Annotated in this window: 36 protein-coding genes, 1 pseudogene and 1 CRISPR repeat array (2 of these 38 cut by a window edge); of the genes and pseudogenes, 20 read left to right on the forward strand and 17 right to left on the reverse strand. The window is 66.3% G+C overall.

What is annotated here, in order from left to right; genetic code table 11:
- From ACSTA4_RS06835 to ACSTA4_RS06875, 9 genes and pseudogenes are all read left to right on the forward strand, one after another.
- Positions 1-826: the 3' portion of a hypothetical protein gene (locus tag ACSTA4_RS06835; protein WP_444962825.1), read on the forward strand. It extends 20 nt beyond the left edge of the window; only the last 826 of its 846 coding nucleotides appear in the window; its start codon lies off the left edge, out of view; its stop codon occupies positions 824-826.
- Between the two features lie 80 nt (positions 827-906).
- Positions 907-1176: a hypothetical protein gene (locus ACSTA4_RS06840; RefSeq protein ID WP_444962826.1), complete on the forward strand. Its 270-nt coding sequence runs from the start codon at positions 907-909 to the stop codon at positions 1174-1176.
- A 167-nt stretch (positions 1177-1343) separates the two neighbouring features.
- Entirely contained in the window at positions 1344-1640 is a 297-nt protein-coding gene (locus ACSTA4_RS06845; protein WP_444962827.1) for a hypothetical protein, read from the forward strand.
- A 6-nt stretch (positions 1641-1646) separates the two neighbouring features.
- The gene (locus ACSTA4_RS06850; RefSeq protein ID WP_444962828.1) at positions 1647-2075 is read left to right on the forward strand and encodes a lysostaphin resistance A-like protein; all 429 of its coding nucleotides are present in this window, start codon (positions 1647-1649) and stop codon (positions 2073-2075) included.
- Between the two features lie 434 nt (positions 2076-2509).
- The gene (locus ACSTA4_RS06855; protein WP_444962829.1) at positions 2510-3691 is read left to right on the forward strand and encodes a DNRLRE domain-containing protein; all 1182 of its coding nucleotides are present in this window, start codon (positions 2510-2512) and stop codon (positions 3689-3691) included.
- A gap of 886 nt (positions 3692-4577) precedes the next feature.
- Positions 4578-5034: direct repeats of the CRISPR family, unit length 29 nt; unit sequence GGGACCATCCCCGCGTGCGCGGGGAGCAG.
- A gap of 1163 nt (positions 5035-6197) precedes the next feature.
- Positions 6198-7555: pseudogene (locus tag ACSTA4_RS06860) on the forward strand (plasmid pRiA4b ORF-3 family protein).
- A gap of 408 nt (positions 7556-7963) precedes the next feature.
- Complete coding sequence (locus ACSTA4_RS06865; RefSeq protein ID WP_444962830.1) at positions 7964-11953, forward strand: TerB N-terminal domain-containing protein; 3990 nt, start codon at positions 7964-7966, stop codon at positions 11951-11953.
- Positions 11950-13272 (forward strand): ATP-binding protein, encoded by a 1323-nt coding sequence (locus ACSTA4_RS06870; protein WP_444962831.1) that lies wholly within the window; start codon positions 11950-11952, stop codon positions 13270-13272. The genes ACSTA4_RS06865 and ACSTA4_RS06870 overlap by 4 nt, the downstream gene beginning before the upstream one ends.
- Entirely contained in the window at positions 13241-15472 is a 2232-nt protein-coding gene (locus tag ACSTA4_RS06875) for a DEAD/DEAH box helicase (RefSeq protein WP_444962832.1), read from the forward strand. Before ACSTA4_RS06870 ends, ACSTA4_RS06875 begins: the two co-directional genes overlap by 32 nt.
- Positions 15473-15654: 182 nt before the next feature.
- Here the strand turns inward: ACSTA4_RS06875 and ACSTA4_RS06880 are convergent, their stop codons facing one another.
- The 6 genes from ACSTA4_RS06880 to ACSTA4_RS06905 form a co-directional block, all read right to left on the reverse strand.
- Positions 15655-18114: a DUF262 domain-containing protein gene (locus tag ACSTA4_RS06880; RefSeq protein WP_444962833.1), complete on the reverse strand. Its 2460-nt coding sequence runs from the start codon at positions 18112-18114 to the stop codon at positions 15655-15657.
- Between the two features lie 165 nt (positions 18115-18279).
- Positions 18280-18873 carry a hypothetical protein gene (locus ACSTA4_RS06885; RefSeq protein ID WP_444962834.1) on the reverse strand — a complete coding sequence of 198 codons (594 nt, stop codon included), beginning with the start codon at positions 18871-18873 and terminating at the stop codon, positions 18280-18282.
- A 276-nt stretch (positions 18874-19149) separates the two neighbouring features.
- The gene (locus ACSTA4_RS06890) at positions 19150-22461 is read right to left on the reverse strand and encodes a type I restriction endonuclease subunit R (protein ID WP_444962835.1); all 3312 of its coding nucleotides are present in this window, start codon (positions 22459-22461) and stop codon (positions 19150-19152) included.
- Positions 22458-23681 carry a restriction endonuclease subunit S gene (locus ACSTA4_RS06895; RefSeq protein WP_444962836.1) on the reverse strand — a complete coding sequence of 408 codons (1224 nt, stop codon included), beginning with the start codon at positions 23679-23681 and terminating at the stop codon, positions 22458-22460. The genes ACSTA4_RS06890 and ACSTA4_RS06895 overlap by 4 nt, the downstream gene beginning before the upstream one ends.
- Positions 23678-25309: a class I SAM-dependent DNA methyltransferase gene (locus ACSTA4_RS06900; protein ID WP_444962837.1), complete on the reverse strand. Its 1632-nt coding sequence runs from the start codon at positions 25307-25309 to the stop codon at positions 23678-23680. The genes ACSTA4_RS06895 and ACSTA4_RS06900 overlap by 4 nt, the downstream gene beginning before the upstream one ends.
- A 97-nt stretch (positions 25310-25406) precedes the next feature.
- Positions 25407-27473, reverse strand: coding sequence for a hypothetical protein (locus ACSTA4_RS06905; protein WP_444962838.1), 2067 nt, complete (start codon positions 27471-27473; stop codon positions 25407-25409).
- Between the two features lie 234 nt (positions 27474-27707).
- Between ACSTA4_RS06905 and ACSTA4_RS06910 the strand changes: the two genes are divergently transcribed.
- Positions 27708-28265, forward strand: a complete 558-nt coding sequence (locus ACSTA4_RS06910; protein ID WP_444962839.1) for a hypothetical protein — start codon at positions 27708-27710, stop codon at positions 28263-28265.
- A 70-nt stretch (positions 28266-28335) separates the two neighbouring features.
- Here the strand turns inward: ACSTA4_RS06910 and ACSTA4_RS06915 are convergent, their stop codons facing one another.
- Both ACSTA4_RS06915 and ACSTA4_RS06920 read right to left on the reverse strand, forming a co-directional pair.
- A complete protein-coding gene (locus ACSTA4_RS06915; RefSeq protein WP_444962840.1) occupies positions 28336-28515 on the reverse strand; it encodes a DUF397 domain-containing protein in 180 nt (59 codons plus the stop codon).
- Positions 28499-29374, reverse strand: coding sequence for a helix-turn-helix domain-containing protein (locus ACSTA4_RS06920; protein ID WP_444962841.1), 876 nt, complete (start codon positions 29372-29374; stop codon positions 28499-28501). The genes ACSTA4_RS06915 and ACSTA4_RS06920 overlap by 17 nt, the downstream gene beginning before the upstream one ends.
- A 225-nt stretch (positions 29375-29599) precedes the next feature.
- Between ACSTA4_RS06920 and ACSTA4_RS06925 the strand changes: the two genes are divergently transcribed.
- The 5 genes from ACSTA4_RS06925 (at position 29600) to ACSTA4_RS06945 (ending at position 33785) form a co-directional block, all read left to right on the forward strand.
- Entirely contained in the window at positions 29600-30160 is a 561-nt protein-coding gene (locus tag ACSTA4_RS06925) for an ATP-binding protein (RefSeq protein WP_444962842.1), read from the forward strand.
- 105 nt (positions 30161-30265) lie between these two features.
- Positions 30266-30673 carry a hypothetical protein gene (locus ACSTA4_RS06930; RefSeq protein ID WP_444962843.1) on the forward strand — a complete coding sequence of 136 codons (408 nt, stop codon included), beginning with the start codon at positions 30266-30268 and terminating at the stop codon, positions 30671-30673.
- Between the two features lie 477 nt (positions 30674-31150).
- The gene (locus ACSTA4_RS06935) at positions 31151-31381 is read left to right on the forward strand and encodes a hypothetical protein (RefSeq protein ID WP_444962844.1); all 231 of its coding nucleotides are present in this window, start codon (positions 31151-31153) and stop codon (positions 31379-31381) included.
- 9 nt (positions 31382-31390) lie between these two features.
- Positions 31391-32983 (forward strand): alpha/beta hydrolase, encoded by a 1593-nt coding sequence (locus ACSTA4_RS06940; protein WP_444962845.1) that lies wholly within the window; start codon positions 31391-31393, stop codon positions 32981-32983.
- A gap of 82 nt (positions 32984-33065) precedes the next feature.
- Positions 33066-33785, forward strand: a complete 720-nt coding sequence (locus tag ACSTA4_RS06945) for a hypothetical protein (RefSeq protein ID WP_444962846.1) — start codon at positions 33066-33068, stop codon at positions 33783-33785.
- Positions 33786-33901: 116 nt separating this feature from the next.
- On the opposite strand, the gene rmuC is transcribed toward ACSTA4_RS06945, so the two are convergent.
- On the reverse strand, positions 33902-35578 hold the full coding sequence (gene rmuC, locus ACSTA4_RS06950; RefSeq protein ID WP_444964111.1) for a DNA recombination protein RmuC: 1677 nt from the start codon (positions 35576-35578) through the stop codon (positions 33902-33904).
- Between the two features lie 759 nt (positions 35579-36337).
- On the opposite strand from rmuC, the gene ACSTA4_RS06955 reads away from it, so the two are divergent.
- The 3 genes from ACSTA4_RS06955 to ACSTA4_RS06965 all read left to right on the forward strand — a co-directional run bounded on the left by ACSTA4_RS06955 (position 36338) and on the right by ACSTA4_RS06965 (position 40298).
- Positions 36338-37099 carry a toll/interleukin-1 receptor domain-containing protein gene (locus tag ACSTA4_RS06955; protein ID WP_444962847.1) on the forward strand — a complete coding sequence of 254 codons (762 nt, stop codon included), beginning with the start codon at positions 36338-36340 and terminating at the stop codon, positions 37097-37099.
- A complete protein-coding gene (locus tag ACSTA4_RS06960) occupies positions 37099-39168 on the forward strand; it encodes a hypothetical protein (protein WP_444962848.1) in 2070 nt (689 codons plus the stop codon). Before ACSTA4_RS06955 ends, ACSTA4_RS06960 begins: the two co-directional genes overlap by 1 nt.
- A 74-nt stretch (positions 39169-39242) precedes the next feature.
- Positions 39243-40298, forward strand: a complete 1056-nt coding sequence (locus ACSTA4_RS06965) for a hypothetical protein (RefSeq protein WP_444962849.1) — start codon at positions 39243-39245, stop codon at positions 40296-40298.
- A gap of 37 nt (positions 40299-40335) precedes the next feature.
- Here ACSTA4_RS06965 and ACSTA4_RS06970 read toward each other — a convergent pair whose 3' ends face one another.
- Entirely contained in the window at positions 40336-41592 is a 1257-nt protein-coding gene (locus tag ACSTA4_RS06970) for a helix-turn-helix domain-containing protein (protein ID WP_444962850.1), read from the reverse strand.
- 317 nt (positions 41593-41909) lie between these two features.
- Here ACSTA4_RS06970 and ACSTA4_RS06975 point away from each other — a divergent pair, with 317 nt between their 5' ends.
- Complete coding sequence (locus ACSTA4_RS06975) at positions 41910-42632, forward strand: hypothetical protein (protein WP_444962851.1); 723 nt, start codon at positions 41910-41912, stop codon at positions 42630-42632.
- A gap of 512 nt (positions 42633-43144) precedes the next feature.
- Here ACSTA4_RS06975 and brxL read toward each other — a convergent pair.
- The 7 genes from brxL to ACSTA4_RS07010 all read right to left on the reverse strand — a co-directional run bounded on the left by brxL (position 43145) and on the right by ACSTA4_RS07010 (position 56398).
- A complete protein-coding gene (gene brxL, locus ACSTA4_RS06980; protein ID WP_444962852.1) occupies positions 43145-45271 on the reverse strand; it encodes a BREX system Lon protease-like protein BrxL in 2127 nt (708 codons plus the stop codon).
- Between the two features lie 14 nt (positions 45272-45285).
- Entirely contained in the window at positions 45286-47781 is a 2496-nt protein-coding gene (gene pglZ / locus ACSTA4_RS06985) for a BREX-1 system phosphatase PglZ type A (RefSeq protein WP_444962853.1), read from the reverse strand.
- A gap of 42 nt (positions 47782-47823) precedes the next feature.
- A complete protein-coding gene (pglX, locus tag ACSTA4_RS06990; RefSeq protein WP_444962854.1) occupies positions 47824-51354 on the reverse strand; it encodes a BREX-1 system adenine-specific DNA-methyltransferase PglX in 3531 nt (1176 codons plus the stop codon).
- A gap of 12 nt (positions 51355-51366) precedes the next feature.
- A complete protein-coding gene (brxC, locus tag ACSTA4_RS06995) occupies positions 51367-54888 on the reverse strand; it encodes a BREX system P-loop protein BrxC (RefSeq protein WP_444964112.1) in 3522 nt (1173 codons plus the stop codon).
- A gap of 5 nt (positions 54889-54893) precedes the next feature.
- A complete protein-coding gene (locus ACSTA4_RS07000) occupies positions 54894-55493 on the reverse strand; it encodes a DUF1788 domain-containing protein (RefSeq protein ID WP_444962855.1) in 600 nt (199 codons plus the stop codon).
- A complete protein-coding gene (locus tag ACSTA4_RS07005) occupies positions 55480-56109 on the reverse strand; it encodes a DUF1819 family protein (RefSeq protein ID WP_444962856.1) in 630 nt (209 codons plus the stop codon). Before ACSTA4_RS07005 ends, ACSTA4_RS07000 begins: the two co-directional genes overlap by 14 nt.
- An 88-nt stretch (positions 56110-56197) precedes the next feature.
- Entirely contained in the window at positions 56198-56398 is a 201-nt protein-coding gene (locus tag ACSTA4_RS07010) for a helix-turn-helix domain-containing protein (protein WP_444962857.1), read from the reverse strand.
- Positions 56399-56787: 389 nt separating this feature from the next.
- Here ACSTA4_RS07010 and gltX point away from each other — a divergent pair, with 389 nt between their 5' ends.
- Positions 56788-57671: the 5' portion of a glutamate--tRNA ligase gene (gltX, locus tag ACSTA4_RS07015; protein WP_444962858.1), read on the forward strand. The gene runs 532 nt beyond the window's last position; only the first 884 of its 1416 coding nucleotides appear in the window; it begins with the start codon at positions 56788-56790; the stop codon falls past the right edge of the window.

Consider the following 57671-nt stretch of genomic DNA (forward strand, 5'->3'; position numbering starts at 1 on the left):
CAGCGGAGGAAGTACGGGCCGGTCCACCAAGGGCAGGGGCGGGAAGGCCCAGGGGGACGTCGCGCCCACCGAACGGGAGGCGGTGGCGGGGCCCGCGCGGGCCAAGCGGTCGGCGGCCGCGCCCAAGGCGCCCGAACCCGAGGCGGCCGCGCCCAAGGCTCCCGAACCCGAGGCCGCCGGGCCCCGGGCCCCCGAGCCGGGCGTCGAGCACACCGACCGCGTCCCCGCGGCCGAGCGCCCGGTCCGGGTCCCCGGGGCCGAGGACCCGGACGTGCTCCTCGACGTCCCGGTGGTGAAGGTCGACGAGATCCAGTTGGAGGTCGAGAACCTGCGGGCCTCCGTCTCCCTCCAGGCCGAGGTGCTGGACCTGCTCAAGCTCAAGGTGGGCGCGGACGTCGAGCTCGGCCGCGTCAGCCTCACCCTCAAGGGGGTCGAGGCCCAGGCCCTGCTCAAGGTCCAGCTCGACAACGTCCGGGAGATCATCACGCGGGTCCTGCAGACCATCGACACCAACCCGCAGATCCTGGAGCACGTGACCCGGGGGGTGGAGTCCTCGCTCGACCAGGTGGCGGGCGGTGCGGGGCAGGCCGTGGGAGCCCTGGGCCGGGGCGCGGGCGGCGCGGTGCAGGACGTGGGCCGGGGCGCCGGGAGCGCCGTGGAGGGCGTGGCCCGGGGCGCCGGGAACGCGGTCGAAGGTGTGGGCCGGGGCGCCGGGGAAGCCGCGCGGGGCGTCGGCCGGGGCGCGGGGAAGGCCGTGGAGGACGTCGGGGACGTGGCGGACGTGGCGGACCTCGCGGAGGGCCCCGACGACGCGGCGGAGAAGTAGGACGGTGGGAGACGCCGGGCCGGGGCCGCCGCGCCCCGGGCGACCCGGAGCGCACCGTCCGGAGAACGGGAGGTGGGGGCGTGGAGGATCAGACCGGGCCCGAGTACGACGTGGAGATCAGCGCCTCCGTGTCCGCGGACGAACTGACCTTCGGCGAGGTGCCGGAGGTCAGGTCCCGGACCCGGGGGGAACCGGGCCACGAGGGCACCTCCGGCAGCGAACGCTCAGGGCTTCCCCACGGCGTCCGCTCCGGGGTGGTGTACACGGACATCCGCGTCGACTACCGGCTCGCGAGCCGCCTCAGGCTGTCCGAGGAGGCGCCGCCGGACCCGGACGCCGAGCGGGAGTGACCGCCTCGTGACGCCTGGACCCCGGAAAACCGGGGGCCGGGGATTCTGCGCGGGCGCAGCGGGTCCCCTCTCCCCCGCACAGCCTCACGGCGGGTCACCAGGAGAATGCCTACACCTTCCGCAGTCGGGTACTGGTACGCCCCGACAACCGAACGCAGGAAGGAAACATGTCCACCAACGCTGACGCTCACCCCGCTCCGCGGCCCACGGCCCCCGACACACAGGGCGGGAGGAGGCTCCGGGTCGGATGGCCCGAGCTCATCGTCGGTACGGTCGTCGCCCTGGTGCTCTACGCCGTCGGAATCCTGCTGTTCCTCCAGATCCCCGCAGAGAACACGGAGCTCGGCGGCCTCGCCCAGTACGCGATCTCCGGGCTCGCCCCGCTCGGGGGCTTCGCCGCCGCGGTGCTCGTGCGCGTCCGCGGCCTCGGTCCGTTCGGTCTGCGGCGGGTCTCCGCCAAGTGACTGGCCGTGGCGTTCGGGGCCGGGATCCTCATGATCGTGCTCAACATCGCCAGTACCACGGCGATCTTCCTCTACTCCGGCGCCCAGGACACCCAGGCCTCCTACCAGGCCGCCGCCGCGGGCGGCCTAGTCTTCTTCGCCGCCGCTCTGCTCCTTGGCGGGGTCCTGACGCCCATCGGAGAGGAGTTCTTCTTCCGAGGGGTGCTCGCCAACGCCCTGAGCAGGTACGGGCAGTGGGTGGCGGTGCTGGTCAGCTCCGCCGTCTTCGCGCTGGCGCACGGGATCAACTACCTCCTGCCGGTGGCCTTCGTCGCCGGTGTCATCGCCGCCGTGCTGCTCCACCGGACCAGGTCCGTCTGGCCCGGTGTCGTGGTCCACGTGGTCAACAACAGCTACTCGGTGATCGCCCCCGCCGTCATGGCCCTCATGGTCTGAGAACTCGTCCGGCGGCGGGCTCGGGGACGAGGACACGGGCCTCCGGGCGGTGCTGCGACGGGTCGGGGCCGCGACGGGTCGGGACACTCCCCTGGCGGCCTCGCCGCGGAGCCCACCCTGGTGGTGGGCTCCGCGGCGAGGCCGCCGCCGGTGTGCGCCCAGCGGTAGCCGGTTTCCGGTCTGACGTGAATGGTTTTTCCTGGCTGTCGAATAAAGGATGCCCGCGTGTTCGCGTGCTTCTTTTCGGGTGGGCCGGGTTTGCGCGGTGCCGGTGTTTCTTCGGGTGATAACCAGAGTTTTGGTCCGCGTTTATACCCCTGGGGTTTGTGGGGTGCTGTGGGAATTTGGTAAATTCCTCGTGGCTGAAGCGGGATGTGAACGTTTCTCCTGAATTCTTTTTCGGTCATAGCTGGAATGTGTAGGCACCACCCGTAATGCGTCGTTCCCTGACCCGTGCGACGGCGGTCTGTGCGGCTTACGCCCTAGTCCTCGTACTGGGGGCGGTCGCTCCCGCCACAGCTGACGAGGGCGTTCCCACCACCGCCGACGGCTCCGTCGCCCCCGGAGGGCCCGGTGCCCCGGGGGAGCGGAGCGGTGGACCGCGCGGGAGCGACCCGGACGCGGAGGGGACCAGCGGCCCGGCCGGACCCGGGGCCGCTTCCGCCACCGACGGTCCTCCCGCCCCGGCGCGCCCCCACGGTGAACGGATCGAGGTCGAGAGCTCCTCGTGGACCTACGTGGACCGTGCCTTCCCCGACCGGCCCCACGACGGCGCCGAAACCGCGAGCGTGGGCACCGGACGCCTCGAATGGGACCGGAACTACACCCGCCGTGCCCTGTTCCGGTTCCCCGTCGCGCCCGGCCACGGCGCCGTCGTCGAATCCGCCGTGCTGCGCACCGAGGTGGCCTGGTCCTACGACTGCGGCAGCGACTCCTTCGTACAGTTGCACCGGATCGACCCCTTCCACGAGGGGGCCACCTGGAACGACCAGCCGCGGGCACGCGCCCTGCTCGACACCCGAAGGATCAGGGGCGGGCGGTCCGCCTGCCCCGTGCCCGGCGGTGTGGAATTCGACCTGACCGAGGCCTACCAGCGGGCCGTGGACGCCGGAGAACCCCACATCCACCTCCGGCTCGGCGAACGCGACGAGTCCGGGACCACGGCCTGGCGCCGCTTCGACGTTGAGGACCACCCGCCGGTGCTGGTGGTCGACCACAGCACGCCGCCGTCCCCGGACGCGACCGCCGATCCGAACGCCCTGCGGAGCGCCCCCGAGGAGGGCGCGGCCGACGACGGGGCGCCCGGCGGGCGCGCCGCCGTCCATGGGGAGGGCTCCCCGGACCCCGCGCCGACCACCCGGTTCGCGCAGGGACTCGACATCTTCGGCGTCACCGTTTCCGGGGCCCGTGGAGGCCACGGCACCCGCGTTCCGGACCTTGCCTCCGCTGGCCGCATGCCGGGCGGGGGTGAGCGGATCCGTCCCCGGCGGGGGAGACGGACCGGCCGCCCCACCGCTGCGGACGGCCACCGGCGACGGGACGGGGACACGCCGCCCAGGGTCCGGGGGCCACCGGACACCGTCCGGTCGGAGACCGTTTCGGTCCACCGATCATGAGGAAGAGGAACCGGTTGACGGACGACGGCACCCGCCTTTCCCGGTGCGTCATCCAGTTGGGTGCGAGGACGCACCGGCGGCAGCCCGAGGGGGTCGGGCTGGCCGCTTCCCGGAGCACCGTGTGAGGTGGGCGGAGCTCGGAAGCGGCCACGGAGCCACGTCACCGCCGCGCCGGCCACAGGGCACGGTGGCCGTCTGCGGCGAGGGCACGGTTCCGTGCTGATGAGAGAGGTGCTCGTTCCCGATACCGGTACGCGTCCACGGCAGGGCCCGGCAGGGGGCTCCGCCGCCGGAGGCCGCAGCGGCCCGGAACCTCCTGTGTGCATGGGCACCACCCAGGAGGACACCGGGCCGCCATCGGCGTTCGTGCGTAGGGACCGTGCACTCCACTGTCAGCGGGTGACAGTGCTACCCGGGTGCGGCCCGCACTGACCGACAGCTGACAAGGGTTCCTCCTCCTGAGCTCACTTCGGCCCTGGAGGCCCGGGCGGGGCGGTGCGCAGATGCGCTGACACGGTGGGGAATCGGAGCGCGGGGGCGGGGCCGAGGACACCATGGAGAGCCCCGACGCGGTGCCCTGTTTCATCAGCGGGGTGGAGGAGGGAGTGGAGGAACTGGCGGATGGTCCTGACAGAGAGATTTTGTCAGCGCTGGAGTGCCTGGATAGGTAGGACGACTACCTGCGCTGCGCCTGATGTCAGCCGATCTTTCCGCTGGAGCGGGATCGAATTTGCGACCCTTTGTCTGTCTGTCAGTCTCGGGAAAGCACGTCCGTGCGCGCAGGGAGTACTGACAGCGTTTCTGTCACCGGTGCTGACAGAGCCGGGAGCATGCCTGTAAGCGCCAGAAATCACGCCAGCCCTGCTGACGCCGCGCTGACAGAACGCGGACCATCCCCGCGCGCGCGGGGAGCAGCCGTACCGGGCCATCCCCGACTTGCAGTTCAAGGGACCATCCCCGCGTGCGCGGGGAGCAGGGACCCGGGCCGTCCCGGAGCCCGCAGAACGAGGGACCATCCCCGCGTGCGCGGGGAGCAGAGGCGGGCGTAGGTCGCGGGCTCGGGGCGGGCGGGACCATCCCCGCGTGCGCGGGGAGCAGGCGGAGGCGGCGGGGGAACTCACCCGCCACCCGGGACCATCCCCGCGTGCGCGGGGAGCAGAGCGCAGGCAAGGGCTGAGCCCTCCGGCCTGTGGGACCATCCCCGCGTGCGCGGGGAGCAGCTGTCCTTGTAGGTGTGCGGGAGGGTCATGGTGGGACCATCCCCGCGTGCGCGGGGAGCAGCAGCAGCTGGGGAACCAGCGGCTGGCAGAGCCGGGGACCATCCCCGCGTGCGCGGGGAGCAGAGTCAATGAACTGCGAACTTACCGGTGGCAAGCATCCGTTTTTCCAACTTCTCTAGAAACAGTCACACGTACCACTGGTACTAAAACCACCAAAAAGCTCATCAAACACTCAAAAACCACCACTTCGATGTCCGGCTCACCAGACCTCAGCGGTGCTCGAAGAGCTCGAAGACGACCCCCCACTTGGAGCCGTCACTCGCAAGGCGACCACTCAGCAGGATTCAATCACGCACGGAAGGGATCCAGGACACCCAACAAGAACGCAGCGGTCAATTCACCCTTCCTCACGTGCCCGAGCATGGACACCACCCAATATCCGGCCTGCCCGAAGCACTTCCCGCGCGAAAAGCGCTTCCCCTTTCACCGCGGCCGTGTCCCGCGCGTCTCGGCCAGAAACACCACAGGCTCCTGTACCCGTCGACATCTTTCCCGGCCCTTGTCCACCCTAGCCGGGCACCAGCGTTCCCACCCCTGACACCGCCGTCCTCGTCCCACATCCACATGGGCACGCCCATTCCCCACCAGAGCAGCCACTCCACTCACCGGATTGGACATCCCCGCAGGCAGAACCTCTTGTGCCTCGCCCCGGCCCGGCCCCTCTCTCACCCCGGTAAGAGTGAAGAAAGACGTGATAAGTCGGGGCGTGAGAACGAACACCCTGTACCACCCCTGACCTGCACTGTCAGCACCATCCACCCTGTTCGCACGCTTAGGCGAACACCTGACGAACACCCCCGCCGCCACTGACAGCCGAGCTCCACGCGGATTTCTTTACTTCCGCATGCGCCAGCGGTTCACTTCTCATGGGCATTGACGTTCCCGGCGTCCCCGGCGTCCCCGGCGTCCACGACGGGCCACGATCGCGTCGAACGTTTCCGGCTCTTGAGTACCCGGCTCCATACTCCGTGGTCGTCGAGGGCGCTTCCCGGCGTGGTGGCGGGCCACCGGACATGTGGCCCTAAACCTCGGGACGCCTCACTCCGGGCAGTCCACTGGATGCAGGACAGCACGCGGCACCAGTTGCGGGCGACCCGCGATTCCCATGGGAGGGACGTCTGGTTCCTCGGTACTCTGCCCCCGTGCGCGATCACGACGGACCCGACAACGTTCCTGATGAGTCCGAACGTCTGCCGTGGGACTCGGCCGACCCGTTCACCAGAACCGTGCCCTTGTCCCGGCGGCGACCGCGCCGCGACGAGGCCGTCGCCTACCGGGTCAGTGCCGAGCTCACGGGTACCGAGCCGCCCGTCTGGCGCGGGCTTGAACTGGCGTCGGACCTGTTCCTGAACGAGGTGCACGCCATCCTCCAAGCCGCGTTCGGTTGGGAGGACTACCCCCTGCACCGCTTCGGCAGCGGTCCCGACTACTACAACGACGACACGGAGCGCTACCTGTCGCCGTTCGATGCGGCTGAGGGTGAGACCGGTGTCCCCGAGGAGCAGGTGAGGCTGGACGAGGTCCTGGTCGACGTCGGAGACCGACTGTTCTACGTCTACGACTTCGGCGACGACTGGGAGCACCTGCTCACCCTCCAGGCCGTCCTGCCCCGCGACGCGGACACCGCGCGGGCCGTGTGCACGGACGGAGGCCCGCGCCTCCCGAGGACTGCGGCGGTGCGCCCGGGTACGAACTCCTCAGTGCCGCCACCGACACCGGGCACCCCGAGCACGCCGAGGCGCTCGCCGAGTACCGGGAGGCCTTCGGCGAGGACCCCGACCCGGACCGGGCGCCGGTCCCGTTCGACGCCGACGCGGTCAACCGGACCCTGAGGGTGGTGTCCGAACCGCTCCCCGAAGGCCTTCCCGGGTCGGTCGTCGAGTTGCTCGGCTCCGTGCGCGACCCGCGGGTGCGGGGGCGGCTGCTGTCCCTGGCCGCCGAGGCGACCTCGTCCGGAGACGAGGAGCCGAGCACGGCCACCGTCCGCGCCGCGGTGGGCCCCTACACCTGGTTGCTGGACCACGTCGGCGACGACGGGGTGAAGCTGACCGGATCCGGGTACCTGCCACCGGCCAGTGTGGAGGAGGCCGCCGGAGCGCTGGGCCTGTCCGGGAGCTGGATAGGCGCGCTCAACCGGGAGAGCCAGACGCTCCCGGTGCTCAACCTGCGCGAGTCCGCGCGGAGGATGGGACTGGTGCGCAGGTACAAGGGGCGGCTGCTGCCCACCAGGGTGGGCAGGGAGGTGCGCGACGACCCCCGGGCGCTGTGGGACCACCTGGCCGCACGGATGCCGCCCGAACCGAAGCCCGAGGTCGAGCGGGTGGGGTGCCTGGTGACGGTGCTGGCCGCAGCGGCCGGGAGCCGGGACGTGCCCGGAGAGGTCGCGGAGGCCCTGACCGGCCTGGGGTGGCGGATCGGCGAAGGCCTGCCGGTGGACTCCCTGGCGGCCAGGGACACCGCCCACGAGGCGTGGGTGGTGCTGGACGTGTTGGGCGGGTGGCCCAAGGGTTCTCTCGCCCGTGGGATCGCGCCGACGGCGCGGGGCAGAGCGTTCGCCCGCGCGGCCCTGCGGAAGACGGGCTGAACGTCGGGCTCGAAGCCCCTGACCGGTGACTTGGTGCCCGTGGACTGATGGAGCGCCCATCCCGCTGACCTTCAGGCAGGGTAAGTGCCGACCGGGCAGATACCACTTCCCACTTTGCCGGAGTGGCTCCTACGGCTACGGGCTGACCTTGTAGGGAAAAGGCGAAACCTTGCGTAATGCCATTGATATGATTCCGCGGTAAACTCTTCGGAGGAAGTACGAAGCGTGCCCGGATCCCTACCTTCCGTTTTTGTATCCTTTTCTGTTTCGATGCTCTTCTGGGATTTCTGGAGTATATTTATCTGGCTCTAGCGGTTCGGGTGGAGGGTGGGCGCAGGGGTGGCTCTCTTCGGTGCTGGTCGGCGTTCTCGCAGTTCCAAGGAGGGCGGGGCGGACGGAACTCCTGGCATGCCCGAGGCCCCGGGTCTGTGGTGGGTGCCCCGAGGGTTTCCCGTCACAGTTCAGAACGTGCGTGTCAACGAAGGACTCTTCTACGTCGGGATCGTCCGTGACCAGCGTCCGGATTCCCGCGAGATCTCCACGGTGGACGTGAACCTGCACGTCAGCGCCGAAAAGTCTTCCACCCTCAAGCTCTCCGACAACGTTCCCGTGCCCTACCACCAGCACAGCTGGCCCGCGCGCCTGACCTACTTGCGCTGGCTGACCGACCGCGACAAGTACGTCGAGCAGAATTTCCTCCTGCTCTACCTGTGCGGTCTGGAGCACCGAGCCCTGGCCAGGCTGGACAGTCCCCGATGGCCTGCCGCTGACCTGCCTGCCCTGCGCCGGGAGACGGAGCGTCTGCTGCGCAGACACAAACACCACGTCCACTTCGCCGAGAAGGCCCGGGGCTTCCTCGACCTGCTCAACCACCTGGCCGCTCCGGGGCAGGCCCACACGGGCGGGGGTGAGCGCCCTGCCCCGGGCCAGCGGACCTACCGATCCGTCAACCCGAACGGTTACACCGTCCACTTCGGGACGCCGATTCCCAGATCCGCCCCTGGGCCGGGCTCCGCACCTTCGACCCCCCAGGCCCCTGCTGCTCGGACCCCGTTCGTTCCCTCACCCCTCTTCGCGCCCGCGACCCCCGTGCCGGTTCCCTCGTCCTCCCAGGACCACGATCGGCCGCCCTCCACCACGGACACGCGCGGCGGTGGCGGCGAAGAGCCCTCTGGCGCACCAGCGGACGAGGCCACCCCCTTCCTCGATCACCGTCTTCTGGCTGAGGTCCAGGCCGACGTACGCAACTCCGAAGCGCTGCTCGCCGACCTGTACGCCGATGACGAGGAAGAGGTGACGGGAACCCACCGGCGTCCTTCATCTCCCGGGCACACGGTGGCTTCGAGTGACGTAGGCGAGGACGGAACCGATACCGACGGGCAAACAGGGGAGGACGGCTCCGCCCGGCTTGCCGCCGGGCCCGCAGCCCTGCTCGCGGTCCTCGCCAGCAGCACCGAATGGCCGCGTTCGGTGGCCTCGGCAGAGGCCCGCAGGCTCGGGCTGATGCTGGGCGCGGCTCTGGAGGCCATCAACGAGTACGCGGTGGACACCGTGGACGCCCTCCTCGTGGAGGAGGAGGGGCAAACGCTGTTCCTGGACGAGGAGGTGCTTGCCGACCTCCCACCCCATGAACTCCGCGCTGACGTGAGAGGAAGGGGTCTCCCCGAAGACTCGAACCGGGTGCCGACTGCCCAGGCGCCCACAGCCGTCCACTCGGAGACCGACAACGTTTCGGGTTCCTCGCCCCGGCTCCACGCTGAACCCTCTCCCGCGCGGCCCCCCGCCGTTTCGCCCGCCGCTCACAGGGAATCCGTACGTTCCGCCTCCACCGCGCCGAGGCCGGAACCCCCGCGCTGGGTCGGTCCTGACGAGCGCGTCCACATCGGGGGCAGGGACATCGACGGCGGGCTCTTCTACCTGGGCACGCCCGCCCACACGAACGTCGCTCCGGAGGCGATCGACCCCCTGCTCTCAGCAGCCGTCAGCGGTACGGCCAAGCACACGGCGCTCACCACCAAGGTCAGGTCCTACGGGATTCTGGACCCCGAGGCCCGTGCCTCTCACCTGGACTGGCTGGCCCGTAGGCGTTACGGCGAGGTCGGCGAGAACTCCCTCTTCCTCTTCATCATCGGTATGGAGAAGCGCGCCCTGGTCGATCTGGCGGGTCGACCTGGGGCCGGGCACGACCTCGGAGACCTGGTCACGGGGCTGCGTGAGGTCGCCGCCCGCTACTCGACCCTGCGCCGCTTCCGAACCCGGGCGGACAGCCTGCGCGCCGTTCTGGAACGCATGGCCGCGGACATCGGCGGAGACGAAGGGGCACCGAGGCCTCCCCACGCCGCGACGCACACGCATGGCGTGCCACCACACCTCCTTCACGGGCTGGGCTGGCTGGCCCAGCGGGGGCGCAACGTCGACGCCGAGTGGGCTCTTTCCTGGAGCATGCATGAGCTCCGTGTCCAGCCGACGCTTCGTCTGCGCACCGATCCCGGTTTCCACGCCCTCTTCCGCAAGTACTTCACCAGACGCTTCCCGAATGGCATCGTCCTACCGCCCTTGGAACGTCGGTTGGAGTGGACCTACACCCCGGTCCACCCACGGCTCTCCCCTGTGCGGGTGCCCACCGACGACGTCTCGGACTACTCCAGGTACGCACCCGCCCTGACGTCGCTGAGAGTGCTCGTCACGGACGCGACCGACGAGTACACCAGGGTGGGTTCTTCCTCTTCGCCGAGGCCCTCCGAGAGCGACGCGGAGGCCGGTCCCGAAACCAACTCGGGGAAGACGGTACGGCTCGGGGGGCCGCCCCGTCGCGACCGTGAGGACGTGCCCGTCCCCTCCGGTGGGGGCAGCGTCTCCGAAAAGGGTTCCGGTCGCTGGTCCCTGTGGCGCGCCCCGGGGACCCCCGTCAGGGTGGGGCCCTACATCGTCCCGTCGGGGATGCTCTACACCGGACACGCACCCGACCCCGACCTGGTCGACAACGTCCAGTGGGCCTCGGCACTCGATTCGAGTCTGCCGATCGAGCGCGCCGACACGGTCGGGGACGAGCGGGTCGCAAGAGAGCTCACCAGTTACTTCGAACTCTCCCCGCGCCAGCGCGGCCAATACTTGTTGTGGCTCTCCAGAGAGCGCACCGAACCCGCTCCGGTGGTCTTCGCCAGGCTCTTCCTCAACGGTCTGGAACGCCGTCTCGTCGAGATGCTGCGCGCCGAGCGGACGGACACCCCCGACGTGGCCCCGATCAGCCGGGAGCTGGAGAAGCTGCGTGACGTCTTCGTCGTCCTTCCCGAGGTGGTCCACGACGTCGACCAGCTCGTCCGCCTGTGCCGGCACGTCCGCCAGGCGGGACTGCACGGATCTGAGGGTTCCCCGGAACGCACCTACATCCACAGGTCTCGCTGCCCCGGCCTTGGGACAGTGCCGGTGCCGCTGTTCCGGACGGAGACAGGAGAGGAAGGGAGCGCATCCCTCGAAGACCACGAACCCTTCGAACCCGGTACCGGGGCTTCCGAACCCGCGAACTCTCCCACCGTGGGGGCGGAGCCGGTGCGGGCCGCCCGACCGCAGACCTCCGCGGATACCGGACAGGTACGGTCGGACACCGCACCCGACACCGCACCCGACACCGCCCAGAGCACGGAACCGGAGCAGGATCGCGTATCCGATCCCCAGGAGCAGTCCCCGACCGTCGCTTCTCCCGGGACATCCTCCACTGAGCGGCTGGTGCGCGCCCACGCTCTGCTCGGACTCCAACTCGCCCTCCGCTCCACCGGGCCGGGCGCCGGGGTCCGGGCGAGCCTGGTCCGCGGCCTCTGCTATCTGACTGACCTCGACTTGGAGGAGCTGAGCCGCTTCCAGCTCCACACCTGCGAACGAGGGGTTCCCGAGTCCCTCGCCGACCTCGTGGCCGTGCTCGCCTCCCTGCCTCTGCGTGGTCGTGAGGGCGCCGGAGACCTGCTCCTGGAGAGTGCCGAGGCCACAGGCGACCTCACCGCCCGCCAGATAGATCTTTTGCTGTGGATCCACCGCCGCCTCGGCACAGAGGGGGTGTTCCGACTGCGGCTGAGTGAGCGCGGTGCCGCACCCGCTCGCACGGGTCGCACGGACCGTTCCGCCGACTCCGAGCCCGCTCCCGAGACGGTCACCGCCTCCGCGCCGCCCGCCGTCCCCCAGCTGGCGGAGCCCTACGTTCGCCTGTTGGTCGACCTGGGCGAGCGCCGCGAATGGAAGCTCGCGGACGTGGCCCGACTGGCCTGCTGGTACGGGCTGAAAGTCCTCGATGCCGTCGACACCATCAACGAGGCGGCCTGGGGTGTGGACGAAGAGGACGTCCTCGTGGAAGAGGACACACGCGTGTCCGTGAACAGCGCACTGCTCAAGGAGATGACTCGATGAACCTGCCCGTGAAGAAACCCCGGGTGCTCCAGCGCGAGCAGGGGCCGCTCCTGGAGGCACTGCGCACCGGAGTGGTCCCCGGTAGGGGAGCTCAGCTCATCCAGGTCGGGCGGGAGAAGGAGATCGCTGCGATCCTGGACAGCCTCAAACACATCAGGGGCGGGGCGGGTACGAGCCGGTTCGTCATCGGCGACTACGGTTCCGGCAAGACCTACTTCCTCCGGTTGATGTGCATGGTGGCGCACCGGGAGGACCTGGTGACCGTACACGCCGACCTCACCCCCGATCGGCGCCTGCACGGTTCCCAGGGACGGGCCCGCAAGCTCTACTCGGAACTGGTGGCCAACATGGCCACTCGCGGCAGGCCCGGCGGTCGCGCGCTCACCTCGGTGGTGGAGAGATTCGTCGGCAGGGTTGAAGAGGAAGCGGAGACGGAGGGCGTCCCCGTACGCGACCTGCTCCGCAGCCGGTTGCGCCGCCTGCGTGAACACCCTGCCGGTCCCACCTTCGCCAGGGTCGTCGAGGCCTACTGGGAGGCCTACCACGAGGGCGACGAGAACAGGAGGGATCAGGCCCTGCGCTGGCTGCACGCCGAGTACGCCATCAAGTCCGAGGCCCGCGACCTCGGGGTACGGGAGATCATCGACGACCGCAACGTGTTCGACAACCTCAAACTCCTCGCCGACTTCGTCACCATGGCCGGGTACCGGGGGCTGCTCGTGTGCCTGGACGAGATGGTCAACCTGTACAAGATCAATCACGCGGCAGCCCGCAAGTCCAACTACGAGCAGATCCTCAACATCATCAACGACACCCAGCAGGGCCTCGCCCCCCACCTGGGCTTCCTCTTCGGCGGCACCCCCGACTTCCTCACCAACCCGCACCGGGGCCTCTACTCCTACGAGGCGCTGCGCTCCCGCCTGGAGGAGAACCCCTACGCGGGCAACGGGCTGGTCGACTACCACGGTCCCGTCATGCGCCTGGGCAGCTTCACCAAGGAACACTTCTACGAACTGCTCAAGAAGGTTCGCGACGTCTACACCAGCAACGGGCAGGACCTGCCCGGTTTCACCGACGACGCCGTCGAGGCGTTCATGCGGCACTGTGACAGCCGGGTGGGCGAGGCGTACTTCCGCACCCCCCGCTCCACCATCAAGGAGTTCGTCGGTCTGATGGACGTGCTCCGGCAGAACTCCCAAGCCCGTTGGACAGACCTGCTCACCCGGGTGGAGCTGGCCCCCGAAGCCAATCCCGACCTGCTTCCGACTACAGCTCAGGACACCGACGATGACGAGCACCTCGCTGCCTTCCGGATGTGATCCGGTCCCCGGGGAGAAGCGGAGCGGGTTCGAACTGCTGGACCGCTCCGTGCAGCACTGGGTGTGGCGACGGCGCTGGCCCTCCCTGCGCCCGATTCAGGAACGCGCCATCGCCCCCATCCTCGCCGGCGACACCGACGTGATCGTCACCGCCGCCACCGCAGGCGGCAAGACCGAGGCTGCCTTCCTGCCGATCTGCTCGGCGCTGGTCGCCGCTGGCCGGGGAGCGGAGCACGGTGGCGGTGTTCGCGCCCTCTACGTCAGTCCGCTCAAAGCCCTCATCAACGACCAGTACCAGCGGTTGCGCGGTTTGTGCGCGGACCTGGACATCCCGGTGACCCCTTGGCACGGGGACGTGGCCGTCAACGTCAAGGACCGGTTGCGGGGCGATCCCGACGGGATCCTGCTCATCACTCCCGAGTCCCTGGAGGCACTCCTCGTCCTGGACGGCAGCGGTGCCGCAAGGATGTTCGGTGCGCTGTCCCACATCGTCATCGACGAACTACACGCCTTCCTGGGCACCAACCGCGGTGCGCAGCTGCGCTCCCTCATGACGCGGGTCGAGGCCGCCTCCGGACACAGGGTCGCGAGGGTGGGGCTGTCGGCCACCCTTGCCGACCTCGGCGGGGCAACGGAGTACCTGCGTCCCGGAGGGGGTGAACGCGTGGTGATCGTGGCCGACGAAGGGGAGGGCAGGCAGGTACGTCTGCAGGTCCGCGGCTACGTCGAGGACCTCACCGATGAGCGGGGAGCGGGCGCGGTCAGCGCGGACATCGCCGACCACCTGTACCGGACTCTGAGGCGCGGGCACAACATGGTCTTCGCCGACTCCCGCGCCGGAGTGGAGGGCTACACCGCGCTGCTGGCCGAGCGTGCCGAGCGCGACCGGATCGCCAATCCCTTCCTGCCGCACCACGGTTCCCTGTCGGCGGAACTGCGCTCCCGCGCCGAGGAGCGCCTCAAACAGCGGGCGGCACCGGTCACCGTGGTGTGCACTTCCACCCTCGAACTCGGTATCGACGTGGGATGGGTGGACCGGGTGGTGCAGGTGGGAGTCCCCCCGGACGTGGCGGGCCTGCGGCAGCGCCTGGGCCGCTCGGGTCGGGGAGACGATCCGGCGCGGCTGCTGGTCTACGTCACGGAGCAGAGCCGCCCCGAGGATCCGTTGGAGCGTCTGCGTACCGCCCTGGTGGAGACGACTGCCACCGTCGACCTGCTGCTGCGCCGCTGGTACGAGCCGCCTCGCCTGGACAGTCCGGACCTTTCCACCCTCGTCCAGCAGATCCTGGCCCTGGTCACCCAGGAGCACGGCACCACCGCGGCGCGCCTGTACCGCGTGCTGTGTTCCTCGGGGGTCTTCCCCGGGGTGGACCGGGACACCTTCACAGCACTGCTCCGGGGGATGGGCGAGCACGGACTGCTTGCCCAGGAGCGCGGCGGTCTTCTGCTTCTGGGACCGGAGGGTGAGCGCCAGGTCAACCACTACTCGTTCTACGCGGCCTTCACCACGGTGGAGGAGTTCGAGGTGGTCGCCTCCGGGAACCGGCTCGGCACGGTACCGGTGCCCCCATCGCTCATGGCTGGAACTCCGTTGACCTTCGGAGGGGCCACGTGGCGGGTGGTGGAGGTGAACCGGAAGGAAGCTCGCGTGCTGGTCGAACCCGCTTCGGCCGGCGGCCCGCCTCCGGGGTTCATGGGAACCGAATCTCCGGTCAGCGACGGGGTGCGGGCGCGTATGCGGGAGGTGTACACCGGCACGGATGTCCCCGCCTACCTGGACGACGCGGCCCGGATCCTGCTGGAGGAGGCACGTTCGTCCTTTGGCGACCTGGGTCTGCGCCGCTCGCCGGTCCACGCGTACGAGGACGGTCTGTGCGTGTTCGCCTGGCGGGGTGACGTGGTGATCGACACCGTGTGCCAGCTGCTGCGACGTTATGGGATGACGGCCTCGCGGTCGGGGTGTGCGCTGCTCGTCCGCGACGCCACCCCTGAGCGTCTGGCCGAGACTGCCGGACGGCTGTTGGGCGCTCCCCGCCCCGATGCGGTGGAGCTGGCCGCGGAAGCCCGGGACAAGGCGGTGGACCGCTACGACGCCTACCTGCCGGAGGAGCTGTTGAACCGGGCGCACGCGGCGCGAGCCCTGGACGTGCCCGGCGCCTTCGAGGTCTTGGCCGAACTGGCCGCGCAGGCGGGGGCGTAGGCGGGGAGGGATGATTCCGAAGGGGCAGTACCCTATTCGCCTCTCACCCCAGAGGACGCGAAAGGCCTTCGGCGCGGAAGCCTGACAGGGTGATCGCACCAGCTGACGTGACACCACGGAAGACTTTCGCGGGTAACCCGTCGGGTTGGCTGGTCGGAACCAGGTTCCGACCAGCCACGGATTCAGCCCCGTGCGGTCAGCCATTCCTGGCAGCGCTCGCGGAACCACGTGAGCACTTCCAGCACCTGTCGCCCGCTGTCGCCCACCAGAGCCTCCAAACGGAAGTTCGGCCGCCTTTCGAGCGCGTCCTCCGGCAGGGCGACGCCCGGGACGGCGTTGAGGCGGTCGAGCAACTCACGCCGCATCTCCACCGCATCGAACGGCGGGCGGCCGCGCATGTGCTGGAACACCACCTCCGCGGTGCCCAGCCGGGGGTATAGGGTCAGGGCCCACCGTTGGTGCGAGGACGTCGCCTGGTCCCAGGTCCGCATGAAGCAACTGGTCTCGATCCCGTCCCCCCACCGCAGCGCACCGCCCAAGGCGGTCCATTCGTCGAGGAGCTCCAAGGTCGCTCGTGCCGTCTCAGGTTGCTGGCACTCCAACAGCTGGTCTCGGAAACCGCGCTCGCGCTCGACCGCCCTGTCGATCTCCAGCCCCAGCAGTTCGGCTAGCGCGGCGGCGGAGAAGAAGCGGTCACGGTCCACCCCGGCCCGCTCGGCGACAGCCGTGTTCGCGAAGACACGGTCGTGCTGTACCGCGTGCTGGTGCTTCTCCAAAAAGTCGGCCACCGTCGCGGGACTCGTCCCCGCCAGGAGCGCCAGCTCCCTGTGGGTGGTCCAACTCTCCGCGGCTACCATGGCCAGTGCTTCGCCGATCTGTTCCTGGACTGTCTCCTCCAGCAGACCGGCGTCCTGCCCCGCGTCCAGCGGAGCGGGCCACAAGGCGAGAGCTCGTTGTGCCAGATCAATGGCACGCGATTCGATTTCGGGTCGTCCCCAGCTCGCGGTGTCGGCGATCTTCTTGTTCATCCACAACGCGCTGGAGTCGAAGATGCTCTGTTTGCGCTCGAACATGTGGTTGGAGAGTTTGGAGTTCTGTGCGGTCAGGGTGAGGTTGCCCAGAGTGTGGAGGAGTCGTGCGTGCAGCTCCTCATGTGTCTCTCCGGGTGCGGTCTGCCCGCCGAGGACGACCTTCCATTGTTTGGTCAGCCTCTGCGGCATCACGTGCTCGATACTCAACTGGGCCTTGCTGAAGTCGACCGGTTCGGGGGAACCGTAGCTCTCCTCAAGTCTGCGTAGTACGTAGGTGCGCTGTGGCCCCCGGCCTGACCAGTAGAAGTTGCGGTTGGCCACGGCCTCGGTCAGAGCGCTGTCAGTGGGCCAGCGCCTGCGCGGATCTGATAGGTAGCGGCGCACGGAGTCGGCCACGGAACCGCCGGGACGAATCTCCTTGGGTGAGGAAGTGAAGATACGGTTGAGCCCCTGCGTGGGCACACCGGCGATCATTCGTCGCACCAGGAAGCTCTCCACGTACCCCAGGGCCCGTACCAGCTCCTCAGTGCCGACGTGTCCCTGGTCGCGCAAGTCCATCAGGTGTAGGGCGAGCGGCCGGTAGATCATGTTGCCCCAGTCGACCAGCCGCTGTAGCACCGCTGCCAGCTCGGGGGCGTCCTCGTACCCGGGATCGATGACACGCAGGAGCAGCCGCCCCCGGCGCCGGAGCTGTTCCAGTTCCTCGCGCAGGGCGGGCTCCCCGCCGTCACGGGCCGCCTTCTCCAAGCGCTCCTTCTGGCCGTGGTAGACCTCGCTCTGCTTGGCGCGGTCGTCGCCTCGCAACACCAGATCCAGCCAGGCGAGAGTCTCCAACCTGTCGGGCCCCAGTTCCTCCTGCATTGGCAACCAGACGTCGTCGTAGACCTCCTCGCCACTCTTGGGGAGGAGCATGAAGACGTAGTTGCGTAGCAGGTCGGTCTGGCTCAGTCCCTTGCCGGTGTTGTTGAGCGACTCGAAGATCCGGTACACGTTGTCGCCAGGTTCGGCGACGATCTCCACCAGGGTCAGCCGGTGACCGATGGTCTCCTCCATCCGCATGAGCTGCTTCTCGTCGTAGTCGACCACCATGCGGGAGAAGTAGTTGTAGGCGAATCCGACGTTGTCGTCGGTCCCGGCGCTCGCGGACTTTCGGATGACGGAGTGATAGGAGGCCCGGTCGACCTGGGTGGGGGAGAGCCGGTACCTGTCGTCCTTCTTCTCGAACTGGTTGATCAGGTACACGCCATCGATCTTGTCGGCTCCGCTGAAGTCCTCTGGGTCCAGGATCTCGACTGCCTGAAGGCGGTCGCGGATTGCGGCCAGCGCGATGGACAGGGTGGTCAGCCTCTGCTGGCCGTCGATGACCAGGGACCGGCTCAGCTTGCTGGCGAAGGACACCCCCGGGGCGAGGACGACCGATCCCATGAAGTGCGGCGAGGCGGGCCTGCCCGACTCCTCCGCGGCCAGATCGGTGGCGACCTGCTCGGTGAGATCGTCCCAGAGCCGCTGGAGCTCCTCCTTACCCCACGAGTAGGGGCGTTGGTACAGGGGGATCTGGAACTGCTTGGAGCCCTCGACCAGCTTCTGGAAGGTGGTCTCGTTTGCCTTCATAAGCGTTCATTCTCTTGTGGGGGCGTATGGGGGATAGGGGATGGGGTTTGTGCGGCGGGTGCTCTTGGGAGAGCGGTACCGTTCAGCATAAGGAACGCCGAACAGCCCGGCAGGGGATCAGGGAAAACCGGCCGAAACCGGCCCCTTCGCCCCTGCCGGAGCGGTTCAGGCGATGTCGCCGACGAAGTAGACGGTCTCGCGCACGTAGTCGTCCATCTCCTCCCAGTCGCTGAGCGTCAGTTCGACCTGGAGGTAGGACTCCTCCTCGGGGAGCGCGCAGCCGAAGCCCGCGGTGGCGGTGCGCCCGTCCATGACCGCCGAGGTGAACCCGGTGCCGGTCTGGTCGGTGTACACGTCCTCGGCGGTGCGGCCCTCCTCGCCGACCTGGCAGTAGACCGAGAGGTAGGTGAGGTCGACCGGGGCGCCGGTGGCGTTGTCGAACTGCACGTCGAAGTACACGTACGGGGTGCTCTCGGGCATGTCCCACTCGCCGGAGACGCGGCGCTCGACCCCCGCCAGGCGGACTGTGAGGCCGTCGGCGTAGGTGTACTCGGAGCCGAACTCCTCCTCGACCGCGCCGGGGGTTTCCTCCTCGGCGGACTCCGGGACCTCCTCCTGCGCGGCGGGGGACTCGGCGGAGTCCTGCACGGGCTCCAGGTCCACGATCTGGTTCTCGTCGGGCGCGTCGGCGCAGCCGGTGGCGAGCGCGAGCAGGACCACGAACAGGGCGCCGCTGAGGGCGGGCTTGAGGTTCTTCACGAGGGGTCTCCTCCAACGGGGGAAGTGGCGGCCGGGGGTGGCCGCGTCCGGATGGTCGCCGTGCGCTCACTCGGGGGCCGGGCCGTCGTGCGCTGGCGGGATCCAGCATGCGGCCCGGCACGCGCGAAGGAGAAGCCTGAAGGTCGGCAAGGGGGGTTATCAGACAAAGAAGGAACGCGATGTGTCGTGCGTGCGTCACCGTGCCCTCGCGCGCACACGTAAGGCCGGGGAGCCCTCCCCGGGCTCCCCGGCCTCGTCAGGACCTGCGGGCGGTGCTCAGCGCCGGGCGGCGGTGGGCGCGTCCAGCCCGGCGAGCTCCTCCATCTGCTTGATGACGTCCTCGATCGCCTTCTTCTCCTGGTCCGGCGGATAGTTGAACTTGGCCAGCAGGCGGCGCACCCGGCTGCGCAGCTTGGCCCGCACCGGCTCGCGCGAGAGCCAGTCGGTGCTCAGGTTCTTGGCGACGTCCTTGACCAGGGCGCGGGCGATGTCGGCCAGGACCTCGTCCTTCATCAGCTCTCGGGCGCTCTCGCTCTTGCACACGGCGTCGTAGAAGGCCAGTTCCTTGTAGTTGAGCGGGGGGTCGAAGCGATCGCCCCGCTGGAACTCGGCCACGGCGTCCTGCGCCAGGGCGAAGAGCTCGGCCAGCACCTGGGCGCTCGTGAGCTGCTCGCGCATGTAGCGGATCATGAGCGCCTCCAACCGCTCGGTGAAGCGCTCCCGGCTGATGGCGTTGTACCGGGTGGCCTCGCGCAGCTTCTCCCGGGCGAGCCGGTGCAGCGCCTCCACCGCCAGGTTGGGGGTCTCCGAGTCCTGGAGGCGGCGCAGCTGGACCTCGTTGAGCCGGGTGATGTCCAGTCGGCCCAGACCCGACTCGGCGTACAGGTCGGTGATCTCCTCGGCGTCCACCGCCGAGGCCGCCAGCTGCGACAGGTACATGCTGATCTCGGCGGGCAGCGCCTCCCCTCGGGCCTCACGGTTGGCGGCCTCCAGCTTGACCACCCAGGCGCGCACCTCCACGAAGAAGGCGATGTCGCGGCGCCAGTGCTCCAGGTCCCCGAACCGCTCGCTGATCTGCGAACTCATCGCGCACAGCTGGTGGAAGCGCTCCAGTTTGGTCGCGCTCTCACGGAAGCGCTGCGACAGGGACTTGCCGTTCCCGTCCTCGGGCTTGCGCTGGGCCTCACGGGAGACTAGGTGGTCGGAGACCAGTTTCAGCGCCCGCAGCCGGGAGTGGTCGCCGCTCGCGGCCAGGAGCCTGCGCCAGTCGATCCCCGACAGCAGGCCGCAGATGGTCTCGTACTCGTTGCGGACCTCGGTGATGGCACGGTCGATGTCCCTACCCAGGGTCTTGTCCCGCTGGTCGCCGGGCGAGTACTCGGCCAGGGCCTTGCGCAGGTTCTCGGACAGCGGGGCGTAGCCCACGAGCAGCCCGTCCTGCTTGTCGCGGAACCGCCGGTTGACGCGGGCCAGGGCCTGCATCAGGTTCGCGCCGCTCATGGACCGGTCCATGTACATGGTGTGGATCGGCGGGGCGTCGTACCCGGTCAGCAGCATGGAGTGCACGATGAGCAGCTGGAGCTCGTCGTCGGGGTCCTTGGCGCGGGCCTGGACGACCCGGTGTCCGGAGGGCCGCATGGCGTGGGCCTTGAGCTCGGGGGAGTCGCCGGGTTCGCCGTGGAAGACCACCTTCATCACGCCCGTGTCGGGACCGGTGCCCACCCACCCCGGGCGCAGCTCGGCCAGGGCGTCGAACATCCGCACGCACACCTCGCGGGTGGCGCACACGAGCATGGCCTTGCCAGGGCTGCCCAGGTAGGGGCGTACCAGCCTCGAACGCTCCTCCCAGTGGTCGACCAGGTCCTGGGCGAGTTTGGCCACCCGGTCAGGAGCCCCGTAGATGTTGGTCATCTGCATGGCGGCCCGCATCGCCCTGCGGCGCTCGGCGTCGTCCATGGCGGCGGTGAGCGTGTCGGCCTGCTCGTCCAGGTCGGCGGGGTCGATGTCCTTGGGCAGGGAGACATCGATGAGCCGCGGCTCGTGGTAGACGCGGACGGTCGCCCCGTCCTCGACCGCGCGCCGCAGGTCGTAGACGTCGATGTAGTCCTCGCCCGCGCCGAACACCTCGCGGGTGTTGGCGTCGGCCTTGGACAGCGGGGTCCCGGTGAAGGCCAGGAGCGTGGCGTGGGGCAGTGCGTCGCGCAGGTGGCGGGCGTAGCCGTCGAGGTTGTCATAGTGGCTGCGGTGGGCCTCGTCGACGATGACGAGGACGTTGCGCCGCTCGGACAGCAGGGGGTGGTCGGCCCCGGACTCGCGCTCGGCCTTGGTACGCCCGAACTTCTGAAGCGTGGTGAAGACGATCCCGCCGGTGTTGGTGTTGGCCAGCAGCTGCCGCAGCTCCTGGCGGGTGTCGGCCTGGACGGGGTCGGCGCCCAGCAGCTCCCGGCTGGCCTGGAAGGTGCCGAGGAGCTGGTCGTCGAGGTCGTTGCGGTCGGTGACGACCACGACGGTGGGGTTGTTCAGCGACGGTTCGCGGGCCACCAGGCCGCTCAGGCAGACCATCTCCTCGGACTTGCCCGATCCCTGCGTGTGCCAGACCACGCCCGCCTGCCCGTTGGTCTGGGAGGCGCGGACCACTGCCTTGAGCGCTTTGTTGACCGCGAAGTACTGGTGGGCCTTGGCCACGCGCTTGCCGTGCCGGCTGCCGCTGCTGGTGAAGTTGACGAAGTTGCGGGCCAGGTCCAGGAAGCGGGCCTGGTCGAACAGCCCGCGCAGGGCCAGGGCCAGCGCGTCGGGCTTCTCGGCGCCGAACTCGCCGTATTCGCCGTACTCGGAGTCGGGACTGTCCAGGGGGTTGCCCTCACCGTCCACGTTCCAGGGCGCAAAGTGCTCGAAGGGCGTGAACGGGGTGCCGTACTTGGCGGTGACGCCGTCCGAGACCAGGCACAGCACGTTGTAGCGGAACGCGGCCGGGAACTCCTCGGCGTAGGTGCCCAGCTGGGCGTGGGCCCTGGCGAGGGTGGTGCGCGAGTCGGAGCCGTTCTTGAGCTCGATGACGGCGAGGGGGAGGCCGTTGACGTAGAGGACCACGTCGAAGCGGCGCTCGTGCTCGCCGTCGACCAGCCGCACCTGGTTGACCGCGCGGAAAGTGTTGGCGTGCGGGTCGCGGAAGTCCACGAGACGGACGGTGGGGAAGCGCTCGGCGCCGAACTCGTCGGTGTAGGTGAGGCGGATACCGGAGGTGAGGTAGCCGTGGGCGAGACGGTTCTCGGGGAGCGGTTCGCGCGACTGGGGGGTGGTGGCGGTGGTCATGACCTGGTCCACGGCGGTGGTGGTGAGCTCCGGGTTGAGCCGTTCCACGGCCTCGCGCAGGTCGTGGTGGAGGATGAGGTCGTCCCAGACCCGGCGCTGCCCGTCAGGGGCGGGGGAGAACTCACGGCCGGGGGCGGCCCGCCAGGCGAGCTCGCCGAGTTCTTCGAGGGCGTACTGCTCCCAGTCGGCCTCGGTCATTCGGCCGGAGGCGGTGAGGGCGGTGTGAGCTTCGGAGGCGTCGGTGGTGGCGGAGTCGCCGGGTCTGGGGGGTGTCATACGTTGTCCTCCACGATTTTCTCAGCGTCCTTGACGCGGAGCTTTCCTGACATCAGCTGGGGAAGAAGGGTGTCGCGCAGTTCCGTGAGCGTTCGGGATTCGGCCAACGCTGCGTCGGCCTTTTCTTCGAGAGCAGTGAGACGTGTGGCAAGCACGCCACTCTCGCCGTCTGGGATCTCGACTTCGAGTTGGCCCAGTTTTGCCTTACTCAGTTCTGTTTGGCCGGTGGAACCCTCTCCCAGAGCTTCAATTCGCTGCTGGGCGGCCAGCATGGCGAACCCGCCGACGACAGTTGGGGTGACTTCAGGGTTGACACGGACAATGGTCACGTGGGAGTCAACCGTGGCTTCGACCGTATGAGACCAGATGGCGACTCGGCCTAATGTGCCGACTCCAGTGGAGTTGACGAGAACATCGCCAGTCTGCAAGCGTCGCGCTTCTTGAACGCGTGCCGCCAGGGTACGACGCGCAGGGTCGAGTAGAACACGACCTGCACGCACACAACGTTGATTGAGGACGGTCATACCGTCTTCGTCCTCGGTGTACTTCGGAGCTTGGCCACGGTTCAGGTAACCGCTCAAACCTTCAATGGTAACTGAGCGGGAATTCTCCGTGATTGACTCTTTGTACAGTGCCAAGCCGAGTTGGCGACTTGTGTCAGCAATGCGCTGGTTGACTGAGATCTTGTCGTCCAGTGCACCGAGTGCGGAAGCGATGGCGTGTTGTTCGTTGATTGGTGGCAAGAGGATGCTGAGTCCTCTTTGGCTTGTCAGGGAGACATAGGCCGCCATATCAGATGAATTTTCGAGAGCTCGAAGTTGCGAAGTGAAGCTTGAAGATATCAAATGGAAATACAGATATCTGGGGCTGATCTTGCTGTGGTCGAGACTGCGCCAAAAGGTTGTTTGCGGTGAACAAACGAATGACGGAGATGATGCGGGGGCGAATGCAACCTTTCCGACGGTCCCCTTGTGTGAAAGAATTACATCATGGCTTTTTCCAATTCCTTTTCTGATGCGTTCGCGGGCTGCTTTGTTGATTCTCTGTGCACTGGAGAAGAGAATGTGCCCATCATGCATGTCTGCGGCGCGAATAAACGACACTCCGTTTGAAGAAAATTCATCACGCCTAGGGCGGTATTCTCCATGGTTCCCGTCTTGGACGAGTAGAAATCCATCTGCTTCGAGCTCCTTGACCGTGTGCTTGGTCCATTTGTTCATCCGATCCTCCCGAGCTGCTCGCGGACGACGCCCTCAAGGCGCTTGGACTCGTCGAAGTGCTCGAAGAGCTCCTTCGTCAGACGGGCGATCTTCTCATCCAGCGGTTCGGCGTCTGGGTCTTCTTCAACCTCGGCCGCACCCACATACCGACCCGGGGTGAGCACGTATTCGTTCTTGGCGATCTCCTGGAGCTTGGCCGAGTAGGCGAAGCCGGGAACGTCCTCGTAGGTCAGCTTCTTCTTCCTGGCGGACTCGGTACCGCGCCAGGCGTGGAAGGTGTCCGCGACCTTCGCCAGGTCTTCCTCCGAGAACACCCGCTCGGTGCGGTTGATCATCTCGCCCATCTCCCGGGCGTCGATGAACAGCACCTCGCCGCGCCGGTCACTGGTTGCCCCAGCCCCCTGCACACCCTTGTCCCTGGTCAGGAACCACAGGCACGCCGGGATCGCCGTGGTCCGGAACAGGTTCCCCGGCAGCGCCACCATGCACGCCACCAGGTCCGCGTCCACGATCGCCTTGCGGATCTCGCCCTCACCCGAGGACTGCGAGGACATCGACCCGTTGGCCAGGACCACGCCCGCCGTACCCCGATCACCCATCTTCGAGATGATGTGCTGCAACCAGGCGTAGTTGGCGTTGTTCGCTGGTGGAACACCGAACTTCCACCGCTGGTCCTCGGTGCTCCGCTCCCACGGGTGCAGGTTGAACGGCGGGTTGGCCATCACGAAGTCGGCCTTCAGGTCCGGCAGCTTGTCGTCGGCGAACGTGTCCGCCCACCGTTTCCCGACGCCCTCGGGGTCCATGCCGTGGATGGCCAGGTTCATCTTGGCCAGCCGCCACGTGCGCTCGTTGGCTTCTTGGCCGTAGACCGCGATGTCGTGCGTGCGGTCGCGCCCGCCGTGGTGTTCGACGAACTTCTGCGCCTGCACGAACATGCCGCCGGAGCCGCAGCACGGGTCGTAGACCCGCCCCTTGTACGGTTCCAGGATCTCCACCAGCAGCTCCACCACGCTCTTGGGCGTGTAGAACTCCCCGGCCCGCTTGCCCTCGGCCCGCGCGAACTGCTCCAGGAAGTACTCATAGGTCTCCCCGAGCACGTCCTGGGCGGTCTTCTCCCCGTCGCCCGCGAACCGGGCGTCGCTGATGAGGTCCACCAACCCCTTCAACCGCTTCTGGTCCACGTTGTCGCGGTTGAAGATCTGCGGCAGCACACCGGTGAGCGCCTTGTTCTCCTTCATCAACTCGCCCATGGCGTCGTCGATGAGCTTGCCGACCCCCTCGGGGGTGCTGGCGGCGTTATCGGCGATGTACTTCCACCGCGCCTTCTCCGGCACCCAGAAGACGTTCTCCTCGATGTAGGAGTCCTGGTCCTCCAGGAAGGCTGCCCGGCGGTGCTCGGGGATTCCATCTTCTTCCAGCTCGATGACGAGCTCCCGGCGGCGCTCGTCGAAGGCGTCCGTGACGTACTTGAGGAAGACCAGCCCCAGCACGAACTCCTTGTACTGGGCGGCGTCCATCGACCCGCGCAGCTGGTCGGCGGCCTTCCACAGGATGGCCCGGATCTCCTGGGGGGTGGAGGCGCTGAACAGCTCACCCTGCTGGGTGCTGGCGCGCTTGCGTGGCGGCATGTGCTCTGTGTTCCTTCCGGGTTGTGGTGCTGCCCGGCGACGCGGCCACACGAGGGGAGGGCGGAGCCGAAGCAGCGGGGATACGCGGAAAAGTCTGTCAGGTGGGAGGGACGGCCAGCGTCCCGTCGCTGAACCCGGCGGCGCTCAGCCGCCGGATCGTGTCGAGTTCGGCGTACTGCGCGTCCAGCAGCGCGCGTCTGCGTTCGGCCCCGGCGAGCACGGCGTCCAGGCGGGCGACCTCCTCCGGGTGCAGGTCGGGCAGGGCGATCTCCCCGACCCCGCGCGGGGCGCGGACCGCCCCCGCTGGTCGCTGCGCGGAGGAGGCCCCCTCCAGCAGCAGCGTCAGAACCCGGGGGGTGAGCGCCCGTCTGGCCTCGCGGTTCACCCGCAGGATCCGGGCGGGGAAAGCCACCACCGAGGAGCCCTCGTGGTCGATCATCACCCCGAACTCCGGGCCGGTCGTGTACACCACGTCCCCCGGTTCGGTCAGGGCCGCGTGCGGGTACTCCACCGCGAACACGACCCGGTCGATCCACCGGCCGTCGCGCGGTGCCCGGCCCAGTACCTCGTCCGGGCCGAGGACGGCGTACTGCCCCCGCGCTTCGATGTGCTCGGCCGCGATCCGGTGGCCCTTGACCAGGACGAGACGCTTCTGCCTGATCAGGGTTCCCACGGTGACCCGCTCCGGCGCGGGCCCCACCCGGCGCACCAGCCCGCCGCGCAGCGGGCCGTGCGCGTCCGCGTGTGACCGCGCCTGGTTCTCCGCCTCGGACAGGCGTGCTTCGGCCTCGGCGATCAGGGCCGGACGGTCGCGAACAGTGCGGGACAGGATCCGCGAGACCGGCGGTCCCGGGGGCACGAGGGGATCGCCGAACCGCTCCTCCAGGTCCTTGACGGTCACCGACAGGCCGTACCGGGGGTCGTGGCCGCCCAGGTGGTGTCCCTCGCGCCGCCAGAGCAGGATGTCCTCGGCCAGGGCCTCCCCGACGCCCGAGTCCAGGGAACGGGCGCCGATGTCGCTGATGAGCACCCGGCCGCGCGCGGCGGCCACCGGCTCCCGGGTCAGGGTCCACATAGCGCACCCGTAGCCGGGCCGGTAGGGGTCGGCGCCGCCGGGGAGGGTGGTGACCGACTCGACCAGGCCGCTGCGCAGCAGGCGTGAGCGGATCTGCGCCTCGCGTGCGTCCAGCTCCCCGACCAGGGCGTCGGCGGGGCCGACGACCACCGCCGTGCAGCCCTCGCCGAGCAGGTCCCCGATGGACTCCACCTCCTCCAGGACCAGGGACCTGGAACGGCTCTCCCCGGCCTGGTAGGGCAAGGTGGTCACGATCAGGTCGGGGTCGGCCAGCCGCTCCTCCAGTTCTCCGCCCTCCTGCACGTCCAGGCCGAGTTCGGGGACCCCGGACAGCTCCAGGCGGCGGCGGGTGAGCCGGGCCAGGACGGCGCTGCGCTCCGCGGCCAGGGCCGTGGTGTCGGAGGGGTCGTCGAGCGCGGCCACGACGTCGTGGAGCAGGTCCCCGCACAGCGCGTGCGGGTCGGCGACGGTGAGGGTGCCGTCGTCGCGGACGCGCCCCAGCGGGTCGGCGACGCGCACGACCAGGCGGCGCAGCCCGGGGGAGAGGGAACCGGTGTCGGGGCCGGTGAGGCCGAGGCGGTGCCGGTGGGCCATGAGGTGTTCGTGGGCGCCGCCGGGGGTGTAGGCGGCCTCGACCAGCTCTTCGGCCAGGGGTGCCAGACGGGCGGAGAGAGCGGGGTCCTCGACCAGCTCCCGCCGGAAGAACTCGTCTTCGGGATCCATGCGCTCCACCCGGTCGAGCAGCGCGTCCTCCGTGGTGCCGGCGAGGGGTTTCTCGTCCATGTGGTGCAGGCACAGCAGCGCGCCGAGCACGGAGACCAGGCGCTGTGCACCGATCTCCTCGGCGAGGCGGACGAGGCCGTGCGCGACCAGTTCCGGGCCGATCTCGTCGGCGGGGGTGTTACCCAGGCCGGTGGTGGTGAGCCAGTCGGCGATCGTGCGGCCGTCGAACCAGGTGCGGTTGCCCCTCTCCGCGATGGGAGCCGGGAAGTCCGGGTAGCGCCGCCGCCAGGTGGAGACCACCGGGCGCTGGACGCGGGCGAGGGTGGCGATGTCGGACAGGGAGAGCAGCGGGGGTGACGACGGCATCCGGTGCTTCCTCGCTCTCTGCGCTGGGGGTGGGGTGAGGGAGTGAGGCCACTCTAGAGCAGAATCCCCGATTCCGTAGGCCTTTCTCTGATAACCGGGCTTATCGTCCCGTGGCGGGGTGGTTTCGGGGATTTCTGGCTACTGTCCTCTCCATGGCGCGGGCGGACAGCCGCCCGCCTCCCACACCACGGCGTCCGGTGCGCCACCGGTACCGGTAGACCAGGAGGACCCCTCGTGAGCCGACAGCACGCACGTTTCCGCAGGAGCACCACCCGTCCGCCGCGCGCCGCCCGTCCGCGCAGGTGCGGCAAGCGCTGGTTCAAGGACCAGGTCAGCGCTCAGCTCGCCCTGGCCACCATCCGCCGTTACGGGAGGGACCGCACGGATCGGATGCCGCGCCGGGCCTACGAATGCCCGTCCTGCAAGGGGTGGCACCTGACCTCCCAGGAGGAACTTCCCTACTCCGCCCGCGCAGCCCGGTCCTCCGGTGAGGGGCTGCGTGTTCCGGGGCCCCGGCGCGCGGAGCCCCGGAAGCCGGATGAGCAGCGGAGGCTGAGGACCAACCAGGCGATGCGGGCACACCGGATCGTTCAGGGGCTGGAGCCGTGGGTGTGCGCCTACGCGGGTGAGCACGCGGAGGCACACGGGCGCGGGCCGACCTGGCGCGAGCTGGAGGCGGTGTTCGGCTGGGACCGGTGGGCGGGCGCGCTGGTCATCCGGTACCTGGTGGACCAGGGGTGGCTGCGGGAGGAGGAGGGAAGCCCGTGCCTGCTGCCCGGTGAGCGCGGGTGAGCGCGGAAAGACGGGGGTGCCCGGCCACTGCCAGGGGGAGGCAGCGGCCGGGCACTGTTGTGTCTATCGGTCAGCGGGAGAGGGCGGCGGAGAGGAAGCCGCTCCACTCGGTGGCGGGGAAGGGAAGGTGTCCGGCGTCGGGGTGCTTGGAGTCGCGGATGGCAGCGCCGCAGGGGAGGTCGGCGATCTCGACGCAGTTCTGGGCATGTCCGCTGTAGCTGCTCTTACGGAAGTTAAGGGTGGTGGCCATGAGGACTCTCTAGGGACTTCATGATGCTGGTGATGAGATCGGCAGATCGCACGGTACTCAGGGCAGACCCCTGGATGTCACTGAAGGTAGCACTATGCGCTTCAACCTCATCCTGCTCCTCCAGGAAGAGCCCATTGGATGCGGTGTCGATGTACACGATGGGGAGGTCCAAAGGGTCGGGGAACTCCAGGATGGTAAAAGGAGCGCATAGTCCGGAATGTGACCCAACATCAGCAGGCAGCACCTGAAGGTCGATGTTGGACAGCTGGGCCATGCGATGAAGGTAGGCAAGCTGTTTCTTGAGGATCTCCTTGCCGCCTATCGGCTTGTGAAGCGCGCTCTCCTCGATGACTGCACGGAGCCGCGCCGGGTAGTGCCGGACCAGGATCTCTCGGCGGACCATGCGCGCTTCAGCCTTTTTCCTGATGATTTCGGGGTTCGCGAACCGCCCTCCTCGTAGTAGAGCTTCTGCGTAGTCGGGTGTCTGTAGTAGCCCAGGCACCATCTGTGTCTCGAAGGTGCGAATCACTGAGGCCTCAGCTTCGAAGTCAGGTAGAGCGCGTTCGGTGAAGACCTCTTTGTACTTGGACCACCAGCCTCGTTGGCGCGCATCCTTCGCGAGCGCGTGCATGACCGATCGCTTGTCAGGATCGGTGATCTCGTAGAGGTCCATCAACTTGTCGAGATCGTCCGCTTTGATGCGTTTCGTCTCGGTCGTCTCCATTTTGGAGACTTTCCCGGAGCTCCACCCGTACTTGTTGCCGACTTGTGTGGCGGTGTAGCCAGTTGCTTCTCGGGATTGGCGGAGCATGGTCGCCAGGCGGCGAAGTCGGAGGGTTGGGCTGTTGGAAGGGGTCATGGCAGCACCCTAGCGAAAAAAATTCAGGATGATAGAGATAGAGCTTGAAAACTCTACGATTGCTAGTTATCTTTGGGGTGTAGTCGTGACCATGTCATCACGGAGAGTCTCTAGTGGTCAGGCTACGCCCCGCCCGTTCCGCGCATCACGGCATCCGTGAGACTCCTCCAACGGGCACCACGAAACCCCTGTTCACCTCGTGCCATGCCAAGGAGTGTGTTCGTCATGCCCGCAACCGTCCCGGCTCCCGTGCCCGTGCTGGGTGAGGCCACCGTGCCGCTGTCCAGCTTCATTCGGCCCATGCACCGCCACTACTTCACCCGCTGCGCCGAACGCCCGAACTACCGCCTGCGCCGCTACGACTTCGCCGGGACCCCGGCCGTCATGCCGCTGGTGCGGGCGTTCCTGGACACCTGCGCCGCCGCCAAGCCCGCCGACTACCGGTACCTGTTCACCCTGCTCGGTAGCGAACTGGCCAACAACAGCATCCGCCACAGCCTCTCCGGTCGCCCCGGGGGCACCTACACCCTGCTCGTGCACCGCCACCGCACCGGACTGAACCTGGCCTGCCGTGACCGCGGCGGCCTGCGCGACAAGGACGCCCGTCTCAAGCCCAACCCCGACGGCCTGAACCTGTCCGCCGAGTCCGGGCGCGGCCTGGCCCTGGTGGACGCCTTCGCCTCCGAGTGGGGCGACAACGGCAACGCCCACTACCGCACGGTCTGGTTCTACCTGGCCTACGACCTCACCGGAAGCCGCTGGGACTCCGACAACCGAGACGACTGACCTGTCGGTGATATGAGACGGGCCCAGGAGAGCGTTGCCGCGCTTCTCCCGGGCCCTGAATCCCCCAGAAACCCAACACAGACATATGCAAGGAAAGAGGATCTGATGCGTAACCCTATCCCCTCGCCCCGGCGCCCCGACGACTTCCGTCCCTTCCCGATGCTCCCGCGCCGCACACCGCTCATCGGCCCGGCCTGCCCCTCCTGTGACCACCCCTCCTGCCGGACCCGCCGCGCCCAACGGCTTCCCCGCCTGGGCGGCCACCGCGCCGAGTTCGCCCGCGAGCACGACCAGGCAGCGGCCGCCCAGGCCCGCAACCGCCACCTGGTCATCTGGTGGGGCGAGGCCACCCAGTCCTTCTGGGTCGCCACTCCCGCCGGGCTGACCGAGGCCGCCGACATCGACGCCCTCCTCCTCACTCTGCGACCGCACGGAACCCTGGACTCCGACCCGCCCGCCGCCCGCCCCTGGGTGCGGATGACAGGCGACGCGCGTCTTCCCGCAGCGGCCTGACCGGTTGCCGTCAGCACCGCGGACCGTGGCCGCCCCGTTCCCGCGCGGGGCGGCCACGGCTCCTGTTCACCGGTGAATGACCATGGGAAACGTCCGGATCAGAGGGGGCGGAACAGTGAACCGGCTGTCCAGAAAATCATCTTGGTGTCACAAGAGCTGGACCTGGGAAAACGCAGGTTCGATGGTAAGTCCGCCCTGCTGTTGAACGTGGCCTGAACTGCTTATACGCGTCAGATTCGAGGGTGCTTGCAGAATAGGGTGCGTTTTCTTCGTGTTTGAGCATTGGGACTTGCGGCGTGTAGCATTCCGATGCTCCAGGTGGAACTCCGTTTCCGAGGGTCCTCTGGGTTGCCCGTGTATATCCCCCGCTCCCCGCCCCAGGAGGATCCCATCTCTAGCGCTGGTGTGAATCGGGACGAGGCGATAGTCGCCGCGGGAAGCGCGGCGGACCTGGCCGACACCATGAATGGACTCAGCGTGGACTTCCAGAACGACGTGAGTCCCGTGTACGGCACCCAGGGGCTCAGCGGGCTCGCCCACTACGAGACGGAGGGCGTCGAGCGCATCGTTCTGGCCGCGAGCAACAGCAGGGCTTTGGCGGAGACCACCGAGGGTGCGGGCGAGGAGATCGCCATGACCGACAACGAGGGCGCGGTCGAGTACAGCACCCTCGAAATGCCCTTGGCCCGCAACGTGAACTTCCACTAGGAGCTCCGGGTGTCAGTTGAGTCCATGAGCCTCGGGCTCCCCGAAGACGTCGACGCCGACCCCGAGGTCCTTCGGCAGGGCGCGAGCGACCTCCTCACCACCAGGCAGACCATGCTCGGTTACTCCTCCGACCTGGACAGCGGTTTCTGGGCGGCTGCGAACGAGTTCACCGAAACCATCGCCTGGGACATCCGGGGAGCCTCCCAGTCCGACATCGAGTCCTGGCAGGCGGTGGGCGAGCTCCTGACCTACGGTTCGGGGGCTCTGGAGCTCTACGCGGAGGCGGTGGACGCCTACCGGGAGGTCCGCGAGGACGTCCAAGGCCGGTGGGACTTCTACAAGAGTGAGGCCCTCAGCCGGATCGAGGAGAACGGTGCGGACACCCTCACCTTCACCGGCAGCACCCAGGAGGAGGCGGAGAGGGAGTACCTCACCACGGTCCGCAGCACGCTCCTCGGAGAGCACCAGGACGCCCGTAACGACCTGGACGACGCGACGGACGACGCCAACGACACGCTCCGGAACGGCCCCACCACCGACATGTGGCAGCGCTTCGTGGATGCGGGGCTGATGACGGGCAAGGAGGTCGACCTGTTCGGCGGGTCGGTCCACCCCACCGTCGGTGAACCACCGGGGGAGGACTGGACCCCGGAGCAGGTCGCGCACTGGTGGTACAACCTCGCGCCGAACCAGCAGGACTACGCCATGGAGGAGTACCCGGACGAGCTGAGGAACCTGGACGGTGTCCCCGTCGTCGTCCGAGACGAGTTGAACCGCGAGCGGTTGGAGCTGGAGCTCGACCGGGTGACCAGTGCGGGTATGGGACACATGACCTACTCGTGGGAGCAGCTGAGGGAGATCGAGGAGGCGCTCGCCTCCGATGACAAGTACCTCATCTACTTCGACCCGTACGCGAACGGGGCGGGGGAGGCCGCCATCTCCACCGGCAACCCCGACCACGCGGACAACGTGTCCACTCTCGTGCCCGGCATGCTCAACGACATGGGCAGTATGGCGGACGACGTCGTCCGTTCGGAGGCGATCTACGGGGAGATGCGGGAGAACCGACCGGACGAGGACCACGCGAGCATCGTCTGGATGGGCTACGACGCGCCCCTCGGCGGCGGATTCGATCCAGAGCAGTCTGCCGAGAGGCTCGCCGCGTTCCAGGACGGCCTGCGCGCCACCCACAGGGGAGACGAACCGTCGCACAACACGGTCATGGGGCACAGCTTCGGCGCGTTCGTGGCCGGGGCGGCGGACAACCCGGACATCGGCGGAGGGCTCGACGCGGACTCGCTGGTGCTCCTCGGCGGCCCCGGAGCGAGCGTGGACAACATCACCGAGTTGTCCACGGACACGGACGACGTCCACGTCGTCCAGGGCGATGACGACTGGATCAGGTACCTGGACCAGTCCGATGCGCTCGGCGAGCACTACGGGACACCGCCCGACAACGACGAGTTCTTCGAGGACCCGGACAACCCCGATGAGACTCTGGGCCACCGCCTGGACCCGGAGGAGAAGACCGGGCACTCCGGCTACTTCGAGGACGAGGAGACGCTCGACTACCTCGGCGACGTCGCCACCGGAAGCGGGTGACGGGAAGCCTCCGGGAGAACCGGAGGGGCCGGCCCCGGCAGGAGAGCCGGTGTGGGGGAGGAAGAGACTGGGGAGAGAGCGCGTGAACAAGGTCTACAACGGTGTGTCGTCCCTGATCAGGCGGGTGGTCGGTCCCGACGACGCACCGGAGCCGACCACGTTCCGGTGGGTGGAGTTCCTTCAGAAACGGTGGTGGCTGCTCCTCGTCCTCGCGGCCGTCGTGGGGTTCGCCGCAGGACTGGCGTCGGGCTTCCTCGTCTTTCGGCGGGACGAGTCGCCCCATCCGACGCTGGGTCTGTTCGTCACCCCGGTGGTGCTTCTCGGGTACGCGGCCGCACGTCCCGGACAGGCTGCCTGGGCCGGACTGGCGGCTCTGCTGTTCGCCGTTCTCGGAGACTTCGTCGGAGTGCGGTACACCCTGCCCGAACACGACCTTCTCCTGTATCGGACGTGGTTCGTGTTCGCGCTGTGCATCGGTCCTTCACTGGGGGTCCTCGGTTACCTGATCCGCGCCAGATGGAAAGTGGTCCGGGCGGCGGCCACCGGAGTCGTCACAGCACTCGTCCTCGTGCCGTTCTACTACCGCTTCGAGGGGGACGAGTTCCTCGTGGACTCGATGACCCCCTACACGATGGTGTTCGACGCGGCCTCGATCGCTGTCTTCCTGATCCTGTGCAGGGGGGTCCTCAGCCGGGTGGCCGCGGTTCTCCTGGCGTACCTGCTGGTGTGGGGGATCCGGCTCATGCCTCTCCTCTACCTCTGGTTCCTGTTCCTCCTGTGGGCCTTCGGTGAGGGTGCGTGAACGAGGCGGCGGAAGTCGGACTTCCGCCACGGTCTGACGGACACCGCACACCGCGCACGGCTGCGGCCCTTCCCCGAATCCACCGGGAAGGGCCGCAGCGTTTCTCTGCTCTTCGTTCAATTGAGCGGTGCGGTCTCCGGATCGGTGGCCTCGACGGCGGACGCGGCGGGCTCCGCGGTGACCGCGCGCACCAGCTCCGGAGCCTTCATCTCTCGTGTCAGGGAGCCCATCGGGCCCAGTTCCGAAATCTCCTTGGAAGCGGCTACCCCGAGTTCGGGGAAACGACGGGCTGCGGGCAACACGCTCCGCTCCAGCGAACCGATCGTCTTGTCGTAGAACTCCACGGTCTTGTCGATGTGGTGACCGAGGTTGCCGAGGTGACCGCTCAACGTGGCGAGGCGCTCGTAGATGTCCCGACCGAGCTTCTGGATCTGCTCGGTCTTGTCGCGCACGGTCTTCTGGTCCCAGGCCAGGGCAATGGTGCGCAGCATGGGGAACAGCATGTTGGGAGTGACGATGATGACCTTCTTCCCCATGCCGTACTCGTAGAGGTCGGGCTTCCTGTCCAGTGCGGCCTGCAACAGGGCCTCGCTCGGCAGGAACATGAGGACGAAGTCCGGGCTGCCCGCGACCTTCACGAAGTACTCCTTCGCCGTGAGCGCGTCCACGTGCTTACGGACCTGTTCGGCGTGCTTCTCCATGTAGCGGTTGTGCTCGGTGTCATCGTCCGTTTCCACGGCGTCCATGAAGGCGTCGAGGGAGACCTTGGCGTCCACCACGATCCTGCGGCCATTGATGAGCTTGACGACCATGTCCGGCCGCTGTACCCGCTCCTCGCCCTCGACCGTGACCTGGGTGTCGAAGTCACAGTGCTCCCGTAGGTTGGCCATCTCCACGGCCCGCTTGAGGTGGAGTTCGCCCCACTGCCCGCGTACCTGCGGCTTGCGCAGCGCCTTGACCAGCGCTTCGGTCTGTGCGCGGCTTCGTACGCCCTCCGCCACCAGGTTCTTGATTTGTTCGTCCAGCCTGGCCTCGGTCGAGGCGCGCTTGCCGTCGACCTCGCGCAGGTGCACGTCCAGCTCCTGGAGCTTCTCCGTAATGTCCTTGGCGGTCGTACCCAGCTTCTCGTCCGCGGTGGCGGTCAGCTCTTCCTTGGAGGCCTTCAGCATCTTGGCCACGGTCGCCTCGACCTGTTCGGTCTGGAGGCGGCTGTGCTCCTCGCGGACCTGGTCCATCTCCTTCTGGATCGCGGTCACTTCGGCCTGCTGCTTCTCCAGCCCTGCCCGCTCGGTGCGCAGCTTCTCGATGACGGCCTTGTGTTCCTCGATGAGTTCCTTCCGCTGGTCGGCCACCGCCTCCAGTGCGGCCTTGTCCCTTTCAGAGGCGGTCAGTTCCCCCTCCAGGTCGCGGAGCCGCTGCCGACTCTCGTCAAGGGACTTCCTCAGTCCCCCCGCATCGGTCGCGGCCCTCTGGTTCTGGCCTCGGAGGGCGTTGAGTTCGGCCTCCAGGGCGCCGATCCGCCCGGACGCGGCTTCCAACCTGGCGTTCTGTTCGGTCGCGGCGATCTCCCGTTCGCGCTGCGCGCTCCGGGCTTCGTCGCGCTCCCGGCGCAGCGTCTCGGCCTGGGTGCGGGCCTGGTCGCGCTGTTCCTCGGCGAGCTTCCATTCCGTTCGCAGACGGTTTTGCTCGTCGCTGTGATGGCGGTTCCGGGACTCGGAGCGGTGGCGGGCGAACAGGTAGCCGAGGACGGCGAAGACCGCGGCCGTCGCTGCGAGGAGGGCGAAGATGAGCATGGTGTTCACGGTGATTCCTCTAAGGGAAGTGCGCAGACCGGATCAACAGCCTGCGAAGAGGGTGGGACCACCGCGTTCCACGGGCTGCCCGGGAAAGGTGGGCAGCGGGTGAAACGCGATAGCCATCACCATAGGGAACTCATCGTCCTCAATGCAGTTGAACATTCGATAAGGCCTGTTATCAGAATCCAGTAGTCTAATTCTGTTCGGTCGAGGTCAGTAGTTCTCCCGCCACTCCCCAGACCGGTGGTTCATCAGCGGACGTCCGTCCGTGTGTACTCCCGGTACCACCGACCTGCCCTCCACCAGGGGCAGGGCGAGCTGCTCGTACGGCTGATCGGTTCCTGTTCCCCGGCTGCCGGGTCAGCCGTCGGAGAACAACGAGATGAAGGCGGTGCTGTTGAGGTGCCTGGAACCGTCTTCGGTCTGGTCCGCTCGCCTCCTTTGTGCTCCAGGCCTTCGGTGTACCGGTGGATGGTTCCGAAGTGCTCGGGTATGGAGTACACGCCCGCGATGAGGTCCGTGCCTGCGGGGCGTCCGTGCCTGCGGCGCGCACCTTCTATGTGCCCTGCACTGTCGAGGACCTTGTTGACCTGGTCGGGTGAATCGGGGCCATGTGTGCGGGGTTTCCCGTTTCCCGTTCGACGGGCCCCGGGAAAACGTGTCCCTCGGCCTTTTCCGGTGGCTGCGGGGGCTCCAGGATCAGTCACTGGGCACATCATCCGCTTGCCCGACCGTGACTGACAAGAAGGGGTTTCCATGCCGGGGTGCTTCATCAACTACAGGACGGGCGACGGCGAGCACGTCGCCACGCTGATCGACCGCGAGCTCAAGCAACGCTTCGGTTCAGGCGAAGTGTTCCGGGCCAGCCGTTCGATCGACGCTGGCCAAGACTACGTACGTGCACTGGACGCGGCCGTGCGCCGATGCGAGGTCCTCGTCGCGATCATCGGTCCCGCATGGCTCGACAGCCCGCACAGGTCCGGCGGCGATGGACGAGCCCTCGATGACCCCGACGACTGGACCCGCCGGGAGATCGCCACGGCCCTGTCCCTTGGTACCCCGGTCATTCCCATCTTGTTCGACGGGGCCGCCCGACTGCGCCCAGCTGACCTGCCCGAGGACATGAGGGGACTGGCCCGCTGCCAGAACCGACGTCTCCACCACCGCTCGGCCGAATCCGACCTGGCGGACATCATTGAGGCCGTGGAGGTGGCCGCTCCCCGCCTTGGAGACATGGGCGAGGACGAGAGCTCCGAAGGTGACTCCGGCCAGTCGTCAGGTGGCGGCGTGGCCAACACCATGCGCGACGTGAGCGGTGGAACGGTCGCTCAGAGCCGTGAGTTCCACGGGGTCAACGGGATCAGCGGCAGGACCGGTGACATGGTGTTCGGCAACTCCGGCCCGGTGAACACGGGCACGGGCCCCCAGTACAACGGTTCCACCGTGCACAACGGCACCGGCGACCAGATCGGGGTCCAGCGGGTTCACGGCTCCCGTAACGGTGGGGAGAGCCGGTGATGTCACCAGGAGCGGCACCGGAGACGGTCGTCGCGGGCAACGATGGCGCGGTGAACACGGGGGAGGGCTCGCAGTACAACGGTTCCTCCGTGCACAACGGCACCGGTAATCAGAACATCAGCACGATCTTCGTTGGCACCGAGTACGCCAGGTTCGCCATGGACGAGCGGGGACGACCGCGTCATCTCGGCATCGTGGTCACCTCTCGGCGCCTTGAGGACCTGCGTGCCAGGTACGTCGCCCCGCCCGGATACGACGAGAAGGAACGGCGCAGGGAACTAGATGCGCACGGAGTCCTCGTCGTATCCGGCCCTGAGGGAGTGGGCAGGCGTACCACCGCGCAGCTGACCCTCGTCCCCAAGGGGAGGGAGCACGAGGTCGACCTGCGCGAGGTCCAGGTGGAGGCCGACCCCCGGCCCGTGCTCGACGCGGGGGAGGTCCAGAACGGTGAACGGCTCCTGGTGGACCTGACGGGGCCCGTACCCGCCCTTGAGCTGAGCCGGGACCTCCTCGCCCTGGTTTCGCAGGTCCGGAAGGAGGGGGCATGGCTGGTCCTTCTTGTGAACGAGGGAGACATCCGAGATCTCCCGGACGACCTGCGCGAACGGTCGGTCGTCCTGCGCCACCCCGACAGGGTGTCCGTCCTGGAGAGGCATCTGAGCCGGTACGGACTCGTGTCCGGCGCGGCCGAGCCGTCCCGGAACGACGTTCCAGAGGCGGGGACTCCCGTGCCGTTCTCCAAGTCGGTGACCACCTGGCTCAGCCACGCGTCGATGTCGGAGATCGAGGAGCTGGCACGCCGCGCTGGCGACGAACGCCGTACGGCCTCCGGCCGGGGAAGTGTCCAGGAATGGCTCGACCGGGCACTAGGACACGGACACCCGGACGTGGACCGGGCTCTGGACAGAGCGGGAGGACGTGAGCGCGCGATCCTGTTGGCCGCCGCGTTCCTCGAAGGCGCCAGACTCGACCACCACTCCGCCGCTGTCGAACGCCTCCTCCCGGCTGTCCGCGCCCCTGAGGACGAGACCCCGCCCCTGGAACGGAAACGGTTCACTACTCAGCTCAAGAGAGTGGGCGTCACCATCACCGAGGACCGGCGCATCGGTTTCTCCTCCCCCGGATACGGGCGCGCCCTACGTGCTGCGTTCTGGGACGCCTGTCCTCACCTGCAGGCCGAGTTCGCGTCCTGGATCGACGCGTGTGTGACCGACCCGGAACTGCCTCCGGAGAACCGGGACACCGTGGCCGAACGGTGGGCCGAGCAGGCGCTGCGCACCCACCGCCTGTCGGAGCTCCTCGTACGAGTGGATGCGTGGGCCGATGGACACGGACCACAAGCCGCCCTCCTGCTCTCCTCTGCGCTGGCGGACGCCCGGCACGGCACGGCGACCCGCCAACAGGTCTACGTGTGGGCCCGCAACCGCACGCTGCCAAGGGCACTGGCCTACGCCCTGGTGGCGGTATGCGCGAAAGACCTCGTCATCACCCATCCCGACCAGGCGTTGGTCCGGCTGCACCATCTGGCCGACAACGCCGACCCCAAGGCGGCCGAGGCCGCCCGGTCGACGCTGTCCCGGCTGGCCGACGACCCCGTCCTGTACCGGCTTCTGCTGCGCAGGGTCAGCAACAAGCTCGCTGGGCCCGACAGGAGAAACCGTGAGGTCGACCGGCTTCTGTTCTGGGACCTGACCGCACCGGCCATGGTCATCGGCGGCTGTCGGCCCCAGACCGTGCGTCGTGATGTCACCGCGTGGACGGCCACGGGACTGCCCGTCGTGCTTGCCCGTGGCCCCCACACGGCAGCTCACTATGGTGAACGGCTCCTCAGCCACCCGGGAGCCCTGCCCGGCCTCCTCGTGGACCTGCTGGTCACGGCCGCGATGGATACCGGCTGCCTCTCCTCCCTCTACACCGCTGCCCTGCGTTGGTCCGGCGTAGACGGAACCGCGTCCGGTGCTTTCGCTCCCCGTTCGGTTCGGGCCGACCGCCTTCTACGCCGCATCGACGCCGCGCAGGGGCTCGACCTGTCCCCTCCGGACCCGACACGGAAGGACCCCGCCCCGTGAACTCTCACGTGCGTAATCGTGTTCTGATCATGGGCGCTGCCCTCGTTGTCGTTCCCGCCGTCCTCTATCCCCTGGTGGGAACGTGGACATGGTTGTGGGCGCCGCTACTGCTCATGCTCCTCGCCCTGGGGCTGTTGTTGAGCGCTGTCGCGGGCGGCCAGCCTCCGCTGCCCACCACGACCACAGCCACCGTGCGCCATGAGCCCCGGTCGGCCCGGGTCCATGAGACTCGGATGGCGAGCCTGACCGATGACTACGAGTTCGTGTTCTCCGCCGACGTCCGCTGGAGGTGGACCGACGGGCCCGACGCGAGGCTGCGCAACCCCGCGAGGGCCGCGGAGAACGCGATCGTGACGGCGGCGCGTGTCGAGACGGCCAAGTACCGGGCGGGCGAGGTCGACGTGGCACGCCATGCCCTGGCAGCCCGACTCGGAGAGGCGGTACCGATCCACGGCGGCATCCTGGAGGTGTGGGCCGACGACGTGCTGCTCAGCCTTCCGGAGGAGGACGCCGACCGCCTGCGGCAGCTCGCCGATCTGCGCAAGGAGAACAACAGGTGGGAGGTGGAGCGTTCCGTCGAACGAACCAAGCGCGCCTACTTCGCCGACGACGTCTTCGCCACTCCGGGCAACGCGGTCATCTGGGACCTGGTGCGCAACGGCGCCAATGTCGAGACCACGATGGGGAGGGTGGGTTCGCTCGCCCAGCTTTCGGAGGCTGGAAAGGGTAAGGACCTGGCCGATCTGCGTGAGCGGCTACGGGAGTGGGAGCCGCAGCCGGCTCCGGCGGCGGAGGGCATGGAAGCCGAGGACGGTGGGGGTTTCGGGAGGTTCCACACGGACGCCGGACCTGGGTGGCGCGCGGAGAGTCCCGCTGACGATCGCGGGGAAGCCCCCGCCGACCAGGCCGAGTCTCTGGCGGAGATGATCGCCTCCGTCGAGGACGACGACCAACGCACCATGCTCGCTGACCGGTTCGTCCGTGTCCTGGAGCGCAGTCCCCTCGCTCATCTGGCACCACGGCTTCGCCAGCGTTTCGACCTTCCTGGAACCACATCGAGTGAACCCGACGCCGATCCCCGCGAAGACGACGGGAAACCGGACGAAGGAGACCCCGGTCCAGGGGTGTAGAACCGGCGCCCGCCCGTCGTAACGGGCGGGCGCCCACTCACGGTTGGTGCAGTGCGGCCACGAGCCGAGGGCCCAGGTCACGTACCGCCCCGTGCCCGTGATGGCGTGCCAGAGCCTGGGACAGACGGCGCAGATCGGCCACGATCGTCGCCGAACCGGACGCCGCCGCACCCTCCAGCAGGTCCCGCGTCAGGGAGCACGCGTGGTCGACCTCTCCTGCCAGAGCGTGTGCCAGTGCCCTGCGGACTCCGAATCTGGTCCGAGCCCGTACCGCGGACTCCGGAAGCCGGAGCACCTCCTCGTCCAGGATCCGCGCTCCCTCCTCGAATCGGCCCAGATCCACCAGACACCACCCTCGGGCGACGCCCACGGGATCGGCCACGTGTGAGGAGCCGAGGACTTCCGGGGAGAGTGGGCCGTCCGAATTCGGCAGTAGCCCGCGGGCGCGTTCCAGGGAACGCTCGCACGACACCAGATCCCCCCTCAGGGCATGCCCCTGAGCCTCACGTTTGGCCGCCAACCCGAGTACCCTCGCCGAGGCTCCGGGCTTCGAGAGCACACGTCTGGCGAGTGCGACCGTCCGGGCTCCGTCGTGGGCGTACATCGCGACCAGGGCTTGGCGTACGTGCGCATACGCGCCCATCTCCCGGTCTCCGGCCGCGGCGGCCATTGTTACGGCGGTGTCGGTCCACCACAGCGCCGCCTTGTTGTCGCCCGCTTCCTGCGCCATCCACCCCGCGTACTCGGCGAAGCGGGAGGCCAGGGACAGGGCCGCCGACGCTGAGCGTTCATCCGTGCCCGTCGCCAGGTGACGCAACGCGTTGGCCTGCGCCACCGCCAGGGGTAGGACGACGCGGGGCGGGGTCTGTTGACCGAGCGCGCGAAGCGCCGCGAACTGTCCACGGAACCACCCCAGTGTCTCCGGGGCAGCGGGGGCGGGGCCGGCGGCCATCGTCATCAGAGAGGCGGCCCCGGCGGACAGCGCGGTACGACGGTCGATTCCGGTGAATTCGGTTCTGCCGTCATCCTCCATGCGAAGAATCCACACCTCCTGGCTGTGGGAGGGCACCTTCGGTGCTGGATCCCCGGAAGGGTTCCGGGCGGGAGCAAGGGTGAGGAGTGTGCCGTCCGCGCCGAGCGCGGTGTCACAGGCGACGGCGGCCTCGGGGGTCGGCGGCTTGGCTCCGGTTTCCAGCTTGCTCAGGTACCCCTTGCTGTAGTGGGTCGCCCGGGCCAGATCGGCCAGGGACATCCGGGCTTCCTGCCGGCGTCGGCGGAGCTCGGCACCGAACATTCTCGTCGCCTTCCCGTACGGAGGAGGAGTACTTGCCAGGTGCCCACGAAGGGGGAAACGGGCGACGATGGGAATGCCCGGGAGGCCGCCCGGCAAACGGGCCACTGGTCCCTGTGGCCGGTGGATTCACGGCTGACGTTCACAGAAAAGCGTCCCCAGGCGAAGACCTGTCATCGTGCCTCGTGTATCCCTGGACCGAACCGGTAGGAGACGGAACTGGGGGTGCTCACATGGGGCTGGACGCCTGCGTGCCCTGCCGCTGCTGGAGGGACGGGCGGCTCAGCACGCCGCCGCCCGTGGACCCGTCCCTCATCCGTATGGATGAGAAGGAAGGGTTCGTCGATCTCGTCGTGCCCTACGAGGGTCACGAGGTCCTCCACCATCGAATGGACGACTGGAGGGCGAACGCCGCCTGCCCGCACGAGGAGATGGAGCTGGTGTCTGAGCGGATCTCCAACTGGTCGGGGGTGGAGTGGTTCCGTAAGGCGATTGACGAGGCCGGGGAGCATCGTTTTCCGGTGCTGGCGAGCCGCCTCCCCCGCGCGAACGGAGGGTTTCTTGAGCCGGAGGAGGCCGCGGCGATGCTGTCGGAGCTGCGCGACCTCGCCGGAAGCACGGACCTTGGCAGGCGGACCCTGCTTGTCGGTGAGGAGTCGGACCGACCGATCCTCCAGCACACCGGATCAGGCCAGGGCGTGTTCGGGCGCGGTGTGCGTTCCCGCTTCCGAATGGGGCTGGACCCTGACGGGTTCTTCGTGGAGGACACGGAAACCGATTCTCCCGTGGAGCTCTTCCGGTCATCGGGGTTCGCCCAGCAGGAGGCGGGAGAGGGTGAGGTGCGCTTCACAGCGCTCGACCATGACGGGCACCTCACCGTGCCCTGGCCGTATCTCCTGGGACAGAGCGGGAGACGCCCTCCCAAGGTCCTCCGGGTCCGCGAAGCCGCGCTGACGGCGGAGGACGTGCGTTACATCGTCAGTCCGCTCATCACCGTCTGCCAAGCGGCGGTCGACACGGACGCCCGTGTCCACTGGTGCTGAGCCCTCCAGCGCACCGGAGTGACTCCCCTCCTTCGGGTCCGTGGCCATCCGATGATCGTCATGGAGTACGCGAAGACGGGGGCGACGCGGACCGGTGTACGTCTCGATTCATCCCAGCACACACGAAAGGCCCTGACCCTGCGATGTCATCGCAGGGTCAGGGCCTTTCGGCTCTGGGGTGAGTGACGGGACTTGAACTGTGGTGGGGGAGTGTTCTGACCTGCGGAAATGCGAGAAGTCGCAGGTAGTGGGGAAGGTGATCACTCGGTTGTGCCGCGTTGCCCCACGTTTCGTTGGGAGGTGTGCACCCTCCGGGTGCACACATTTGACCCGTCTGGTGCACCCTCACGGGTGCACCTCAGGAATTTTGCTGCTTGGGCAGGGCTGAACCAGGGACCCGGAAAAGTCAGGGGTGCAGACGTGTAGGAGGGCAGGCCTCCTTGCAGTATGTAGGCTGGTGGGCCTCGGTGATGTTGTCGAAGCTCGGCCTACCTTTCGACATAAGCGAGTTGTCATTGTTTGCGCTCACGGAGGTAGGTGATGCCGAAGGCGAAGACCTGGCGGAATTCCTGACGCCGGGAGCCCAGATCGAACTGACTGCCGGAGCCCTTCTGGAAGATGTCGAGGCCGCGGCCGAGGAGGAGCTTCCATCCATGGTCGGTGCGGATCGACCGGTCGTGGATGCTCCCGTCCCAGGTGACAGTGAAGTGGATACCGACGGTGGCGGTGCTGTCTTGGATGTCCTTGAGCATGAGAAGGTGCTGCTGGGCGTACTCTCCGCGGTCTGCCTTGGTCACGAGCGTCACCGCGATCTCATCGGCGGGGTCCTTGCTGGCTGCCAGTAGGGCGAGCAGATCGACGAGGTTGCGGCCCTGGTGAGGTAGACGGATGTAGGGGTCGACGATGGTGATCTCGGTGGCGCCGCGCAGGTACGGCATGAGCAGATTCTCGTAGGAGACCCCGCGTTGGTTTTCGTGGAACTCGCGGTGGCCTTCGAACAGTTGAGGAATTGCCTCGACCCCAAGCGGCGCGGTCGCTACTGGATCCTCATCCTCGACCGCAAGCTGGGAAGGATCGGACGAATCGGTGCTGCCCTCGGCCTCGACGCGGCGTGCCTGGTAGTAGTCGGGATACTCGTCCTCTTCGAGTGTGGTGACGCTGTGCCATGCGCCGGTCTTGTCGGTGTAGCCGAAGTTGACGGCGGCCATGGTGGTGTCGATGCGCAGGATTTGGTCCTTGACACGCTTGCGTCCCTCGATGGCGAAGCGGAGCAGGTCCTCGATCTCTGCCGGGGTCGCATCGCCAGTGGGGTAGATGAGCTTCATGAGGCCGGAGAAGGTCTTGTGGATGCCATCGCGGTCTCGCGTGGAGATGTCCGATCCGAGGGCGAAGTGCTGCTGGTAGCGGTCGGAGTAGTCGGTGTTGCGCATCGACCGGAGCACTTCTGCGATGTAGTCGACGACGAATCCGTAGCCGGAGGAGAACATCTCGCTGCGGATCGTGTCGACCTCCCAGCCGGGGATATAGAAGTGGAGCCGGTCGAGGTAGGCGGAGTCGTGGTAAGCCTCAGGCAGCTCGTCGAACAGGTCGGAGTTCTTGAGCATGTAGGGCACATTGTGCGAGGTGTTACCGACGAACACCATCGACGCTTCGGCTCCGAGGGTCTCGACGCCACGGGAGAACGATTTGTTTGCCATGTAGTTCTTCATGATGTCGACAAGCGCCTTGTCGGTGCGCTTTTTCTTGCCCGCGAACTCATCGAACGCGACGACATCCCAATAGCCAACAAGGCCGATGCGGCCGTTGGCGTTGTTAACGAAGAGCTTCGGGACGGTGACCTCGCCGCCTGAGATCAGCATGCCATGCGGTGAGAACTCGGAGTAGATGTGGGACTTACCGGTGCCCTTCGGTCCCAGCTCGACGAGGTTGTAGTTGCGCTCGGCGAACGGGATTAGCCGCACGAGCTGCAGCAGCTTTGCCCGCCGTCCGAACAACTCAGGATTGAACCCGATGGACTGGATCAGGAGGTCGATCCACTCCTCGGTGTTGAAGCCCTCGCGCGAGGTGAGGTAGCCCTCGTAGTCGAAGCTCGCCATCTGGATCGGCTTCAGGCTCCCCAGAATCCACGGCACGACCCGCGCGTCGTCGCTGTGGAAGTACTCGATGTCGCAGATGCACCACACGCCGCCGACGAGCAGCTTCGGGTTCGACTTCACCGTTGTCGGTTCGACGATCACGCCGCCCAGGCCAAGGTTAGCGAACGACGCCTCGTACACATCCTGTTTGTCGTTCAGTGTCACAGTGACCTTGTCGATGATCCGGTGACGGCCCTTCTCGCGGATGGTGGACTTCACCAGTTCCGACTCGTTGCGATGCACGTAGTGGTCGGCAAGAATCTTGCGCACCGCGTCGATACCAGCCTGGATTGTCGCCTCATTGTCGGAGGCGGCGTACTGGCCGAGCAGGTACTCCAACACGTAGGAGGGGACGATCGCGTTGCCCTTGACGGCCTTCACGAGGTCTTTGCGGACGACGGACCCACCGAACAGCAGGTTGATCTTGTAGTCGAGGTCGCTCTGCTGTGGTGTGTTTGTATCGGCGCTGCGTTCCTCGCCAGAGGGGTTCTCGGTGTCCGTCATGGTCGCTGCTTCCCCTAAAAATCGAAGTCCGACGTGAACGAGCGCTTGAGCAGGTACTGAACCCGCTGATAGACGCGCCACTGGGTGGTGTTGGGTATCTGCTCTTCGAGTCGGAACTCGACGGATCGGTTGTTGAACTCGTTGGCGTCCTGGCTGAGCAGCATCCGTGCGCTCTGGTAACGGTCGCGCTTGTCATCGGAGGGCTGGTCGAAGATCAGTTCGGGCTGGTTCGAGATCAGGGTCTCGCCGATGTAGATGCTAGCCCTCAGCGTGCGTGGCTGTACCTTCTCGCTGACCGGCTCGGACTGGAAGAGTTTCACGACGAGTTGACCGGTGGTGATCTTGTCGGTCTCAGGCAGCACCTCAACGTTGACGGGGCGAGTGTCGCTCTTACGCTTCTTGTTGACCGTCAGCACCGGCACGACGACTTCCTGAAGGGAAGCGCCCCCGTGAACGAACCGTGAACCTGCGCCGGGCAGCTTGAGCCGGTGGATCGACTTGGGAACCTGCACTTCAAGGTCACTGCTGAGCCCGAGCTGTTTAGGTTCAAACTTCCGGAACGCGGAGTCGACTTTGAGCCCCCGTCCGAGCACATAGCGGCGGTTTGTCACCACGAGATCGTCGCCTTGCGGTTTAGTCGAGAGGTAGGACGCATCGGCAAGCGCGGTGTCTTGGTAGAGGAAGCCGTGGTCGGCGGTCACGAGGATGTTCGTGGCGTTGGCGTTCGTCAGCCGCTTGATCAGGTCAACGAGATCGCGTAGCGCGTCATCGGCGGCCTCAAACACCTGCCGTTCGGTGCGGGCTTTGTCGCCGGTCGCGTCGATCCGGTCGTGGTACACGTACAGCACCTGGTGCGCGCCGTATAGCTCGCGCAGCTCGCCGCGCGGCATCGCAAGGACTTCTTCAGCCTGGATCGCGAACCCATTCACCCGAGCCAGCACCTTGTTGCGGTTCCCTGTTCCGTCGGAACGCTGGCCATCGACGAGCACCGGATCGCCATCGTGGGAGTGACCCAGTGTCTTGTGCGGCAAGAGGGCTGCCATGCCGAGTTGGGTGTAGCTCGGGATGACGCCGAGCATCGCGCCGAGCGTTGCGTCGAACCGGTCTTCTTGACGGATGCGTGACCGCAACTCGTCAGCGACCTCGTAACGCAGAGCGTCGGAGATGATGACAACGGCCTTCCGGTTGCCCTTGCGGACGATCGGCTCGACGTGATCGGCGAAGAAGCTCGTCTGCGGACGCAGCGTCACCGAACGCCAGTCGTCCACGGCATCGACTTGCTGTTGCCAGGTGTTGCCGAGTTCGTAGAGGAACCGGTTCGCGTAGTTCTTCTCCACCTCGGCCCGGAGCGTTTCGAGCGGGCCAGCGTACTCGGTTGTGCGAGCGGCGAAGTGGAACTGCCGGTAGAGCTGGTCGATGCGGAACCAGTTCTTGCGATATCGGTCGAGCCCTTCGTTGAACGAGGCGATCTCGAACCTCGCGGTCGCGAGTTCGCTTAGCAGGTCTGAGGCGGCGCCAAGCGCCGTGTATAGCCTCTGATAGCCGTCGGCCCAGATGCTGCTCTGGCGAGCACGGATGGTCTCGGAAACCTCGCGCGCGCTCATCGTCCGTCCGACGATGGCGTGTGTAAGCGCGCTGATGACCTTGCGTTCCACGTCCTCGAAGAGGTCGTTGCCCACGAGGTCGGAGAGTTCGGCATCCTCGATGCTGTTGGCGTAGTTCAGGCTTTCCGATGCCCGTCGGGCTAGCGTGGCGAGGGCATCGGCGCTGCGCCGGTCGTTGCGCAGGCTCGCGAAGTCGAGCTGAATGTTGCGCAGCGCACCCGGGGTGTCTGATGCGAAGCCGTCGACAGCCTGGCGGAACATCCACAGCACGAAGTCATCGACGCTGGGCTCGCTCGCTTCATAGCCGTAGATCTTGGCAGTTCCAGCCCAATGGAAAACATCGAGCCCTTGCTCGGCCAAAGCCTCATACTTGTCGCTGGCGCCGCGTGCGTTCTCGATCAGCAACGTGCGCGTGAGCTCCAGCATACTGTGCTTACTCTGGGTGAGGAGCACCGCACACATTTTCGCGCGCAACTTGTCCGGGTCATCAGTGGCTGCGAGCAATGCTTTGAGGCTCTGCACCCGCTTAGCAGTGCGGAAGAACTTCTCATAGTTGCGCACAACGTCATCGATCCCGCTGCCAGTGAGGCCGAGCTCTTGGCGCACGAGCGCGGTCCGGTCAGCAGTGAAGACCCCGTAGGTCAGCTCAAGGTCCAGCAGCCAGTTTCCCGTGTCCGGAGGCACGACGCCTGCGCGGTAGATGAGGAACCTGTCGGCTGGCTCATCGTGGAGCACCCGGTTCTTCACCGCGTACTCGTTGTTCTCGACTCGCAGTGTGGTGACGCCCGCTAGGTCAAGGGCATCAAGATCCGAGGCATATTCGCAGTCGGTGTCATGCCAGAAGACGAGACGCTGCGACTCGAACCGCTGTTCCAGGTGGGGAAGGACCGCGCTGAGTGAACTCATTCGGCTTCCTCCGGTTCCGAGGCACCACTGCTCCGAGCGTTCTTACTCATTGGCTGCCTCCAACCCTGTGATCTTCTTGAGGGCCGGGTAGAACTTCGGGTAGTTGGCCTTCACCCCATCATCAAGGTCGATCGCGATCTGCTGCGATGCCAACGGGTAGAGCACATCATGCTCGTACTCGCCCAGTTCTAGCAGCACCTTGTGGAGCCACTCGGCTTCCTTCAGCGCCGCAGCTTTCTCACGGGGAGTACCATCCCCGGCAGCGAGACGCTCCTGGTGCTGAAGGTTCGCCTCCAGCTTCGATTTGAAATCACGAAGGTATTCGCTCAGCACCGTTGAGGCCGTAGACGGCGTGTAGCGGTGCATGTAGACCAGCGCGTTGAATGACCCCTTCGCGCTTGAGAACAGCCAGTAGATCGGCCGCTTCTTGTACCGCTTCACATGATCGTCGTAGAACTTCGACCGCCCAGCACGAGTGATGAAGTACTCTCGCAGCGATTTGACGCCGAGTGATTCCTCAATAAATCGAAGGTTCTCCTCGAAGTGCTGATCGCCGAACGCTGTTCGCAGAAACTGCCGGAACCGTACCACGATGTCGTCCTCAAACCAGTCACCATCAACGATCGGGAGGACGTTGTCGGTGTCAGGCATGAACGTTGGCGTGGGCACTTTCGAGAGGTAGTCCTGCACCGTCGCACCCTGGTCGGCGAGGATCAGGCCCTGCTCGTCGAGGCTAAAGCGTCCAAACATGCAGCCGACCGCATAGGAGACAAGATCCTTCACTGTATCCTGCCGGAACAAGCTGTCGTGTTGGTCCTTTGGCTTTCCTGAGTACCTGAAGGCTGGATTGTGCTTGAGAGTCACTCTCTCCAGTGGTACGTCGGGCTGCACTTCGTGGCCGAGATTGTAGAGCTCTGCGATGGCTTCATTGTTTGATTTTTCGAGTTCTTGTTGTCGAAGGGTGAGTTTTCTCCAGTGCTCGCCGTACTCCTCGAATGACTCGCCTAGCGGTCGGGCGTTCGCGGATGCAACAAGAGGGTTCGACGTGAAATCCCAGGAATTCTCGGACTCATCCCAATCTGTCTTCGAATTGGAGTGAAGCTTATTAACGATACTCAGAAGTTCCTCTGAGTTGGTGTGCGTAAGTACGGGTATGCTGCCAACGTCTTCCGCGACAAAGGACATGGTTGGCGATTTGGCCTCAAGGAGCAACTGTACCAGTGACGAGTTGCAGATTCCCATGAGGAGGGTGGCCTCCTGCTCGGAGCTGGCGTAGACCGATTTCGCGGCAGACCCCAATACGAAGCCCTGGGGGTAGCGTCGGAAGGCTGGCGAGCCAGTTGAAATCTTCGACCACGAGACGCAAGGTCGGAAATAGAACTGCGGGCTGCGAACAGTAGATTTGGGGCGTTCTGCAAGTATCTCCGCGCCACCGTTTTGCCAGTTGATCACGTGCTCTTGGTTCCCGTACCATTTGCGGAAGTCTCCGCCCTTATTGAATGGAAACCACTTTGCGCCACTCATTTTGGCCGCGTCAGGTGTAGGGGCATCAAGGAGGCGCGAGTGTGTTGACACCTCCCACCACATGCGAACGAATCGATCAGCATCGGAACTCGACAGGCCTTCGCGTAGTTCAGCTACATTGCCTAAGGGCTTCCCAAGGGTGAAAGCGTGCCGCAAATCATCCGGAAGCCAGTAGACGATCGGGGTTCCTGGGATTTCAGAGAATGTCGCACCGGAACTCGTGAAAAGCGGTCCGGGGTCGCCAGCTGCAGCACTTAGCAGCGTCTGCGCCTTCTCGGACTCAGTGCGTTCCTCGACCGCCCGCACGTACGTACCTCGGCTAGATGATGACCGACCAAGTTGAAGGACAAAGGCTGTGGTGGATACGACTGCGCCGCCGATCGAGTCGAATGCCCGCTCGCCGAGATGCACCATTGTTGATGGGGGCGCTGATAGGAGGATTCGCTCACGTAGCCTCTCGAATGATGCGAGGAACATCCAGGACTGCATCGTGATCATGGCGACATAGCCGGATGGCGAGGCAAGGCGCATGCACGTTTCGATGAACATGGCGAACAGGTCTGTCTTGCTCGTGGGGTAGGCATTCTTCGCATAGGACGCAAGTGCGGAGCCCATATTTCCGGCACCCATGTAAGGAGGGTTGGCGACAACGACGGTGTGCCGAGGCGCGAGAAACTCAGCCTGGGTGACGGCTCGCTTCGCTCGATTGAGCAACGCTGCTAGGAGGATGTCCCCATCATCGTCAAGCCGGGCGATGCGCTGCTTCAGCAGCGTAGTGAGACCGGGGTCTGGTCTTACTAACGATCCCAGGGTGTCGCTGTGCTGGAACTGGTTCCAGAAGACCGACTCAGCCTCGCGGTCCCCACCAGGGGTAAGCAGAAGCTCGATCTCGTCCGGTGTGAAGCTGATCGGGTTGAGCACGCAGATATTCGGTTGAACCTGCTTGTTAAAGAACGTGCGACGCTTCGCGCGAGCTTTCATCGCGAGTGCGAATGCTGCTAGTGACCCCGCACGCGGATCGATTTCTGTACCATACAGGTTGTGGATGAGGATCAGCTCGGGAATCTCCGAGGGGGCGTATCCCTCCTCCTCATAGATAGCGTAGAGGAGGTCGAAGGCGTAAGTGAGCATATGCCCGGAGCCGCAGGCCGGATCGATGACTTTCAACTCCTCGGGGCTGTTGAGCCTGAGGAAGTCGGTCTCTTCATCGATCGGGGCGATATAGTAGTCCATCTGCTTGACGAGCTGGGACGAGGGGTGGTTCAGCATCCAGAGACGGCCGAGGGAGTTCTCGACAAGGTAGCGGACGATCCAGTGCGGGGTGAACAACTGGGTCGCAGCGGGAATATCGGTGGCGCCCGCCTTATTGCCCCTTTTGAACCCGGCGAAGACCTCGTCTTTCCGCTCAGAGATATAGAACTGGTACAACCAACCGATCACCTCAACATCACGACAGACCACTTCCGTGAGTACGGTGGCAGCGCGGGTGAGCACTGAGTCTGCCGCGAGGAGGTTCGCGGGGATAAGGAGTTCGGTGTAGTCCCCCTCGCGCTCAAACATAAACGGCATGGCACGGTTCCAGTAGCGGCAGTACTCGGCGAGTAGCAGCGTGTACGCCTCTCCCTGGGCGTCTGTGCTGGATCGAGTGCCGTCGAGGAGGCCGGTAATGGTGTCGCGGGTCTGCTTATTGCTGATGACGGTGGGATCGATACTGCCGCGCTTGGCGTCGGCAAGTACCTCTGGCTGTCCGTTCTGTTGGCCGTGGGCAGGCGAGACGACACCGACTCCGGTGTACCTGTTGGCATCCATGAAACGCAGGGCGATGATGCGGTTGAACCAGGTGTAGGCGACCTTATCGGCGACCGCGTCTTTGCCCTTGGTACCGCCGCCGGTGGCGGTGATGTCGCGTTCGAGCATGGTGACGGCACGCTGGTTCTCGACTCGCTCTGGTGACGCGGGGGCGAGCACGGTGGTCAGGCGAGCACTGATCTGCGTGATGAGTTCGCGCCTGGCCCAGGTGGCGAAGCTTTTCAGCAGTGCGGTTTCCATGTGGGTCGTCTCCTACAGCGCGATGCGCTTGTCGTCCTTGAGGGCCTGCACTAGTGCCGTGCGCAGCGCGTCGAGGTATTGATTAACGTCCTCCTCGGTCTCCAGGATGCCGTTGAGGCCGGTGGCGCTGATGCTCTTGATCGAGATGGTTTGTTTTTTCGATGGCGCCGGAGCTGGCGGGTTGCTGTCATCAGTGCTGCTGGTGCGGGGGGATGCGGCGAGCTGGTCAAGGATGGCGGGGTAAGTGCGCTCTTCGAAGGTGTTCGCGATATCGCGGATGACGGCGATCTGGCTCTCGCGACCGATTCGATCGAGGATCGAGCTGACCTTCTGGCTTACATCTTGCTGGGCGTCGTCCGTGGCTTCCCGATAGATGGCGCTGCTCTGGAGGGGCGCCCAACGGGAGTCGATCTGCAGCAGTGCTTCGTCGCGTTTGGCAATGATCTCGTCCTTGATTCGTGACCGGAGTTCAACGGCGGCGGCCTTGAGTTTGGTCATCCGGTTGCCGCGGAAGGCCTGCGGGTCATCGAGGAGCTGCGCCACTTCCTGGCTGCTGCCGGAGGGTAGGTAGTTAAGATTGCTGGCGTTGTCGGCCAGCAACTCGGTTGCTTCGTCAAAAATCTTCCGCTGAGTACCACCAAGAAACGCCTGGATGGGATCGATGGTGTCGGTCTTCGAATCGAGCAGATCGTCGGCGCTGACGAAGTCTGTCAGGTACCAATCATCCGGTTTGCCAACGACGGATTCAAGCAGGGTGATGGACGCGTTGAGCTGAGAGATGAAAGGGTACTTCGAGCTATTGACTCGTGCCTTGAGTTCGTCGATTTTGGCGCGAAGACCTTCGTTGGTGTGCCGCGCCAGTTCGAGCGGGTCTTTCGGCGAGGTGGGCTCGTCAAAGAAGTCTGTGCAGAAAGCGCGCAGCGCCGTGACCTTGCGCTGGTCGAAGGTCTTCTGCGGTGTGACGACGGCATGGGAGTGCTTCTGTGTGTTCCGCAGTGCGGCAGCGACCTCGCTGCGCTTGAGGATGTTCGAGTCGACGGTCAGGGTGATCTTCGAGGTGCCGACGAGCCATGCGATGACGACCTCGATAGAAGCGAGGTCCCAGCCGTAGGGCTTGGCCTGGAAATGATCAACGATCTTCTTCACCGTAACCCGCTCACCACGCCGCTCACGCTGCATCAGGTACGACAGCACCTCGTTGGCTGGCACGGCGAGTGCGTGGATTGAGGAGTCATCGATTATCGCGGACTGGTCAGGGCTCGTGAACCCGGCGACCTGTTGCTCGGAATAGGTGTGCCCTCCGAGCAGACTGAGTTGCGTATAGGTCCGTGCGATGAGGTCCTGGAACCCTCCAGTGATCCGTGTGATCGCGTCCGGTGACCCCACCGTGAGGTCCGCGCCGTTGATCACGAGATCGGCTCGACCGACAGCGCGACGGATGCGCTCAACCAGTTCCTTTTCCCGCATAGCGTTCTGGGTCGCCTTGGCTCGCAGAATCTGTTCTTCAGTTGGGGATAGCGAGCTGGTCTGCTTGCGCTTGGTGTACTTCTCCGTCTTGATTAGCAGCCGCAGGTCGGCCAGCACCCGATCGTCGGGGGCGAGGATCACGCGCAGCTCGTCCTTGCCTGCCGAGTGCATTCGGATCTCTTCGGGGCCGTAAGGGTACTCGGGGGTGATGAAGTGAAGGGAGAGTTCCCGCTGTTGGCCAAATGCCTGGTCGTCGAGTTTGTATCCGAACCCGAAGTCCTGTCCGTTCTTGGCATAGCGCATCTTGGAGGTCTTAATGACATCTCCGGAGAGAACCTTGTTGAGCCGGGTGGAAAGCTCTGAGGAGTCGATCTCGACATTCTTGATCTCTTCCTCGATCACCTGCTCTTCGTTGGTCAGGTACTCGTAGACGTTACCGTTGCGCTGCACGTAGGTCTGCGTCTCCAACAGCGTCAGCGCTTCCTGTACTTGTTTGGACAGCGTCGGCAGATCGAGCTCGAACCGGTCGTAGACCAGCACGGTTAGGTTACGCGGTGTTGCCTGGAAGCTCTCCACGTACTTCACCAGGAACAGCGCTTTGAGTAGCTGCACCGCGAGCCTCGTGACCGGCGAGCCACTGTCGGGCAAGTCGCGCTCGGCCCGGTCGATCGAGCGCTGCGCCGCGGACTTCAGCGATGCACGGATGCCGGCGAACATGCTGTCGAAGGTGGCCAGTGCGCCGATCTCGACGTTGCCGATGTCCTTAGCGACCTGCTGGACAACGCCAAGCATGGAGCGCTCACCGACGGAGCTGTTACGGCCTTCGAAGACGTTGTGGTCGGAGATGCCCTCGATCGCGGCCTGGAACAGAGGGAACTGGTAGCTCACGAATGGGTAGGTGCCGACGAAGTGGGCCTTGTCGGTGAAGTTGCGATAGGTCTTGGCGCCATCCACGAAGTCGAACAGCGTCTTGAAGTTTGCCGCCTCCTGCGCATACACCGCTTCGAGCACCTTGGTGCCTTTGTCGTTCTTCTCCAGCAGGCGCTTGCGGATGACCTCTTCCACGTCGGCTGATGTGAGCTTGACGCGGGTCTTGAACCGAGCCTGAATCTTCGAGAAGTCGTTGCCCTGCTGCTTGGTGCGGTCTCCGACAACCTTGTCCATGTCCTCCTGCGATGTCACGAATACCCAGGCCCGGCCGCTGCATTTCGTGTTCAGGGACTCAGCAATCGTCTGAAGGTTCAGCATAAGGTGCGTGTTCGAGCCGATAAACTGTCCGACCTCATCGACGAAGAAGTTCAGCCGGTAGCCGGCCGGTTGCCTGTCTAGCCAGGTGCGAACCTCATCAGCGAAGTCGTCGATCGATACCGAGTAGGTGTCCTGGTACGTCTTTAGGATGTCGGGAGCGTTCAATGCATCCAGGCCGGTGATCTGGGCGTATGCTTCGTTAACCTGGCGACGCACCGTCGGAAGACCGAAGCTCGGCCGACGCTCCACCCAGTCGCGGCCGGACACCGATCGGAAGGCGTCTTTGAAAGCCTCCAGTTGGCCCTCGTCATCGAGCTGTCGCTCGAAACGGGCGATGTGGCCTTGGTCGCCGTAATAGCCGCGGGACTCATTGAAGACCTTCACGAACACCCTCAGCAGGGCGTCGCTCTGATCCTTGCTGATCAGCGTGGCCTTCTGGTCGATGTTGAACAGTAGGCTCTTCGCCGGGATGCGGTCGGCCTGGTCGAGCAGTGGCGGCAGGAAGGCATCCTCCGCCTTGGTGCGGAAGCTTTCCGAGACACGCTCCCGAGGAAAATCGTCGCCCTCCACGTCACCGAGAAGGTGCGCGAGCATCTTCAACAGGTGCGACTTACCGGAGCCGAAGAAGCCAGAAACCCACACACCGTTCGCGTTGGTGTAGTTCGTGTACGCCTCAAGCAGCGACTCCAGCCCTTTGGCCGCCTCGTTGGTCAGGACGTACTCGTCGACCTCGGTGCCCAGGTGCGCAATGTCGTCGGCCTTGATGACTCCCTCGATAGGGCGCTGGACATCCTTGGCGAAAATCTCGGTGAGGTGCATGGCGGTCACGGTTCCTGTTCCAGAATGTTTTTGGCGCGGTAGTACTGGTCGTCTTTCAATCTGCCGAACAGGACCAGCGACGAGCCGAGGGTGTCGGACTGCTCGTAGCGACCAGGGAAGAACATGAGCATCGGTCGGCCCAGCACGACGCTCTGCAGGTTGTTGAGCACGTTGTGGGAACGGATGTAGGGGAAGACTTCGCCGATCCCCGTGAGGAACACGATGTCGAATCCGCCATCGGCGAGCCGCTCCCGAATCACAGGTGCGAGGTGCTGCTGCGGGTTGAGCATGGATTGCAACATCTCGGAGAACTCGGCCTTGTCCAGATCAGGCTCGACTTCAAGTACTTCGTCCCAGTCACCGCGATCCTTGAGGACCTCGACGGATAGGTCATAGAGGTTGATCTCGCGAATCTCGATGCCCTTGCTCGCCAGCAGGTTTTTGACCCGCTTCTTCGCCTTCGTCACGTCGAGGGCATGCTCGGGCTCGTAAGGGTAGATGAAAAACGGTACCTCGTTCGACAGACCCTCCATCTTCAAGAAACGATCACCACTGAGCACCGCAAACAGGTGCTCTTCTTGGCGAGTGAGTTCATGCGGTGTCACAACGCACCCCCTTGCTGTCGTGAGCCGGGAGAAACCGGACATCGCTCGGAGTCTGCGCGTCGAGCGCCTCTCGGAAACGCTCGGTAATAGACGTGTGGACGATCTCGCTGGCGACGATCAGGCCAGCCTCTGTCAGCATCCGGAACACTGTCGAGCGGAGTTTCTGCAACGTCGAATCCTTCACTTCAGCGAGTTCTGGGTGCCACAGAGACTTACCTCGGACGAAGCTGTCAAAGTCGTCGTAGCTCAGCGTCGGCATGAGTAGCAGGAACCGCTCCCTGACGACCTCCTCAGCAAAGTCGCCGATGAGCGCGTACCGGCGGCATGCTGCGACCCACATCAGGTGACCGCGCTCACTGGGACTTGCGTCTCGCAGCAACTCCAATTCCGAATAGGTGAGCACAGCCAACCGCTGGGCGACTTCGCGCGCTAGCCGGACCCCCGACGATGTAGTTCTCGCCTGAAGCAGATTCTCCGCGCGGAGCTGCTCACGAACGGCTCCCCAATCACGTGTCTCAAGGTAGAGCGGCGCAACAATCACGGCCTCCCGGGCCAGGAGCGCACCGCTGGTGAACGACAGCGCGTAGCGGCCGTGCGTCTGAGACGTGACGCTCATCTAGTGCCTCCTTCCGGTTGTTGGTCAGTGGATCAAGATACGGGGTGTCACCGATACACAGCGATGGCGGCTCAGCGCGGTGAGCTGCTCATTCTGGCGGAGAGGTCTCGGACGAGACCGCGGCGCCGCCTCGCCGTACCCAGTCGTCGACCTCACTCGCCTTGAACTTCCAGAGGCGCCCGACTTTGTGCGCGGGCATCGTTTTCTTGACGATCCAGGCGTAGACGGTGTCTTTGGTGACCCCGAGATGGGCGGCGATGTCGTCAGCGGACAGCCACGGCTCAGCCACGTCGGCTCTCCCTCGCGCTCCGTGACCCCGGGCGGGCCAACGCCCTCGATGATATCGGGGCTGTGCCGCTTCAACCGGGTTTCTCCGGGTGTGGCCGAACGAAGCGGTGCTTCGCGCGGATGCTGCGGTGTCTCTCAGGACTGAATGTGCTCGGCGAGCCATGCGATCACCACCTCGTGCTATCGGTCAGGGTCTGAGGTGCCCCGAGGTTTCCGGACAAGGTCCTCGAACTCCACGGCATCACTCCAGACCAACCCGTATGGATCTGAACCGCGAGAACTCCGGGGCCCTGCATGAAGGTTTGAGGTGTTGGAGGAAACCCCCTGACTCTTCCTCTCGGATCACTGTCCGGCTTCGATACAGCAGGTGATCGCGCTAGGCTCTGGGCCGTGACTGACACCTCGATCCGCACCAGGTTCGCACCCTCTCCGACCGGCATGTTCCACGTGGGCAACGCCCGGTCCCTGCTGCTGAACTGGGTGGTCGCACGACAATCCGGCGGCACCATGGTGCTGCGGATCGAGGACACCGACGCCGCCCGCTCCCGCCCCGAGTGGACCGAGGGCATCCTGGCCGCCATGGCCTGGCTGGGCGTGGACGCCACCCAGTACGAGGGCCCCTACTCCCAGACCGACTACGCCGACCAGCACACCGAGGCCGCCCAACGCCTGCGCAAGGAAGGCCTGGCCTACTACTGCGACTGCACCCGCGAACAGGTCCAGGCCCGGCGCGACAACCCCAACCTGGGCTACGACGGGTTCTGCCGCGACCGCGGTCTGGAGGCCGGGCCGGGGCGTGCGCTGCGTTTCCGGATTTCCGGGGGCGGGCCCACGGTTGTGGAGGACCAGATCCGGGGGCGGGTGGAGTTCCCGCACGAGGCCCTGGAGGACTTCGTCATCGCCCGCGCTGACAGCACTGCCCTGTTCGTGCTGGCCAACGTGGTCGACGACGTCGAGATGGGCATCACCCACGTCATTCGCGGTGAGGAACACCTGTCCAACACTCCCAAGCAGCAGCTCCTGTGGGAGGCACTCGGGCACACGCCGCCGGTGTGGGCGCACGCCCCGGTACTGGTGAACGAGAAGCGCCAGAAGCTGTCCAAGCGCCGCGACAAGGTCGCCATGGAGTCCTACCAGGCCGAGGGCTTCCTTCCCGAGGCCATGGTCAACTACCTGATGCTGCTGGGCTGGGCGCCCGGGGACGACCGCGAGATCATGCCCATCGAGGAGATGATCCCGCTCTTCGCGCTGTCGGATGTGAACTCCTCGCCCGC

It is taken from the genome of Nocardiopsis sp. M1B1 (assembly GCF_052466615.1).

What these genes read in the sequence shown, in the direction of transcription:
- ACSTA4_RS06845 (WP_444962827.1), top strand. Translation starts at nt 1,344, where the DNA reads ATGTCCACCAACGCTGACGCTCACCCCGCTCCGCGGCCCACGGCCCCC.
- ACSTA4_RS06855 (WP_444962829.1), top strand. Translation starts at nt 2,510, where the DNA reads ATGCGTCGTTCCCTGACCCGTGCGACGGCGGTCTGTGCGGCTTACGCC.
- ACSTA4_RS06865 (WP_444962830.1), top strand. Translation starts at nt 7,964, where the DNA reads ATGCCCGAGGCCCCGGGTCTGTGGTGGGTGCCCCGAGGGTTTCCCGTC.
- ACSTA4_RS06870 (WP_444962831.1), top strand. Translation starts at nt 11,950, where the DNA reads ATGAACCTGCCCGTGAAGAAACCCCGGGTGCTCCAGCGCGAGCAGGGG.
- ACSTA4_RS06875 (WP_444962832.1), top strand. Translation starts at nt 13,241, where the DNA reads ATGACGAGCACCTCGCTGCCTTCCGGATGTGATCCGGTCCCCGGGGAG.
- ACSTA4_RS06880 (WP_444962833.1), bottom strand. Translation starts at nt 18,114, where the DNA reads ATGAAGGCAAACGAGACCACCTTCCAGAAGCTGGTCGAGGGCTCCAAG.
- ACSTA4_RS06890 (WP_444962835.1), bottom strand. Translation starts at nt 22,461, where the DNA reads ATGACACCCCCCAGACCCGGCGACTCCGCCACCACCGACGCCTCCGAA.
- ACSTA4_RS06895 (WP_444962836.1), bottom strand. Translation starts at nt 23,681, where the DNA reads ATGAACAAATGGACCAAGCACACGGTCAAGGAGCTCGAAGCAGATGGA.
- ACSTA4_RS06900 (WP_444962837.1), bottom strand. Translation starts at nt 25,309, where the DNA reads ATGCCGCCACGCAAGCGCGCCAGCACCCAGCAGGGTGAGCTGTTCAGC.
- ACSTA4_RS06905 (WP_444962838.1), bottom strand. Translation starts at nt 27,473, where the DNA reads ATGCCGTCGTCACCCCCGCTGCTCTCCCTGTCCGACATCGCCACCCTC.
- ACSTA4_RS06915 (WP_444962840.1), bottom strand. Translation starts at nt 28,515, where the DNA reads ATGGCCACCACCCTTAACTTCCGTAAGAGCAGCTACAGCGGACATGCC.
- ACSTA4_RS06920 (WP_444962841.1), bottom strand. Translation starts at nt 29,374, where the DNA reads ATGACCCCTTCCAACAGCCCAACCCTCCGACTTCGCCGCCTGGCGACC.
- ACSTA4_RS06925 (WP_444962842.1), top strand. Translation starts at nt 29,600, where the DNA reads ATGCCCGCAACCGTCCCGGCTCCCGTGCCCGTGCTGGGTGAGGCCACC.
- ACSTA4_RS06930 (WP_444962843.1), top strand. Translation starts at nt 30,266, where the DNA reads ATGCGTAACCCTATCCCCTCGCCCCGGCGCCCCGACGACTTCCGTCCC.
- rmuC (WP_444964111.1), bottom strand. Translation starts at nt 35,578, where the DNA reads ATGCTCATCTTCGCCCTCCTCGCAGCGACGGCCGCGGTCTTCGCCGTC.
- ACSTA4_RS06955 (WP_444962847.1), top strand. Translation starts at nt 36,338, where the DNA reads ATGCCGGGGTGCTTCATCAACTACAGGACGGGCGACGGCGAGCACGTC.
- ACSTA4_RS06960 (WP_444962848.1), top strand. Translation starts at nt 37,099, where the DNA reads ATGTCACCAGGAGCGGCACCGGAGACGGTCGTCGCGGGCAACGATGGC.
- ACSTA4_RS06970 (WP_444962850.1), bottom strand. Translation starts at nt 41,592, where the DNA reads ATGTTCGGTGCCGAGCTCCGCCGACGCCGGCAGGAAGCCCGGATGTCC.
- ACSTA4_RS06975 (WP_444962851.1), top strand. Translation starts at nt 41,910, where the DNA reads ATGGATGAGAAGGAAGGGTTCGTCGATCTCGTCGTGCCCTACGAGGGT.
- brxL (WP_444962852.1), bottom strand. Translation starts at nt 45,271, where the DNA reads ATGACGGACACCGAGAACCCCTCTGGCGAGGAACGCAGCGCCGATACA.
- pglZ (WP_444962853.1), bottom strand. Translation starts at nt 47,781, where the DNA reads ATGAGTTCACTCAGCGCGGTCCTTCCCCACCTGGAACAGCGGTTCGAG.
- pglX (WP_444962854.1), bottom strand. Translation starts at nt 51,354, where the DNA reads ATGGAAACCGCACTGCTGAAAAGCTTCGCCACCTGGGCCAGGCGCGAA.
- brxC (WP_444964112.1), bottom strand. Translation starts at nt 54,888, where the DNA reads ATGCACCTCACCGAGATTTTCGCCAAGGATGTCCAGCGCCCTATCGAG.
- ACSTA4_RS07005 (WP_444962856.1), bottom strand. Translation starts at nt 56,109, where the DNA reads ATGAGCGTCACGTCTCAGACGCACGGCCGCTACGCGCTGTCGTTCACC.